The sequence below is a fragment of the Streptomyces sp. NPDC046909 genome (assembly GCF_040644695.1).
Taxonomy (GTDB): domain Bacteria; phylum Actinomycetota; class Actinomycetes; order Streptomycetales; family Streptomycetaceae; genus Streptomyces.
Genome location: NZ_JBEYXC010000002.1, coordinates 371,769 through 428,419, shown reverse-complemented (window position 1 = coordinate 428,419; position 56,651 = coordinate 371,769). Strand labels below are relative to the sequence as shown.

54 protein-coding genes (2 of these 54 cut by a window edge) are annotated in these 56,651 nt (G+C 71.2%); 34 read left to right on the top strand and 20 right to left on the bottom strand.

All coding sequences use genetic code 11. The features are described from left to right. Positions 1-1,075: the 3' portion of a transglycosylase family protein gene (locus ABZ928_RS06155; protein WP_361515319.1), read on the top strand. The gene continues 77 nt to the left of window position 1, outside the view; only the last 1,075 of its 1,152 coding nucleotides appear in the window; the start codon falls outside the window, past its left edge; its stop codon occupies positions 1,073-1,075. On the opposite strand, the gene ABZ928_RS06150 is transcribed toward ABZ928_RS06155, so the two are convergent. Then, positions 1,065-2,198, bottom strand: a complete 1,134-nt coding sequence (locus ABZ928_RS06150) for a DMT family transporter (RefSeq protein ID WP_361515318.1) — start codon at positions 2,196-2,198, stop codon at positions 1,065-1,067. The genes ABZ928_RS06155 and ABZ928_RS06150 overlap by 11 nt on opposite strands. A gap of 210 nt (positions 2,199-2,408) precedes the next feature. Here ABZ928_RS06150 and ABZ928_RS06145 point away from each other — a divergent pair, with 210 nt between their 5' ends. From ABZ928_RS06145 to ABZ928_RS06120, 6 genes are all read left to right on the top strand, one after another. After that, on the top strand, positions 2,409-3,158 hold the full coding sequence (locus tag ABZ928_RS06145; RefSeq protein ID WP_361515317.1) for a (2Fe-2S)-binding protein: 750 nt from the start codon (positions 2,409-2,411) through the stop codon (positions 3,156-3,158). 40 nt (positions 3,159-3,198) lie between these two features. After that, a complete protein-coding gene (glgA, locus tag ABZ928_RS06140) occupies positions 3,199-4,350 on the top strand; it encodes a glycogen synthase (RefSeq protein ID WP_361515316.1) in 1,152 nt (383 codons plus the stop codon). 51 nt (positions 4,351-4,401) lie between these two features. After that, positions 4,402-5,622: a glucose-1-phosphate adenylyltransferase gene (gene glgC / locus ABZ928_RS06135; RefSeq protein WP_361515315.1), complete on the top strand. Its 1,221-nt coding sequence runs from the start codon at positions 4,402-4,404 to the stop codon at positions 5,620-5,622. Positions 5,623-5,791: 169 nt separating this feature from the next. Beyond that, entirely contained in the window at positions 5,792-7,111 is a 1,320-nt protein-coding gene (locus ABZ928_RS06130; RefSeq protein WP_361515314.1) for a wax ester/triacylglycerol synthase family O-acyltransferase, read from the top strand. A gap of 104 nt (positions 7,112-7,215) precedes the next feature. Then, positions 7,216-8,721 (top strand): SDR family NAD(P)-dependent oxidoreductase, encoded by a 1,506-nt coding sequence (locus ABZ928_RS06125; RefSeq protein ID WP_361515313.1) that lies wholly within the window; start codon positions 7,216-7,218, stop codon positions 8,719-8,721. A 73-nt stretch (positions 8,722-8,794) separates the two neighbouring features. After that, entirely contained in the window at positions 8,795-9,025 is a 231-nt protein-coding gene (locus ABZ928_RS06120) for a hypothetical protein (protein ID WP_361515312.1), read from the top strand. 38 nt (positions 9,026-9,063) lie between these two features. On the opposite strand, the gene ABZ928_RS06115 is transcribed toward ABZ928_RS06120, so the two are convergent. Together ABZ928_RS06115 and ABZ928_RS06110 are read right to left on the bottom strand one after the other, a co-directional pair. Next, entirely contained in the window at positions 9,064-9,903 is an 840-nt protein-coding gene (locus ABZ928_RS06115; RefSeq protein WP_361515311.1) for an SDR family oxidoreductase, read from the bottom strand. A 25-nt stretch (positions 9,904-9,928) separates the two neighbouring features. Then, a complete protein-coding gene (locus tag ABZ928_RS06110; RefSeq protein ID WP_361515310.1) occupies positions 9,929-10,324 on the bottom strand; it encodes a hypothetical protein in 396 nt (131 codons plus the stop codon). Between the two features lie 465 nt (positions 10,325-10,789). On the opposite strand from ABZ928_RS06110, the gene ABZ928_RS06105 reads away from it, so the two are divergent. Next, on the top strand, positions 10,790-10,963 hold the full coding sequence (locus tag ABZ928_RS06105) for a hypothetical protein (RefSeq protein ID WP_107080540.1): 174 nt from the start codon (positions 10,790-10,792) through the stop codon (positions 10,961-10,963). A 119-nt stretch (positions 10,964-11,082) separates the two neighbouring features. On the opposite strand, the gene ABZ928_RS06100 is transcribed toward ABZ928_RS06105, so the two are convergent. After that, complete coding sequence (locus tag ABZ928_RS06100) at positions 11,083-12,426, bottom strand: amidase family protein (protein ID WP_361515309.1); 1,344 nt, start codon at positions 12,424-12,426, stop codon at positions 11,083-11,085. A 261-nt stretch (positions 12,427-12,687) separates the two neighbouring features. Here ABZ928_RS06100 and ABZ928_RS06095 point away from each other — a divergent pair, with 261 nt between their 5' ends. The 3 genes from ABZ928_RS06095 (at position 12,688) to ABZ928_RS06085 (ending at position 17,632) form a co-directional block, all read left to right on the top strand. Further along, positions 12,688-14,541, top strand: coding sequence for a family 20 glycosylhydrolase (locus tag ABZ928_RS06095; protein ID WP_361515308.1), 1,854 nt, complete (start codon positions 12,688-12,690; stop codon positions 14,539-14,541). A gap of 19 nt (positions 14,542-14,560) precedes the next feature. After that, entirely contained in the window at positions 14,561-16,105 is a 1,545-nt protein-coding gene (locus tag ABZ928_RS06090) for an alpha-L-fucosidase (RefSeq protein ID WP_361515307.1), read from the top strand. Positions 16,106-16,498: 393 nt separating this feature from the next. Next, on the top strand, positions 16,499-17,632 hold the full coding sequence (locus ABZ928_RS06085) for a winged helix DNA-binding domain-containing protein (RefSeq protein ID WP_361516133.1): 1,134 nt from the start codon (positions 16,499-16,501) through the stop codon (positions 17,630-17,632). A 77-nt stretch (positions 17,633-17,709) separates the two neighbouring features. Here ABZ928_RS06085 and ABZ928_RS06080 read toward each other — a convergent pair whose 3' ends face one another. Then, the gene (locus tag ABZ928_RS06080) at positions 17,710-18,432 is read right to left on the bottom strand and encodes a FadR/GntR family transcriptional regulator (RefSeq protein ID WP_361515306.1); all 723 of its coding nucleotides are present in this window, start codon (positions 18,430-18,432) and stop codon (positions 17,710-17,712) included. A gap of 170 nt (positions 18,433-18,602) precedes the next feature. Here ABZ928_RS06080 and ABZ928_RS06075 point away from each other — a divergent pair, with 170 nt between their 5' ends. From ABZ928_RS06075 to ABZ928_RS06040, 8 genes are read left to right on the top strand one after another with little or no spacing between them, the layout of a single operon-like run. Further along, on the top strand, positions 18,603-19,679 hold the full coding sequence (locus tag ABZ928_RS06075; protein WP_361515305.1) for a sugar ABC transporter substrate-binding protein: 1,077 nt from the start codon (positions 18,603-18,605) through the stop codon (positions 19,677-19,679). Continuing rightward, positions 19,676-21,253 (top strand): sugar ABC transporter ATP-binding protein, encoded by a 1,578-nt coding sequence (locus ABZ928_RS06070; protein WP_361515304.1) that lies wholly within the window; start codon positions 19,676-19,678, stop codon positions 21,251-21,253. Before ABZ928_RS06075 ends, ABZ928_RS06070 begins: the two co-directional genes overlap by 4 nt. After that, entirely contained in the window at positions 21,246-22,274 is a 1,029-nt protein-coding gene (locus ABZ928_RS06065) for an ABC transporter permease (protein ID WP_361515303.1), read from the top strand. Before ABZ928_RS06070 ends, ABZ928_RS06065 begins: the two co-directional genes overlap by 8 nt. Positions 22,275-22,311: 37 nt before the next feature. After that, on the top strand, positions 22,312-23,700 hold the full coding sequence (locus tag ABZ928_RS06060; RefSeq protein ID WP_361515302.1) for an L-fuconate dehydratase: 1,389 nt from the start codon (positions 22,312-22,314) through the stop codon (positions 23,698-23,700). Continuing rightward, on the top strand, positions 23,697-24,452 hold the full coding sequence (locus ABZ928_RS06055) for an SDR family oxidoreductase (RefSeq protein WP_361515301.1): 756 nt from the start codon (positions 23,697-23,699) through the stop codon (positions 24,450-24,452). The genes ABZ928_RS06060 and ABZ928_RS06055 overlap by 4 nt, the downstream gene beginning before the upstream one ends. Continuing rightward, entirely contained in the window at positions 24,449-25,402 is a 954-nt protein-coding gene (locus tag ABZ928_RS06050; RefSeq protein ID WP_361515300.1) for an aldo/keto reductase, read from the top strand. The genes ABZ928_RS06055 and ABZ928_RS06050 overlap by 4 nt, the downstream gene beginning before the upstream one ends. Next, positions 25,399-25,713 carry an L-rhamnose mutarotase gene (locus tag ABZ928_RS06045; RefSeq protein ID WP_361515299.1) on the top strand — a complete coding sequence of 105 codons (315 nt, stop codon included), beginning with the start codon at positions 25,399-25,401 and terminating at the stop codon, positions 25,711-25,713. The genes ABZ928_RS06050 and ABZ928_RS06045 overlap by 4 nt, the downstream gene beginning before the upstream one ends. 19 nt (positions 25,714-25,732) lie before the next feature. Next, complete coding sequence (locus tag ABZ928_RS06040) at positions 25,733-26,554, top strand: amidohydrolase family protein (protein WP_361515298.1); 822 nt, start codon at positions 25,733-25,735, stop codon at positions 26,552-26,554. A 12-nt stretch (positions 26,555-26,566) separates the two neighbouring features. Here the strand turns inward: ABZ928_RS06040 and ABZ928_RS06035 are convergent, their stop codons facing one another. After that, positions 26,567-26,956 (bottom strand): cupin domain-containing protein, encoded by a 390-nt coding sequence (locus tag ABZ928_RS06035; protein ID WP_361515297.1) that lies wholly within the window; start codon positions 26,954-26,956, stop codon positions 26,567-26,569. 30 nt (positions 26,957-26,986) lie between these two features. Next, entirely contained in the window at positions 26,987-28,411 is a 1,425-nt protein-coding gene (locus ABZ928_RS06030) for a lipase maturation factor family protein (protein ID WP_361515296.1), read from the bottom strand. 135 nt (positions 28,412-28,546) lie between these two features. Here ABZ928_RS06030 and ABZ928_RS06025 point away from each other — a divergent pair, with 135 nt between their 5' ends. The 3 genes from ABZ928_RS06025 to ABZ928_RS06015 are packed head-to-tail and all read left to right on the top strand — an operon-like array spanning position 28,547 to position 32,789. After that, positions 28,547-29,749, top strand: coding sequence for a DUF6777 domain-containing protein (locus ABZ928_RS06025; protein WP_361515295.1), 1,203 nt, complete (start codon positions 28,547-28,549; stop codon positions 29,747-29,749). A gap of 54 nt (positions 29,750-29,803) precedes the next feature. After that, a complete protein-coding gene (locus tag ABZ928_RS06020) occupies positions 29,804-31,879 on the top strand; it encodes a SpoIIE family protein phosphatase (RefSeq protein ID WP_361515294.1) in 2,076 nt (691 codons plus the stop codon). Between the two features lie 46 nt (positions 31,880-31,925). After that, positions 31,926-32,789 carry a DNA-formamidopyrimidine glycosylase family protein gene (locus ABZ928_RS06015; RefSeq protein ID WP_361515293.1) on the top strand — a complete coding sequence of 288 codons (864 nt, stop codon included), beginning with the start codon at positions 31,926-31,928 and terminating at the stop codon, positions 32,787-32,789. Between the two features lie 3 nt (positions 32,790-32,792). Here ABZ928_RS06015 and ABZ928_RS06010 read toward each other — a convergent pair whose 3' ends face one another. The 4 genes from ABZ928_RS06010 to ABZ928_RS05995 form a co-directional block, all read right to left on the bottom strand. Beyond that, positions 32,793-33,656, bottom strand: a complete 864-nt coding sequence (locus tag ABZ928_RS06010) for a hypothetical protein (RefSeq protein ID WP_361515292.1) — start codon at positions 33,654-33,656, stop codon at positions 32,793-32,795. A 64-nt stretch (positions 33,657-33,720) separates the two neighbouring features. Next, a complete protein-coding gene (locus ABZ928_RS06005) occupies positions 33,721-34,374 on the bottom strand; it encodes a zf-HC2 domain-containing protein (protein ID WP_361515291.1) in 654 nt (217 codons plus the stop codon). Positions 34,375-34,569: 195 nt separating this feature from the next. Continuing rightward, a complete protein-coding gene (locus tag ABZ928_RS06000) occupies positions 34,570-35,097 on the bottom strand; it encodes a hypothetical protein (RefSeq protein ID WP_361515290.1) in 528 nt (175 codons plus the stop codon). Positions 35,098-35,232: 135 nt separating this feature from the next. Next, complete coding sequence (locus tag ABZ928_RS05995; RefSeq protein ID WP_194083420.1) at positions 35,233-35,778, bottom strand: sigma-70 family RNA polymerase sigma factor; 546 nt, start codon at positions 35,776-35,778, stop codon at positions 35,233-35,235. A 203-nt stretch (positions 35,779-35,981) separates the two neighbouring features. Between ABZ928_RS05995 and ABZ928_RS05990 the strand changes: the two genes are divergently transcribed. After that, complete coding sequence (locus ABZ928_RS05990) at positions 35,982-37,145, top strand: CapA family protein (RefSeq protein WP_361515289.1); 1,164 nt, start codon at positions 35,982-35,984, stop codon at positions 37,143-37,145. A 41-nt stretch (positions 37,146-37,186) separates the two neighbouring features. Here the strand turns inward: ABZ928_RS05990 and ABZ928_RS05985 are convergent, their stop codons facing one another. After that, entirely contained in the window at positions 37,187-37,660 is a 474-nt protein-coding gene (locus ABZ928_RS05985) for a MarR family transcriptional regulator (protein ID WP_361515288.1), read from the bottom strand. A 57-nt stretch (positions 37,661-37,717) separates the two neighbouring features. Here ABZ928_RS05985 and ABZ928_RS05980 point away from each other — a divergent pair, with 57 nt between their 5' ends. Next, on the top strand, positions 37,718-38,536 hold the full coding sequence (locus ABZ928_RS05980) for an alpha/beta hydrolase (RefSeq protein WP_361515287.1): 819 nt from the start codon (positions 37,718-37,720) through the stop codon (positions 38,534-38,536). A 150-nt stretch (positions 38,537-38,686) separates the two neighbouring features. Then, positions 38,687-39,784 carry a hypothetical protein gene (locus ABZ928_RS05975; RefSeq protein WP_361515286.1) on the top strand — a complete coding sequence of 366 codons (1,098 nt, stop codon included), beginning with the start codon at positions 38,687-38,689 and terminating at the stop codon, positions 39,782-39,784. Positions 39,785-39,797: 13 nt separating this feature from the next. Here ABZ928_RS05975 and ABZ928_RS05970 read toward each other — a convergent pair whose 3' ends face one another. Next, a complete protein-coding gene (locus ABZ928_RS05970; RefSeq protein WP_361515285.1) occupies positions 39,798-40,259 on the bottom strand; it encodes a universal stress protein in 462 nt (153 codons plus the stop codon). A gap of 88 nt (positions 40,260-40,347) precedes the next feature. On the opposite strand from ABZ928_RS05970, the gene lysX reads away from it, so the two are divergent. Further along, positions 40,348-43,614, top strand: coding sequence for a bifunctional lysylphosphatidylglycerol synthetase/lysine--tRNA ligase LysX (gene lysX, locus ABZ928_RS05965; RefSeq protein ID WP_361515284.1), 3,267 nt, complete (start codon positions 40,348-40,350; stop codon positions 43,612-43,614). A gap of 89 nt (positions 43,615-43,703) precedes the next feature. Then, positions 43,704-44,552 (top strand): polysaccharide deacetylase family protein, encoded by an 849-nt coding sequence (locus tag ABZ928_RS05960; protein WP_361515283.1) that lies wholly within the window; start codon positions 43,704-43,706, stop codon positions 44,550-44,552. A 33-nt stretch (positions 44,553-44,585) separates the two neighbouring features. On the opposite strand, the gene ABZ928_RS05955 is transcribed toward ABZ928_RS05960, so the two are convergent. After that, a complete protein-coding gene (locus ABZ928_RS05955) occupies positions 44,586-45,257 on the bottom strand; it encodes a class F sortase (protein ID WP_361515282.1) in 672 nt (223 codons plus the stop codon). A gap of 298 nt (positions 45,258-45,555) precedes the next feature. Between ABZ928_RS05955 and ABZ928_RS05950 the strand changes: the two genes are divergently transcribed. After that, the gene (locus ABZ928_RS05950) at positions 45,556-46,050 is read left to right on the top strand and encodes a hypothetical protein (protein ID WP_361515281.1); all 495 of its coding nucleotides are present in this window, start codon (positions 45,556-45,558) and stop codon (positions 46,048-46,050) included. A 97-nt stretch (positions 46,051-46,147) separates the two neighbouring features. On the opposite strand, the gene ABZ928_RS05945 is transcribed toward ABZ928_RS05950, so the two are convergent. The 4 genes from ABZ928_RS05945 to ABZ928_RS05930 form a co-directional block, all read right to left on the bottom strand. Further along, the gene (locus ABZ928_RS05945) at positions 46,148-46,696 is read right to left on the bottom strand and encodes a hypothetical protein (RefSeq protein ID WP_361515280.1); all 549 of its coding nucleotides are present in this window, start codon (positions 46,694-46,696) and stop codon (positions 46,148-46,150) included. Between the two features lie 200 nt (positions 46,697-46,896). After that, entirely contained in the window at positions 46,897-47,661 is a 765-nt protein-coding gene (locus ABZ928_RS05940; RefSeq protein ID WP_361515279.1) for a DUF4239 domain-containing protein, read from the bottom strand. A gap of 16 nt (positions 47,662-47,677) precedes the next feature. Further along, positions 47,678-47,806 (bottom strand): hypothetical protein, encoded by a 129-nt coding sequence (locus ABZ928_RS05935; protein ID WP_361515278.1) that lies wholly within the window; start codon positions 47,804-47,806, stop codon positions 47,678-47,680. Positions 47,807-47,972: 166 nt separating this feature from the next. Beyond that, positions 47,973-48,227, bottom strand: a complete 255-nt coding sequence (locus ABZ928_RS05930) for a hypothetical protein (protein WP_361515277.1) — start codon at positions 48,225-48,227, stop codon at positions 47,973-47,975. 266 nt (positions 48,228-48,493) lie between these two features. Here ABZ928_RS05930 and ABZ928_RS05925 point away from each other — a divergent pair, with 266 nt between their 5' ends. The 3 genes from ABZ928_RS05925 to ABZ928_RS05915 all read left to right on the top strand — a co-directional run bounded on the left by ABZ928_RS05925 (position 48,494) and on the right by ABZ928_RS05915 (position 52,706). Beyond that, positions 48,494-49,444: an SCO0930 family lipoprotein gene (locus ABZ928_RS05925; protein ID WP_361515276.1), complete on the top strand. Its 951-nt coding sequence runs from the start codon at positions 48,494-48,496 to the stop codon at positions 49,442-49,444. Between the two features lie 308 nt (positions 49,445-49,752). After that, positions 49,753-50,574 carry an SAM-dependent methyltransferase gene (locus tag ABZ928_RS05920; RefSeq protein ID WP_361515275.1) on the top strand — a complete coding sequence of 274 codons (822 nt, stop codon included), beginning with the start codon at positions 49,753-49,755 and terminating at the stop codon, positions 50,572-50,574. Beyond that, positions 50,571-52,706, top strand: coding sequence for an EAL domain-containing protein (locus tag ABZ928_RS05915; protein WP_361515274.1), 2,136 nt, complete (start codon positions 50,571-50,573; stop codon positions 52,704-52,706). The genes ABZ928_RS05920 and ABZ928_RS05915 overlap by 4 nt, the downstream gene beginning before the upstream one ends. 4 nt (positions 52,707-52,710) lie before the next feature. On the opposite strand, the gene ABZ928_RS05910 is transcribed toward ABZ928_RS05915, so the two are convergent. Continuing rightward, entirely contained in the window at positions 52,711-53,571 is an 861-nt protein-coding gene (locus ABZ928_RS05910) for a LysR family transcriptional regulator (RefSeq protein ID WP_361515273.1), read from the bottom strand. Positions 53,572-53,703: 132 nt separating this feature from the next. Between ABZ928_RS05910 and ABZ928_RS05905 the strand changes: the two genes are divergently transcribed. Continuing rightward, entirely contained in the window at positions 53,704-54,585 is an 882-nt protein-coding gene (locus ABZ928_RS05905; RefSeq protein ID WP_361515272.1) for an NAD(P)H-binding protein, read from the top strand. Positions 54,586-54,606: 21 nt separating this feature from the next. Here the strand turns inward: ABZ928_RS05905 and ABZ928_RS05900 are convergent, their stop codons facing one another. Next, entirely contained in the window at positions 54,607-55,491 is an 885-nt protein-coding gene (locus ABZ928_RS05900; protein WP_361515271.1) for a LysR substrate-binding domain-containing protein, read from the bottom strand. Between the two features lie 120 nt (positions 55,492-55,611). On the opposite strand from ABZ928_RS05900, the gene ABZ928_RS05895 reads away from it, so the two are divergent. Beyond that, positions 55,612-56,283 (top strand): succinate dehydrogenase, encoded by a 672-nt coding sequence (locus ABZ928_RS05895; protein ID WP_361516131.1) that lies wholly within the window; start codon positions 55,612-55,614, stop codon positions 56,281-56,283. A 2-nt stretch (positions 56,284-56,285) separates the two neighbouring features. Then, a protein-coding gene (locus ABZ928_RS05890) for a fumarate reductase/succinate dehydrogenase flavoprotein subunit (protein ID WP_361515270.1) crosses the window boundary here: on the top strand, positions 56,286-56,651 show its start. It continues 1,584 nt past the right edge of the window; only the first 366 of its 1,950 coding nucleotides appear in the window; the start codon lies at positions 56,286-56,288; the stop codon falls past the right edge of the window.

The following is a 56,651-nucleotide window of genomic DNA, read 5'->3' as shown; positions in this document are numbered from 1 at the left end:
TGCCGGGATGGCGATCCCGCTCATCGGCGCCGGTGCCGGCACGGCGCACGCGGCCGATGTGGACACCTGGAACAAGGTCGCCGCGTGCGAGTCCAGCAACAACTGGAGCATCAACACCGGCAACGGGTATTACGGCGGGCTTCAGTTCACCCAGTCGACGTGGGAGGCGTTCGGCGGGACGCGGTACGCGCCGCGGGCCGATCTCGCCGGCAAGGACGAGCAGATCGCGGTGGCGGAGAAGGTGCTGGACGGGCAGGGGCCGGGCGCGTGGCCCGTCTGTTCGGTCAAGGCCGGTCTGACGCGCGGGGGTGACACCCCCGATATCCATCCCGCCGGGTCCACGTCCACCAAGAGCTCCGTGAGTTCCGTGCCCGACGTGCAGCCCCAGACCACGCCCCAGTCCCGGGCCGGGACCGCCGAGATGTACACCGTCGTGCACGGCGACACCCTCTCCGGCATCGCCGACCGGCAGGACGTGAAGGGCGGCTGGCGGGGGCTGTACGCCGCCAACCGGAAGACCATCGGGGCCGATCCCGACCTCATCCTGCCGGGGCAGCGGCTCAGCCTGCGCGGCAAGGCGGTCACTACGACCACCCAGACGTCCGCCGGTTCCAAGTCGTCCACCGAGTCCGCCGAGAAGAAGACTTCGGACGACACACAGCAGGCCGGCCACTCCCTCGTCGCCCCCGTCGACGCCCCCACCGGCACGCCGTACCACAAGGCGGGCTCCTCCTGGTCGAAGGGCTACCACACCGGCGTCGACTTCGCCGTCCCCACCGGCACGTCCGTGAAGGCCGTCGCGGCGGGGCGGGTGGTCAGCTCCGGGTGGGCCGGGTCCTTCGGCTACCAGGTGGTGATCCGGCACAGCGACGGGCGGTACACGCAGTACGCCCACCTCTCCGCGATCTCCGTGAAGAGCGGGCAGAGCGTCGGCGGCGGTCAGCGGATCGGCCGGTCCGGGTCCACGGGCAACAGCACGGGCCCGCATCTGCACTTCGAAGTGCGGACGGGGCCCGGCTTCGGCTCCGATATCGACCCGGTCGCCTATCTGCGTCGCGGCGGCGTCAGGATTTGATCCTCATCCGATGCCGGTCGAGCACCGGCATCGGAACGTACGAGGCTCCGTACAGCGGGCCGTAGAGGTAGACCGGGGAGTCGTCGGGGCCGGGGGACTCCGGGTCCGCCACCGACATCTCCGCCGGGATCAGAACCCTCTCCGGTACCGCCGACTGCTCGGGAAGACCGGCGTGCGGCTGCTCGGCGGGAGTCGGCTCGGACAGCCCCGCCAGCAGCCGCTCGGCGACCTCCGCCGAGGTCTGCTCGGGGACGGTGGCCGTGGCGGCCGGCTCGGGCACCCGCCGGGTCTCCGTGCGGGCGATCCGCTCCGTCGTCAGCAGGATCAGTCCGCCCGCCGCCACCACACCGCAGCTCAGGGCGAGCACGGTGCCGGTGGTGCCGTAGCGGAAGGTCTCGCCGAACATCGTGATGCCGACGACGGCCGCCACCACCGGGTTGACGACGGTGAGCATGGCCAGCGGCGCCGCCAGGCCCGCGCCGCGGTAGGAGGCCTGCGAGAGCAGCATGCCGGCCGTGGCCAGGACGCCGATCACGGCCAGGGAGGGCACGTCCGCCACCGTCAGACCGTCGGTCCAGTCGACCGAGACGATCTTCGTGAAGACCGAGGACATGCCGAACGCTATGCCGGAGGCGGTGGCGAGCAGGATGCTGCGCACCGCCGGGTGCCGGTGGGCCGCCCGGCCCGCGATCATCAGGGCCACGACCGCGAGACCGGTCACGGAGGCGAGGGCCACCCGCTCGGCCGTGTCCAGCGACTGCGCCTCGGAGGCCCCGACCAGGGACAGCAGCCCCACCAGGCCGACGGTCGCCATGATCGCGCCCCGCCAGGCGGTCGCCCCGGCCTTGCGGCCGACGAACAGCGCCGCCATGGGGAGGGCGAAGACGATGGTCAGTGCGCCCAGGGGCTGCACCAGGCTGAGCGGACCGTACGCCAGCGCCACCACGTGCAGAAGTCCGCCGAGGCCGTTCAGCGCGACCGCCGCCCACCAGCTCGCCCGCCGGAACGGCGCGAACTGCTGCTCGGGGGAGGACACCGCGACCTGCTCCTGGACGATCGCCCCGCCCGCGTAGGCGACGGCGGAGACGAGCGACAGGACCACGGACAACGCGAGGGCACTCATGAGCTGCTCCTCTGCGTGAAGCGGGGGCGGTGACCCCGGCGCGGTGTACGGTCAGCTTCCATATGCAACACGATGCCGCGAAAAGCTGTTCCCGTCGTCGTACCTGAGCAGGCATTGGGTCCTACTGCCGATGGAGTACGAATCGGGCGCAGTCCTCCCCAGGGTGGGTGACGCGGTACCGCGCCCGGTCGGGGGTGGCCCCTAGGGGGCTTGGTACTACTGCTTCTCGTGGACCTCGACCCCGATCTCACCGCCCTCCGCCCGCTCGGCGGCTTCTTCGTACTACGCACGGACGCAGTGCCGCGTCCGGCACCGCCGACGCTCGCGGAGGCCTACGAAAATCGTGGGCCGGAGGTTTACGGAAATTCTATGACTTTTCGTGTCCAGAAGGTCGCGGACGCCCTCCGGGCCTCCGAGTTGCGGATCGCGGCCTCGGTGGCCCAGCAGGGACTCGCCGCCCGGCTGTGGTCGGTCTCCCTGGGCTGTGCCGCCCTCCACGGCCGCATCCCCGACCTGGACCCCCGGCTCCTGCGTTGGGACGCCGACGGCAGCGCCCCCGACGACCTGTGGCTCACCGAGCTCCGCCCGCTGCCCGGGGACGCGGCGAACCTCGCGGCGGCCGTGCTGGACGGTCACCTCGAACCCCTGGCCGCGGCGCTGCGGGACCGGTACCGGGTCGCCTCCGGCCTGCTCCGCGGCAACGCGGCCTCCGCGCTCGCCGGCGCCGCCCGCCAGCTCCTGGGATGGGCGCACGCCAACGGCCGTACCGACGTCGCCGCACGCGCCCGCGCCCTGACCGCGGAACTCCTCGCCCACCCCGCCCTCGCCGGCACCCTCGACCCGGCGACCCTCCGGCGCCGCAGCTGCTGCCTCTACTACCGCGTCCCCGGCGGCGGCGTGTGCGGCGACTGTTGCTTCACACGGCCCCCGCGGTCTTCCCCGCGCGCCGCATCTGGGTGACCATGAAGGGCAACCAGCCGCTGAGAACAGGGGGTTCCGGGTGCGAGTGGGCCTGCTGACCCGGGAGTACCCGCCGGACGTGTACGGCGGCGCGGGCGTCCATGTCGAGTTCCTCGCCCGGGAGTTGAACTCCCTGGTCGACCTGGAGGTGCACTGCTGGGGCGAAGGGCGCGGCGTGGGCGTCGCCCGCCACCGGTCCTGGTCCGTGCTCGACACCGCCAACGACGCGCTGCGCACCTTCTCCGTGGACCTCGCCATGACCGCGGGCCTCGAAGGCCGCGAACTCGTGCACTCCCACACCTGGTACGCCAACCTCGCCGGCCACCTCGGCAAGCTCCTGTACGGCATCCCGCACGTGATGACCGCGCACTCGCTGGAGCCCCTGCGCCCCTGGAAGGCCGAGCAACTCGGCGGCGGATACGCCCTGTCGAGCTGGGCCGAGCGCACCGCGATCGAGTCCGCCGACGCGGTGATCGCGGTCTCCGGCGCCATGCGCGAGGACATCCTGGCCTGTTATCCGGCGCTCGACCCGGCCCGGGTGCACGTCGTGCACAACGGCATCGACACCACGCTCTACCGGCCCGACCACGGCACCGAGGCCCTCACCCGCATCGGCCTGGACCCGGACCGGCCCTTCGTGCTCTTCGTCGGCCGCATCACCCGCCAGAAGGGCGTGCCCCATCTGCTGCGCGCGGTACGGGACATCGACCCGGCGGCGCAGGTCGTGCTGTGCGCCGGAGCGCCCGACACCCCGGAGATCGACCGCGAGTTCCGCGAGCTCTTCCAGGAGTTGAGCAGTGTGCGCGAGGGTGTCCACTGGATCCCGCAGATGCTGCCGCGCCCGGATGTGATCCAACTCCTCACGCACGCCGCCGTGTTCGTCTGCCCGTCGGTGTACGAACCCCTCGGGATCGTCAACCTGGAAGCGATGGCGTGCGGAACTCCCGTCGTCGCCTCCCAGGTCGGCGGGATCCCCGAGGTCGTCGACGACGGCAAGACCGGCGTACTCGTCCGGGTGGACGACGACTTCGAGCCCGCGCTGGCCCGCGCGCTGGACTCCGTGCTCGGTGATCCCGAGGGCGCCCGGCGGATGGGCGAGGCCGGACGGGAGCGCGCGGTGGGGGAGTTCGGCTGGGACGCGGTGGCGCGGCGGACGGTGCGGCTCTACGAGGAGATCCTCAAACAGGCGTAGCGCGCCCCGGGCAGGGGCAGGCATGGGTCAACCAGGGTGAGGGGAGCGGCCATGCGTCGTGGTGGTCCTTCGGTGCTCGGAGTCGTACTGGCGGGCGGAGAAGGCAAACGCCTGATGCCCCTGACCGCGGACCGCGCGAAACCGGCGGTCACCTTCGGAGGAACGTATCGCCTCGTCGATTTCGTCCTCTCCAACCTCGTGAACGGCGACATCCTGCGCATCTGCGTCCTGACGCAGTACAAGTCGCACTCGCTGGACCGGCACATCACCACCACCTGGCGGATGTCCAGCCTGCTCGGCAACTACGTGACCCCGGTCCCGGCCCAGCAGCGGCTCGGCAAACGCTGGTATCTGGGCAGCGCCGACGCCATCCTCCAGTCGCTGAACCTCGTGCACGACGAAGGGCCCGAGTACGTCGTGGTGTTCGGCGCCGACCACGTGTACCGGATGGACCCGCGCCAGATGCTCACCCAGCACATCGAGAGCGGCGCGGGGGTGACGGTGGCCGGTATCCGGGTGCCCCGCTCGGAGTCCTCGCAGTTCGGTGTGATCACGCCCGGCTCGGACGGGCTGACCGTGGAGGGCTTCCTGGAGAAGCCCGCCGACCCGCCTGGCCTCGTGGACGACCCGGAGACCGTCTTCGCCTCCATGGGCAACTACGTCTTCACCACCAAAGCCCTCATAGAGGCGCTCCAGCGGGACGCCGACGACGAGGACTCCGTGCACGACATGGGCGGCTCGATCCTGCCCCAGCTCACCGACCGCGGCGAGGCCCAGCTCTACGACTTCAGCCTCAATCACGTGCCCGGCGAGACGACCCGCGACCAGGGCTACTGGCGTGACGTCGGCACCCTGGACGCGTACTACGACGCGCACATGGACCTCATCGCCGAGCGCCCCGCGTTCAACCTCTACAACCGGCAGTGGCCCATCTACACCCACTCCGGCCAGCTCTCCCCGGCCCGGTTCAACGCGGGCGGGATGGCCAGCGAGTCGATCATCAGCGCCGGCTGCCTCATCCGCGGCCAGGTCACGCGGTCGATTCTGTCGCCGGGCGTCAGAGTCGACCCGGGGGCGGTGGTCCAGGGCTCGATCCTGCACGACAACGTCCGCATAGGCCGGGGCGCGGTGGTGCGCGGGGCCGTGCTCGACAAGAACGTCGAGGTGCCGCCGGGCGCGACGATCGGGGTGAACCCGGAGCGGGACGCGGAGCTGTACACCGTCTCCAAGGGCGGTGTGATCGCGCTCGGGAAGGGCCAGCAGGTGTCTTGAGACACATGCACGGGCATTCACGGGCATGGACGGGCACCCCTGTGACCCCTGGGGTGCCCATGGCTGGACTTAATCTGCTGTTAACTGTGCGTAGCTTGATCGTACTTGACCGTAATCACGTGCGGGCGATTGACTGCTTGCTCACCCGTCGTCGACGCGAGGCAAGCCATTGACTTCTGACCTGCTCGCACCTCTCGACCTGGCTTTCTGGAACATCGAGTCCGCGGAACACCCCATGCACCTGGGCGCCCTCGGCGTCTTCTCGGCCCACTCGCCCGCGGCGGGCGCCCACGCGGCCGATCTGCTCGCCGCGCGCGCGGCGGCGGTGCCGGGGCTGCGGATGCGGATCCGGGACGTCTGGCAGCCGCTGGCCTTCGGGGGTGCGACGCGCGAGCCCGCCCCCGACTTCGACCCCCTGGAGCACGTCCGGCTGCACGCGCCCACCGCCGACTTCCACACCGTCGCCGGGCGGCTCATGGAACGCCCGCTGGAGCGCGGCCGGCCGCCGTGGGAGGCCCATGTGCTGCCGGGGGAGGACGGCTTCTCCTTCGCCGTGCTCTTCAAGTTCCACCACGCCCTGGCCGACGGACTGCGCGCGCTGACCCTGGCCGCCGCCATCCTCGACCCGATGGACATCCCGGCCCGCAAGCCGCGCCCCGAGGAGCCGTCGAAGGGCTTCTTTCCCGATGTGCGCAAGCTGCCGGGGCTCATCAGAGGCACCGTCTCCGACGTGGGCCGCGCCCTCGACATCGGCGCGTCGGTCGCGCTGTCCACCGTCGGGGTGCGCTCGTCGTCGGCACTGACCTCCGAACCGAGCGGAACCCGTCGTACCGCCGGAGTCGTCGTCGACCTCGACGACGTGCACCGCGTCCGCAAGGCCCAGGGCGGCACCGTCAACGACGTCCTCATCGCCGTCGTCGCGGGCGCGCTGCGCCGCTGGCTCGACGAGCGCGGCGACGGGAGCGACGGTGTGGCGCCGCGCGCCCTGATCCCCGTCTCCAAGCGCCGTCCGCGCACCGCGCACCCGCAGGGCAACCGGCTCTCCGGGTACCTGATACGGCTCCCGGTCGACGACCCCGACCCGCTCGCCCGCCTCGACACGGTCCGTACGGCCATGGACCGCAACAAGGACGCCGGACCCAACCGGGGCGCCGGTGCCGTCGCCCTGCTCGCCGACCACGTCCCCGCGCTGGGCCACCGCCTCGGCGGACCGCTGGTGAGCCAGGCCGCCCGCCTCTGGTTCGACATCCTCGTCACCAGCGTCCCGCTGCCCAGCATCGGCCTGAAGCTCGGCGGGAACCCGGTCACGGAGGTCTTCCCGTTCGCGCCGCTGGCCCGCGGCCAGTCCCTGGCGGTGGCCGTCTCCACCTACCGCGGACGCGTCCACTACGGCCTCGTCGCCGACGCCGAGGCCGTCCCGGACCTCGACGTCCTGGCGAGGGCGCTCACCGAGGAGGTCGAGACGCTCATCACCGCCTGCGAGGGTTGACCCTCCGTGTTTTTGGAGGACCGGCCGGGCGCTCCGTAGAATTCCCCGTTCGAAAGCGGACGCGGTCGGAGCGCCGCACGGTGAGCCAAGGAAACGACAGCGCGATGACGGTGACAGAGGACGGCCCGGCGGCCACGGAAGCGGCCGTGGACGGGATCGAGTACGGCCCCGGCATCGACCCCGAGCGGCTCGCCGTCTGCCTCAGCGTGCTCGACGAGCTCGACAAGCTGGAGGTCGACCACCCGGACGCGATCGCCGTGCGCCGTGCCACCGCCGGCGTCTACCGCACCGTCAAGCAGCGCCGCCGCCAGGAGCGCCGGGCCGCCAAGACCGCGCACGACAAGCAGGTCACGGAGGCCACGGCGACCGGCTCCGCCCAGCGCATCGACGACGAGACCGAGGGCATCCTGCCGTCGTCCGTCACCGAGGCCGGGAAGATCGCGGGGATACTCCAGCGCCCCCGCTCCTGCTACACCTGCAAGACCCGGTACGTCGAGGTCGACTACTTCTACCACCAGCTCTGTCCGGACTGCGCCGCGCTCAACCGGGACAAGCGCGACGTCCGCGCCGACCTCACCGGCAAGCGCGCCCTGCTCACCGGCGGCCGAGCCAAGATCGGCATGTACATCGCGCTCAGGCTGCTGCGCGACGGCGCGCACACCACCATCACCACGCGTTTCCCCAAGGACGCCATCCGCCGCTTCAAGGCCATGGACGACTCCGGCGACTGGATGCACCGCCTGGAGGTCGTCGGCATCGACCTGCGCGACCCGGCCCAGGCCGTGGCCCTCGCCGACCAGGTCGCCGAGGCGGGCCCGCTGGACATCCTGATCAACAACGCGACCCAGACCGTACGCCGTCTGCCGTCCGCGTACGCCGCCCTGGTCGAGGGCGAGAGCGCCCCGCTGCCCGCCGGTGAGCTCCCCGCCCACCACGTCATCGGCGCCTTCGGCTCCGGCGCGGTCGACGGCCTCGCCGCCCTGCCGGTCGGGATCTCCGGCCTCGACGCCCAGCAGGTCGCCGACCTCGCGCTCGTCGCGGGCAACGCCAGCGTCGCCCGGCACCTCGACGGCACCGCCATCGATGCGGGCGGCCTGGTCCCGGACGTCGTCGACACCAACACCTGGGTGCAGACCATCGAGCAGATCTCCCCGGTGGAGCTCCTCGAGACCCAGCTGTGCAACTACACGGCCCCGTTCATCCTCATCAGCAAGCTCCGCCCGTCGATGGCGGAGGCCGCGCGCAAGGCCTCCTCGAAGCGCGCGTACGTCGTCAACGTCTCCGCGATGGAGGGCGTCTTCGGCCGCGGCTACAAGGGCGCGGGCCACCCGAACACCAACGCCGCCAAGGCCGCGATGAACATGGTGACGCGCACCAGCGCCCAGGAGATGTTCCAGAGCGACGGCATCCTCATGACCTCCGTCGACACCGGCTGGATCACCGACGAGCGTCCCCACTACGACAAGCTGCGCCTGGCCGAGGAGGGCTTCCACGCCCCGCTGGACCTGGTCGACGGCGCCGCCCGGGTCTACGATCCTGTTGTACGCGGTGAGCAGGGCGAGGACCTGTACGGGGTCTTCCTGAAGGACTACGCACCCGGGAAGTGGTGATCGCCGGCCGTGACGTGTGGCCGGGCGCCCGCCGGGAACCCGGACCCTGGTGAACACCGTGCCAGGAGTCGTCATGGCCAGTACGCACAGCATCGATCCGCGCGCCCTCAGCGATCCGCGCAACCACTACCCGACCGACGCCGAGTTCTACGCGAGCGACCGCCCGGCCCACCCCGTCCTCCCCGAGGACCGGCCCCGCGGCGGTCCCAGCGAACGGATCAGGCATCCGTGGACCTGGAGCTCGGTCGCGCTCATCGTCTTCTTCTTCCTGATCGTCTTCATGGGCATCGCGCTGTTCCCGTGACGGTCAGGAACCAGGCGGCACGCAAGACCGCCATACGGTCATGAGTCGGGCGGCGCGTACGAGCGCAGCCGGTCGTGGACGGCGTACCCGCCCGGCCGCGCCGCCCTGACGCGCGTCCCGCCGTCCACCAGCAGATCAGCGCCCGTGATCCACCCGGCCTCCTCAGAGGCCAGCCATACGACGGCCCGCGCCACGTCCGCCGGCTCCCCGATCCGCCCGAGCGGCAGCCCCGCGGCGACCTCCTCCTCACGCGGCTCCCATACGAAACGGGCCATCTCCGTGCGGACGAGGCCGGGGGAGACGGAGTTGACCCGCACCCGGGGAGCCAGTTCGCCGGCGAGCTGCCGGGTGAGGTGCAGCAGGGCCGCCTTGGACGTGCCGTAGGCGCCGATGTTCGGGCCCGGATGGGTCGCGCCCTCCGTGCAGATGTTGACCACCGAGCCGCCGTGCTCCCGCATCCAGGCCCGCCAGGCGTGCTGCACGAGCCGCAGCGGCGCCTCGACGTTCACCGTGAACGCCGCGCGCCACGCGTCCGGATCGGCGTCCATGAGCGGGCCGTACGGCTGGTTGGTCGCCGCGTTGTTGACGACGACGTCGACCCGGCCGAACGCGCCCATGGTGCGCCGGACGACCTCCTCCAGGTGCGCCGGATCCCCCACACTCCCCGCCACGCCGATGCCGCCCAGCTCGGTGGCGGCCCGCCGCACCTCCGCCGTGTCCCGCGCGGTCACGCACACCCGCGCGCCTGCCGACACCAGCCGCTCGGCGACCGCCCGCCCGATGCCCCGGGTGCCGCCGGTGACGATCGCGGCCCTGCCCTGAAGGCCGTCCCTGAGTCCGTCCTCGCGTCCGTCATCTGATCCGTACGGCGATGTCATCGGCGTACCGTCTCATGACGGACCGTCAGTCGACAGCCCCGAGACGCGAGTGCCGTTCCGCGACGAGTTCCAGGACCGTGCGCCAGTCCTCCAGGACGCCGGCGTCGAAGGCCGCGGTCCGGCTCTCCTCGTCCGCGAGCCGCAGCCGCAGCAGGTCGTCGTCGCCGACGGGGCCGTGACGGCGTACGAGGTGGTAGACGCGCTCGCCCAGCAGCGGGCGGACGGCCTCGGCCGCGCGTTCGGAGCGGGCGGCCTCGTCGCCGGGGCCCAGCAGCCGGCCGATGTCCTGCACCAGCCCGGCCACCTGGAGTTCCTTGTCGGCGGGGCGGCCGCGGCGCAGGAGCGCGGCGGTGCGCAGCGCGTGTTGATCACGGCAGGCGTACAGCAGATCCATCAGCTCCTCGACACTGCGCAGCTCCATGCGTCAGTCCTCCCGCCGGACAAGCCGTTGCCGTCCGTCAGCAGATCATGGCCGCCTTGCGATTCGGCCAACGGGACTTGAACTGCGCGACCGGGGTCCGTCGAAGGCACGGCCGCACGTGTAGGCCGAACGAGTGACTTTCCCTACGGGGCATCAGATGGCAAACCGGTGCATAACAGGACCGAGTGCACACGGGTGACTTGTGAAAGTTACCCCTTGTTTTCAGCCCCATCGAGCGGGCCCCCGCTCATTTGGTTAATCTGTAGCGGACGGACAGCAGTACGGGGTCCCACCCACACCCACGGTCCGTCCCGGGGCAAGCCGATCACCACGGCCGGTCTCACCAGAGTTACCGGCGCCACCGCGTCCGAACTGCTTTCGACTCAGACCCGAGCGGGCGTCCGGCGACAGATCGCACACTGACCGGTATGCCCCGAGGGTGACCCGACACATAAGGAGTGCGCGGTGACACCGGAGAAGACGAATCGCGATCAACGGCCCAAGGAACGCCCGGAGCGTGCCGGCCGACGGCCCGGACAGCTCGGCAGCCTCGATGTGTGGGCCCGCTCGGCCCCCATCCGCCTGGCCGGCTACGAGGACGACCTCGCCGAGCCCCACATCCTGCCCAGCGTCGACTGACCCTTCGCGATCGCCGACGGCATGGGCGTGCCGGAGTCACGCCCATGGCTGTCGAAGCAACCGCGGCCGAGAGTCGGCCGCGGTTTCTGTGCGTACGACTTGGTTCTCCGCCGTGCGGCTCAGTCCAGAGGCGCTGTCCGCTGCCACGGACGCAGCTTCTCCAGCCGCTCCGCCACCTCCAGCAGCAACGCCTCCGAGCCGGGCCGTCCCACCAGCTGTACGGCGCTGGGGGCGCCGGAGGGCAGCGTGCCGAAGGGGACGGCCATCGCGGGCCAGCCGGTGAGGTTCCAGGGCGGGGTGAGCGGCGAGTAGTTGGTGTTGGCCAGCACGTTGCGGAGCCAGCCCCGCTCGTGCCACGGCACCGACTTGGGGGAGCGGCGGGCCAGCGCGGGGGTGAGCAGGACGTCGTACTCCTCGAAGAACGGCTCCAGACGGCGGCGCAGTTCCTCGCGGCTCTGGCCGGTGCGCACGCTCTTCACGAAGCGGCGGCCCACCGCCGCGTGGACGCGGGTGCGGCGGGTCAGCAGGCGCGGGTCCAGTCCTTGGGCGTCCTCCGAGGTCCCCGCGGTCCAGTGGGCGAGCGACGTGAAGCTCAGCGACAGCGGGTAGGGCGGGTCGGCGCGGCGCACCTGGTGGCCGGACTTCATGAGGACCTCGGCGGCGTCCCGGGCGGCGGTCGTATACGGCTTGGTGACCGCGATGCCGGCGATCGGGCTGCGCAGTGACACGGCGACCTTGCGCATGCCGGCCTCCGACGGCGGGGCGAACGCGGAGTCGGCCAGGATGCCGAGCATCAGGCGCGCGTCCTCGACCGTGGTGGCCAGCGGGCCGTTCTCGGACATGCCGAACCAGTCGCCGTCGCTCACGCCCGCCGGGACCACCCCGTGGCCTGGCTTGATGGTGACGAGGCCGCAGTTGGCCGCCGGGATGCGCAGCGAGCCCATGCCGTCGTTGCCCAGCGCGATGGGCACAAGGCCCGCCGCGACGGCGGCCGCGCTGCCGCCCGAGGAGCCGCCCGCCGTGCGCGAGGTGTCCCACGGGTTGCGGGCCGTGCCGTGCACGCCCTCGGTCGTACCGAAGACGCACAGCTCCGGCACGTTCGTCAGACCCACGACCACCGCGCCCGCGGCCCGCAGCCGGGCCACCGTGACATGGTCCTCGGCCGAGGGGGTGTCCGGCGTGGCCGCCGAGCCGATGCGCTTGGACTCGCCGCGCACGGCCAGGTTGTCCTTGACGGCGATCGGCACGCCGGCCAGCGGCAGTTCGGCCAGGTCGGTGCGGGCGCCCACCTCGTCGGCCTCGGCGAGCGCCGCCTCGGCCCGCACCGTCCGGAAGGCCCCTACGCGGCCGTCCAGCCGCTCGATCCGGGCGAGGTGCTCGGCCACCACTTCGCGGGGCGTGGTCCGCTTCTCCTGCACGGCGGCGGCGATCTCGGCGGCGGTGCGGCCGATCCAGCTGGTCACGGGGCGCTCCTCGGGGGTACTGGCGAGTACGTAGGAGAACTGTGCCTCTGCTCGGGCCGCACGTCGAGAGGGGGCCGGGGTTCGGTCGTGGCGCGGGCCGGCCTTGGACATTCGCGCCGGTGTTGTTGGACTTTTCGCGACCGGGTCATCACAGAACCCCAGGTCATCCGATCACTGGCCCAACTCGGCTGAATTCTCGTCCCATTGACAGCACCTGAGGGCCGCCCAATCATCAATCATCCGATGAATGGGAGTCACCCCGTGAGTACGTTCCTCAGACGTCAGGTCCTGGGTGTCGCCGCCGCGCTGGCTCTGGTCCTGGCCCCGGTCCTGACCCCGGTCCCGGCGGCCGCCCAGGAGGCCGCGGCGGCCCCGGTCACCGTACCCGCGCTGGCCGACTGGACGGCGGAGTCCGGCAGTTACCGCTACGGCTCCGGCACCCGTCTCGTGGCCGACAGCCCGGCCGAGGTCCGGGTCGCCGACACCCTCGCCGAGGATCTCCGGGCGGCCGGGCACGGCACCGTGCCGGTGGTCGCGGGCGGGGCGCGCGGCGGAGACATCGTTGTCGACATCCAGCCGTCCCGGGCGTCGCTCGGCGACGAGGGCTACGAACTCCGCGCGGGCCGACGGCTGTCGGTGACCGGCGCCACCGAGACCGGCGCCTTCTACGGCACCCGGACCCTCCTCCAGCTCCTCGCCCAGGGCGACCGGATCCCCGCCGGACACACGGTCGACGTACCGCGCTACAAGGAACGCGGCGTCGGCGTCTGCGCCTGCTACATCCACGTCTCCCTGCCCTGGCTGGAGAACCTCGTCCGGGAGATGGCATACAACAAGCTCAACCAGCTGCTCCTCGAACTGAAGGTGAAGAGCGACGCCCATCCCGAGGCCGACACCTGGGGCTACTACACCAAGGACGAGATACGCCGGCTCGTCGCCCTCGGTGAGAAGTACCACGTCGAGATCATCCCCGAGATCAACTCCCCGGGGCACATGGACCCTTGGATCGAGAACCGCCCGGACCTCCAGCTCACCGACTCCGACGGGAACAAGCAGACCGCGCGGCTCGACATCACCCAGCCCGCCGCCTTCGACTACTACACGAGCCTGATCGACGAATACGCCCAGGTCTTCAAGGCCCCGGCCTGGCACATGGGCGCCGACGAGTACATGCTCGGCTCCGACTTCGCCAAGTATCCGCAGATCCTCAAGTACGCCCAGGACAAGTACGGTTCGGCCGCCACTCCGCAGGACGCCTTCATCGACTTCGTCAACCGCGTCCACGCCTACGCGGCGGGCAAGGGCAAGCGGCTGCGCATCTGGAACGACGGACTCACCGGCGCCAACACCGTCCCGGTGACGGCGGGCACGACGGTCGAGCACTGGCTGAACGTGACGACGAAGCCCAGACAACTCATCGCCCAGGGCTACCCGTTGATGAACGCCTCCTACTCCCTCTACCTCATCCGCGGCGGCTTCCACAGCGACACCGAGGGCCTGTACGACCAGAGTTGGGACCCGCGCAGTTTCGAGGGCGAGAAGCTCACCTCGTCCACCGGCATCACCGGCGCCAAGATCAGCCTCTGGCCCGACAACGGACGCGGCGAGACCGAGAACGAGGTCGCCGTCCGGCTCTGGCCCGCCCTGCGCCACCTCGCCCAGGCCACCTGGGGCGACCCGCACCCGGACGCCACCTACTCCGAGTTCACCGCACGCGGCACGGCCGTCGGGCACGCGCCGGGATGGCGGGACCTGACCAAGCCGCCGGTGACGGACGGGACGTACACCTTCCAGGCGGACGGCGTGTCCTTCACCGCCGACGTGGCCCGCACCCCGGACGGTTATGTGACGCTGCGCGGCCCGGCCGGCTGCCTCGCGGTGAGCGGCGGCAAGCTCACGCTCAACGTGCCGCTCCAGCCCGGGGTCGAGGCGACCTGGGACACCTGCGGCGCCTCGAACACCCTTCAGCGCTGGGAGTTGCGGCCCGCGGCCGACGGATACCACCTCGTCAACGTCATCACCCAGATGGCGATGAGCGTCACCGACGGCCGGATCGTCCAGTACCCGCCCGACCGACACCAGCCCGCCGTATGGCACTTGAACCATGGCATTTGATCTGAGGAGCCTCGCCGCCATGACCGTCTCCAGACGCACCTTCGTCGCCGGCTCGGTCTCCGCGCTGCTCGCGACCGGCCTCACCTCGACGACCGCCCAGGGAGCCCCACTCCCGGCCGAACCCCTCTACCGCATCCCCGTCAGCCCCGACGACACGGCCGACGACCTCGTCCGCAAGGCCTCCCAAGTCCGGCCCACCGCACGGCAGATCGCCTGGCAGGCCCTGGAGCGCACCGCGTTCCTGCACTTCGGCGTCAACACGTTCACCGGCCTGGAGTGGGGCACCGGCGACGAGGACCCGGACGTCTTCCAGCCGACCGGCCTCGACACCGACCAATGGGCCGAAGCCCTGCGCGACGGCGGCTTCAAGCTCGCCATCCTCACCGTCAAGCACCACGACGGCTTCGTGCTCTACCCCTCCCGCTACTCCGACCACACGGTGGCGTCCAGCAGTTGGCGGGGCGGCCAGGGCGACGTACTGCGCGCCTTCGCCGACTCCATGCGCCGGTACGGCATCAAGGTCGGCGTCTACATCTCGCCCGCCGACGAGAACCAGTACCTCGACGGCGTCTACGCCAACGGCAGCGCCCGCTCGACGCGCACCATCCCCACCCTCGTCGAGGGCGACGACCGCACACCCCCGCGGACGTACACGCTGGATGCCACCGACTACGGCGCCCACATGCTCAACCAGCTCTACGAGGTCCTCACCGAGTACGGCCGGATCGACGAGGTGTGGTTCGACGGCGCCCAGGGCCGGATCCCGTCGGACAAGGTGGAGAACTACGACTGGGACAGCTGGTACACCCTGGTGCGGGACCTCGCCCCGGACGCGGCGATCGCCGTCACCGGACCCGACCTGCGCTGGGTCGGCAACGAGAGCGGGCTGGCGCGCGAGGACGAGTGGAGCGTCGTCCCCGTCAAGGAGAACCAGTACGGGCGCACCGACTGGGCGTTGTCGTACGACACCCCCGATGAGGGCAGCCGCGCCGCGCTGGTGCGGGCGCAGCCGAACACGGACTATGTGCAGTGGTGGCCCGCGGAGTGCGATGTGTCCATCCGGGACGGCTGGTTCTACCACGCCGACCAACAGCCCAAGAGCGTCGACCAGTTGACGGAGATCTACTTCGGGTCCGTCGGCCGCAACTCGGTCCTCCTGCTCAACATCCCGCCGGACACGGACGGGTTGCTGCCCGCGGCGGACGTGACCCGGCTGCGCGAGTTCCGGGAGCGGATCGACCGGGAGATGCCCGAGGATCTCGCGCAGGGTGCCCGTACGACCGTCGCGCCGGGCCTGGTGACCGTCGACCTCGGCACGGTCCGTGAGGTGGACCGGATCCGGCTGGCGGAGGACATCCGCCACGGCCAGCAGATCGAGAGCTTCGTGGTGGAGGCGTACCGCGACGGGGCCTGGAACGAGGTCACCGCGGCCGGCACGGTCGGCGCGAGCCGCATCCTGCTGCTGCCGGGCGCGGTGCGGGCCAGACGGTGGCGGGTGCGGGTCACCGCGGCCCGGAGCACGGTGCGGATATCGCGATTCAGCATGTACAGGTCGCGGATCTGAGGGCAGGCGGACGGTGCGGTCATCAGGGCGTCGACGACCTGGTGGCCGCGTCCGCGCGCCAGGCCGGTACCACGCCGGATCGGCGTCGGTCCGCCGCGGCGCAGGTTGGGACGCCAACGAGCCCCGCGACCGGGCGCACGTGACCTCGGCCCTGGCGGGCGCCCGCCGCGTGCGATCGGTGACGCGGTGCGCGAGGGCCGGCGGATCAATCTGCCCGAGCGGCGCCTGACGGGGTCGGACGAGGTCGCCCCGCTGGTGACGGTCGGCCGGGACGCGGTGGTGATCGCGGCGGTCAAGCCGGCCGACGACGGCAGCGGCGATGTGGTGGTGCGGCTCGCTCCGACTGCGTCCCTTCCAGCTGATGACGCTGAGGTTCAGGGCACAATCACGCCCGTGACCATCACCGCGCGAGAACTGAACCGCGCCACGCTCGCCCGACAGCTGCTCCTGCGCCGGGAGCCGCTGTCGGTCGGCGACGCCACGAAGCGCGTCCTCGCCCTCCAGGCGCAGCAGCCCGCGTCGCCGTACCTCGCGCTGTGGAACCGCGTCGACGGCTTCGACCCCGCCGACCTGGACGCCGCCTTCACCGACCGCACCTTGGTGAAGGCGACCCTGCTCCGGATCACCCTGCACGCGGTCCACTCCGACGACTACCGCATGCTCCGGGAGGCGATGCGCCCCACCCTGCACGCCTCCCGCCTCGGCTACCGCTTCGCCGCCGCCGGCCTCACCCCGGCGGACGCGGCCCAACTGGAGCCGGGGCTCCTGGAGTTCGCCGCGCACCCCCGGTCGAACGGCGACATGACGTCGTGGCTCGCCGAGCGGGTGGGCGAGGAGAAGAAGGACGGGGCGTGGTGGGGGCTGCGGTCGTACACACCGCTGACGCATGTCCCGACGGGCGGCCCATGGTCGTTCGAGTACTCACCCGCGTACGTGGCATCGCCCGAGGGCAGCTTCGCGGCTGAGCCCGACGAATCGGCGTTGCGGGCGCTCGCTCTGCGGTATCTGGAGGCGTACGGGCCGGCGTCGATCGCGGACGTGGCGCAGTTCGCGACGGTGCAACGGGCGCGGGTCAAGAAGGCATTGCGCGAACTCGGTGCGGCAGTGGAAGAACTGGAAGGCCCGGACGGCACGACGCTCTACGACATCCCCGGCGCCCCACGCCCACCCGCCGACACCCCGGCCCCGCCCCGCCTGCTGCCGATGTGGGACAGCGTGTTGCTCGCCTACGCCGACCGCAGCCGCGTGATCCCGCCCGACTATCGCCGTCTGGTGACCCGCAACAACGGGGACGTACTGCCGACGCTGCTGGTGGACGGCTACGTGGCCGGCGTGTGGCGCCCGGTGGAGGGAGGCATCGAGGCAACGGCCTTCCATGACCTGTCGGACGAGGCGTGGAAGGGCCTGGCGAAGGAGGCTCGGGCACTGGGCACGCTACTGGCGAACCGTGAACCGACGGTCTACAGCCGGTACGGCCATTGGTGGAGCAAGTTGCCGGAAGTAGAGGCAAGGAGGCTGCACTTCTAAGTGCCGGGCGGTTCAGCGCCGCTTCTCTTAGGGGCGCGGGGAACTGCGCGACCAGCCCCCACCGGCCCGCACCCGACTCACCACCCCTCCTCCAACGCACTACGCAACCACTGCTCAACCTCCCCCACATGCGCCGCCGCAGCCGCCCGAGCCGCTTCCGGATCCCGCCCCACCAGCGCCCGATGAATCGCCGCATGCTCCCGCCGGGTCCGCTCGAACGCCCCCTCCTCCTGATACCCCCGCCACACCCGAGCCCGGAAGGTGCGCGACGACAACCCCTCCAGGATCGCGGCCATCGTGTCGTTCCCCGCGGCCGCCACGATCTCCCGATGGAACGCGAGGTCGTGGGCGAGGATCTCCTCGGGATCGTCCGTGGCGTTCATGGCCGTCAGATGCTCCTCGACCTCGGCCAGCTGATCCGGAGTGATCCGGGCCGCCGCCATGGCCGTCGCCGTCGACTCCAGAATGCGCCGCACCTCAAGCAGCTCCACGAGCTGAGGCCCCCGGGACAGATCGGCGACCACACCGAACGTCTCCAGCAGATCCCCCGCCTCCAGCTGCGTGACGTAGATCCCCGACCCGTGCCGGGCCTCCAGCACCCCCAGCACGGTGAGCGCGCGGATCGCCTCCCGCATGGAGCTGCGCGAGATCCCGAGCTGCACCGCGAGGTCCCGCTCGGTCGGCAGCCGCTGCCCCGGTTCCAGGCGCCCCTCGCCGATCATCGCCTTGATCTGCTCGATGGCGCGCTGGGTCACGGTGCCCTTCTGCGGGGCTGTCTCGTGCGGGGCTGTCTCGTCCACGCCGTTCCTCCACTCACCGCTCACCGGGTGGCCGAAGTCTAGCCACGGATGTGGTCGGACCACTACAGCCCAAACTCGCGGAAAATCCGCGCTGGAGGGTGTTCTTCCGGTCGAGTGGTCTGATAAGTATGCGGGCATCTGCTCGAACACGCTCAACGAGGAGCCGTGAGATGCCCGTCAGGACAGTGGGAAAGCGGAACAGGTTTCGGATGGTCGGCGCGGTGGCGGTCACCGCGGCCGTCTCCCTCGCGCTGACCGCGTGCGGAAGTACGAAGGACAGCGCCGGATCGGCCGGCGGTGGGGGAGGGGACGGCAGCGGGAAGGTCGGGGTGATCCTGCCCCTGCTGACCTCGCCGTTCTGGCAGTCGTACAACGACTACGTCCCGAAGATGGCGAAGTCCGAAGGCGTGGACGCGCTGAAGACGGTCAACTCCAACAGTGACCCGTCCCAGCAGATCACCGACATCAACAACCAGCTCAACCAGGGCGTCGAGGGCCTGGTCGTCGCCCCGCTGGACAGCGCCGCCATCGAGGCGGGCCTGGACCAGGCCGAACGTAAGGGAGTGCCCGTGGTCGCGGTCGACGTGGCGCCCGACAAGGGCAAGGTCGCCATGGTCGTACGGGCGAACAACGTGGCGTACGGGGAGAAGGCCTGCGACTACCTCGGCAAGCACATCACCAGCGGCAAGGTCGTACAGATCATGGGCGACCTCGCCTCGGTCAACGGCCGGGACCGCTCGGAGGCGTTCCGCGCCTGTGCGAAGAAGAACTTCCCCAAGCTGAAGGTGCTGGAGATCCCCGCGAAGTGGGAGTCGGACACCGCGGCCTCCAAGCTGGACACCCTCCTCAACGCCAACCCCGACATCAAGGGCATCTACCTGCAGGCCGGCGGCGTCTACCTCGCGCCGACGCTCCAGACGCTGAAGTCGAAGGGGATGCTGAAGACGGTCGGCCAGGCCGGCCACATCGCGATCGTCTCCAACGACGGCATCCCGCAGGAGTACGACGCCATCCGCAAGGGCCAGATCGACGCCACCGTCTCCCAACCGGCGGACCTGTACGCCAAGTACGGCATGTACTACATCAAGGCGGCGATGAAGGGGGAGACCTTCAAGCCCGGTCCGACGGACCACGACTCCACGATCGTCAAGCTGCCCAGCGGCATCCTGGAGGACCAGCTCCCGGCGCCCCTGGTCACCAAGGACAACGTCGACGACCCCGCGCTCTGGGGCAACACGGTCAAATGACGACGGCACTCGTTGAAGCGCACGGCATCGTCAAGCGCTATGGCCCCACCACCGCCCTCGCCGACGGCAGGCTCACCGTCCTGCCTGGCGAGTCCCATGCCCTCGTCGGCCGCAACGGCGCCGGCAAGTCGACCCTGGTCACCGTGCTCACCGGCCTCCAGGCGCCCGACGAGGGCGAGGTCCGCTTCGACGGCGAGCCCGCGCCCGCGCTCGCCGACCGGGACGCCTGGCGCCGCAAGGTCGCCTGCGTCTACCAGAAGCCGACCCTCGTCCCGGAACTGACGGTTGCCGAGAATCTCTTCATCGCCGAAATCCACGCTGCCAGATCAACACGCGTGAACCGCAAGGTCGGCCGGGGGTCCGGGGGTTGTCCCCCGGGGAAACGCAGCATCAACCGCCAGCCCCTCAAGGGCCGTTTCATCAGCTGGCGCCGGCTGCGGGAGGAGGCCGCCGAGCTCCTCGACACCTGGGACGTGCGTGTCGACCCGGAGGCCCGCACCGCCGACCTCAAGGTCGAGGACCGTCAAATGGTGGAGATCGCACGGGCGTTGAGCTTCGGCGCCCGCTTCATCGTCCTCGACGAACCGACCGCCCAGCTCGACAACCGGGAGATCGAGCGCCTCTTCACCCGTATGCGGGCCCTCCAGGAGAACGGCGTCACCTTCCTCTTCATCTCCCACCACCTCCAGGAGGTCTACGAGGTCTGCCAGACCGTCACCGTCCTGCGCGACGCCCGCTGGATCGTCACCGCGCCCGTGGCCGACATGCCCCGCGCGTCCCTGGTCGAGGCGATGGCGGGCGAGACCATCGCCGAACAGGCCGTACAGCTCGGGGACGTCGACCGCGCCGCCCCCGTCGTCCTGGAGGCCCGCGGCCTCACCTCCGACGCCTACCAGGACGTCGACCTGACCGTCCGCCGCGGTGAGGTCGTCGGCCTCGCCGGCATCAGCGGCAGCGGCAAGATCGAGCTCGCCGAGTCCTTCACGGGACTGCACACGCCCACCAGCGGAACCGCCCGACTGGACGGCGAGCGGCTCCCGTTCGGGGATGTGCGCACGTCCCTGGAGGCGGGCGTCGGCTGTGTCCCGCGCGACCGGCACGGACAGGGCCTGGTCTTCGGCATGACCATCGGTGACAACGCCACCATGACCGTCCTCGACCGGCTCGGCCGCTTCGGCTTCGTCGGCAGCGACCGCAAACGCGGCTTCGCCACCGAGCTGATCGAACGCCTCGACATCCACACCGAGGGCCCCGACCAGCCCGTCTCCGACCTCTCCGGCGGCAACGCGCAGAAGGTCGTCATGGCCCGCGCCCTCGCCTCCGACCCCCGGCTCCTGGTCCTCATCAACCCCACCGCGGGCGTCGACGTGAAGTCCAAGGAGTCCCTGCTGGCCCGCGTCGACACCGCCCGCGAGGACGGGACCGCCGTACTGGTCGTCTCCGACGAACTCGACGACCTGCGCCGCTGCGACCGCGTCCTCGTCCTCTTCCACGGCCGTGTCGTCGCCGAGCACCCGGCGGGCTGGCGCGACCACGAGCTGATCGCCTCCATCGAAGGAGTGGACCATGGCTGACACCAAGGCGGCCCGGCCGCTCGCGCCCGTACGAGCCCTGGCCCCCCGCTCGGCCCGTACGGTCCTGCTGCGCCGAGCCCGCGAACTCGCCCTCGTCCCCGCCCTGTTGGTGCTCATGGTGCTGGGCGCGATCGTCAACGACTCGTTCCTCACCGAGCGCAACCTGATCTCGATCCTCGGCGCCTCCGCCGCCCTCGCGATGGTCGTGCTGGCCGAGTCGCTGGTCCTGATCACCGGCAAGTTCGATCTGTCCCTGGAGTCGGTCGTCGGTATCGCTCCGGCGGTGGGCGCGCTGCTCGTCCTGCCCGCCGCCCAGTCCGGCTGGGGCACCGAACTCCCGCCCGGACTGGCCCTGTTCGCGGTCCTGCTCGTGGGCGCGGCCGTCGGCGCCTTCAACGGCGTCCTCGTCGTCAAGTTCAAGCTCAACGCGTTCATCGTCACGCTCGCGATGCTGATTGTGCTGCGTGGACTCCTCGTCGGCGCGACCAAGGGCAAGACCCTGTTCGGGATGCCCGACAGCTTCTACTCCCTGGCCACCACCACCTTCCTCACCGTCCCGATGTCCGTGTGGGTCGCGGCGGTCGCCTTCGCGATCGCCGGGCTCGTCCTCAAGTACCACCGCGTCGGCCGCGCCCTGTACGCCATCGGCGGCAACGCGGACGCGGCCCGCGCCGCCGGTATCCGCGTCGAGCGCGTGATGCTCGGCGTGTTCGTCGTCGCCGGCACCCTGGCCGCGGTCGGCGGGATCATGCAGACCGGGTACGTGGGCGCGATCAGCGCCAACCAGGGCAACAACATGATCTTCACCGTGTTCGCGGCCGCGGTGATCGGCGGCATCAGCCTCGACGGCGGCAAGGGCACCATGTTCGGTGCCCTGACCGGCGTACTCCTGCTCGGCGTCGTCCAGAACCTGCTCACGCTCGCCCAGGTGCCGTCCTTCTGGATCCAGGCCATCTACGGCGGAATCATCCTGCTCGCACTGATCATCGCCCGTGTGACGACCGGCCGAGCCCAGGACTGACCCCGCGCTCACCCCGCCCCCGACCGAAAGGCCGTCCGTGTCACCCACCCCCGGCGCTCCTGCTCGCATCACAGCGCTCGACACCTACGACATCCGTTTCCCCACCTCGCGCGAGCTCGACGGCTCCGACGCGATGAACCCGGACCCCGACTACTCGGCCGCGTACGTCGTCCTGCGCACCGACGGCACCGACGGACACGAGGGGCACGGCTTCAGCTTCACCATCGGGCGGGGCAACGAGGTCCAGGTGGCCGCCATCCACGCGCTCAGGCACCACGTGGTCGGACGGTCCGTCGACGAGCTGTGCGCCGACCCGGGGACCCTCAACCGCGACCTGATCGGCGACAGCCAGCTGCGCTGGCTCGGCCCCGAGAAGGGCGTGATGCACATGGCGATCGGCGCGGTCATGAACGCCGTATGGGATCTGGCCGCCAAACGCGCCGACAAGCCGCTGTGGCGGCTGCTCGCCGAGGCCGACCCGGAGTGGCTGGTCGCCCAGATCGACTTCCGCTACCTCACCGACGCCCTTACCCCGCAAGAGGCGCTGGGGATCCTCCGCAAGGGGAGGGAGGGCGCCGAGGAGCGTGTGCACAACCTCCTGGAACGCGGCTATCCGGCCTACACGACCTCCCCCGGCTGGCTCGGCTACAGCGACGAGAAGCTCACCCGGCTCGCCACCGAGGCCGTCGCCGACGGCTTCCGGCAGATCAAGCTGAAGGTCGGCGCGGACCTCGACGACGACATACGGCGCTGCCGGGTCGCCCGGTCCGTCGTCGGCCCGGACATCCGCGTCGCCATAGACGCCAACCAGCGCTGGGACGTGGCCGACGCGATCCGCTGGACCAGGGCGCTCGCCGAGTTCGACCCGTACTGGATCGAGGAACCCACCAGCCCCGACGACATCCTCGGGCACGCCGCGATCCGCGAGGCCGTCGCGCCGGTCAAGGTCGCCACCGGCGAGCACGTCCAGAACCGGGTCGTCTTCAAGCAGCTCCTCCAGGCCGGCGCCCTCGACGTCGTCCAGATCGACGCGGCCCGCGTCGGCGGTGTCCACGAGAACCTCGCGATCCTGCTGCTGGCCGCCAAGTCCGGCGTACCGGTCTGCCCGCACGCGGGCGGGGTCGGGCTGTGCGAGCTCGTCCAGCACCTGTCGATGTTCGACTACGTGGCGGTCACCGGCACCACCGAGGGCCGGGTCATCGAGTACGTCGATCATCTGCACGACCACTTCCTCGATCCGGTGGTGATCCGGCAGGGTCACTACACGGCACCCACCGCACCGGGCTTCTCGGCCGCCATGAAGGCCGAGTCGATCGCGCGGTACACGTTCCCGGACGGCGCCTTCTGGGCCGCCGACCTCGCTGAGCAGAAGACAGACCAGCAGACCGAGCAGAATGCCGAGCAGAAGAAGGGGCACGCCGCATGAGCGACTTCGAGGGTCTCAAGGCGCTGGTGACAGGAGGCGCCTCCGGCATCGGCCGGGCCACCGCGGAACTCCTGGCCGCGCGGGGTGCCCAGGTCGCCGTCCTCGACCTCGACCCGTCGTCCGTGCCGAAGCCCCTGCTGGGATTCAAGGCCGACGTCACCGACGACGCCTCCGTCCGCCAGGCGGTGGCGGCCGCCGTCGCCGAGCTCGGCGGACTCGACGTCCTGGTCAACAACGCGGGCATCGGCGCCCAGGGCACCGTCGAGGACAACGACGACGCCGAATGGCACCGCGTCCTCGACGTCAACGTCGTCGGCATGGTCCGCACGGCCCGCGCCGCACTCCCGCACCTGCGCGCGTCGTCGCACGCGGCGATCGTCAACACCTGCTCCATCGCCGCCACCGCGGGCCTCCCGCAGCGCGCCCTGTACAGCGCGACCAAGGGCGCCGTGTACTCGCTGACCCTCGCCATGGCCGCCGACCACGTCCGCGAGGGCATCCGCGTCAACTGCGTCAACCCCGGCACCGCCGACACCCCGTGGATCGGCCGCCTCCTCGACAGGGCCGCCGACCCCGGCGCCGAACGCGCCGCCCTGGAGGCCCGCCAGCCCACCGGACGCCTCGTCTCGGCCGACGAAGTCGCGGGCGCCATCGCCTACTTGGCGAGCCCGCTCTCCGGCGCCACCACCGGCACCTCGCTCGCCGTCGACGGCGGCATGCAGGGCCTGCGACTGCGCCCGGCGGGCCAGTGAGCACGCGTCCCACGCCCCAGGGCCTCGGCTTCGGAGCCGCCGTCATAGCCAACCTCTACACCGAGGTCCCCGAGGAACAGGCGCACGAGGCGGTGGCCGCCGCCTGGGAGCGCGGCATCCGCTACTACGACACCGCGCCCCACTACGGCCTCGGCCTCTCCGAACGCCGCCTGGGCGCCGCCCTGCGCGAGCACCCGCGCGACGAGTACCTGATCTCGACGAAGGTGGGCCGCCGCCTGGAACCGGCGGCGGACGGCGGCGGGGACGACCTGGCGAACGGCTTCGCCGTCCCCGCGACCCACCGCCGCGTCTGGGACTTCACCGCGGACGGCATACGACGCACCCTGGACGCCGGCCTGGAACGCCTCGGCCTCGACCGCGTCGACATCGTCTACCTCCACGACCCCGACGACCACGCCGAACAGGCCTTCCGGGAGGGCTACCCGGCCCTGGAGAAGCTCCGCGCGGAGGGCGTGGTCGGCGCGATAGGCGCGGGCATGAACCAGGCGGAGATGCTCACCCGCTTCGTCCGCGACACCGACGTCGACGTGGTGCTGTGCGCCGGCCGCTACACCCTGCTCGACCAGAGCGCCCGCACGGAACTGCTCCCCGCGGCGCTGGCGAAGGGCACGTCGGTGGTCGTCGGCGGCGCCTTCAACTCGGGCCTGCTGGCGGATCCGAGACCGGGATCGACGTACAACTACACGGAGGCGCCGGGCGAGTTGCTGGACAGAGCCCTCCGGATGAAGGCGGTGGCCGAACGACACGGCATCAGCCTGCGCGCCGCCGCCCTCGCCTTCTGCGCCGCCCACCCGGCCGTCACCAGTGTCCTGGTGGGCGCCCGGTCGGCGGCCGAAGTCCACGACTGCGCCGACCAGTTCGCGACGCCGGTACCGGAGGCGTTCTGGCAGGAGCTGCGCGAGACGGGGCTGCTGGAGGAGCCGTCATGAGAATCGCCCTGCACACGAAGGTCCGCGCCGACCGCGTCGCCGAGTACGAGTCGGCCCACCGCGAGGTCCCCAAGGAACTGACCGACGCCATCCGCACCGCGGGCGCGACCTCCTGGACCATCTGGCGCAGCGGCACCGACCTCTTCCACGTCCTGGACTGCGAGGACTACGGCCGCCTCCTCGCCGAGCTGGAGAAACTCCCGGTCAACGTGGCCTGGCAGGCCCGCATGGCGGAGCTGCTGGACGTCGTGCACGACTACTCCGGCGAGGGCGCGGACGCGGGCCTGCCCGTGGTGTGGGAGCTGCCGTGACCGTCGTAGGGGAGCTGCCGTGACCGTCGTGGACGCCCACCACCACGTCTGGGACCTCTCGGTCCGCGACCAGGACTGGATCCCCGAATCCAGCCCGATCCGACGGAACTTCACGATGGCGGACCTCGCCCCCGAGGCGGCCGCCGCCGGAGTCGACCGGACGGTCCTGGTCCAGACGGTCACCGTGGCGGAGGAGACCCCGGAGTTCCTGAGGCTCGCGGACACCCACGACCTGATCGCGGGCGTGGTCGGCTGGACCGACCTGACCCGCCCGGACATCACCGACGAACTCGCCCGCCTCCGCGAGCTCCCCGGCGGCCACTACCTCAAGGGCATCCGCCACCAGGTCCAGACCGAGCCCGACCCGGAATGGCTGTTGAGACCGGACGTCCGCAGAGGCCTGGCCGCAGTGGCGGAAGCGGGCCTGGTCTACGACCTCGTGATCCTGCCCCACCACCTGCCCGCCGCCACCAAAACGGCCGAGTCGCTCCCCCAACTCACCTTCGTCCTCGACCACATGGCCAAACCCCCCATCACCTCGGGCACCCTCACCCCCTGGTCCACCCACCTCCACACCCTCGCCACCCACCCCAACACCGTCTGCAAACTCTCCGGCCTCGTCACCGAAGCCAACCCCACCACTTGGACGCTCGACGACCTACGCCCTTACACCGACATAGCCCTGAACGCCTTCGGCCCGGACCGCCTCATGTTCGGCTCGGACTGGCCGGTGTGCCGCCTCGCCGCGACCTACACCGAAGTACTCGACACGGCACGTCAGTTGGTGGGGTCAGACCCCCGAATCTTCGAAACGACCGCCACCCGCGTCTACGGCCTCTGACACCCCGCGTGCTCAGCCCCGCTCCGGGCCGTCCACGTTGAAGGTCGACTCTCCACCGGCGCCGGCCCGCACGACGATGATGTCGGCGGCCCGCGCCGAAGGGTTGCTCTCCCGGTGCACGGCGCCTTTGGGCACGTGGATGAAGTCGCCCGGGCCGGCCTCCACGGTGTCCGCTCCGTCAGGGCCGAACTCCATCCTCAACGCGCCGCTGAGGACGTAGATCACCGACTCCCACTCACCATGGTGATGCCAGCCGGAGGTCATCCCGGCCTCGGTGCGGACGTATCCCGACCAGGTGCCCTCGGTCGCGAAGGCCTCCTGCCGGTCCATCCCCGGCGTGCGGGGCCCCGGCCTCCGGTCACCGGGCGTGACGATCCTGACCTGATCCCCTCGACGGTCCATGACGACTCCTCTCTGTGATGACGGTGGCTCTCAGGACTCCTGCCGCACCGCACTCGCCAGCCGCGTCGGCGGCAGATACTCGCGCACGAACGTCCGCTCCCAGCAAGCCCCCGTCTCCCGCAGTTCGCGCCAGCTCGTGTACTGGTAGCGGAAGAGGCGGGCGCGGATGTAGCGGGGTGGGGTGTCGAGGGGGAAGGGGGAGTGGCGCAGGAGTTTGAGGGTGGCTCGGTCGTTCTCCAGGAGGCGTTCCACGAAGGTGCCGAACCAGGAGCCGGCGTAGGAGGGGGAGAGGGCGGCGAACCACATCAGCCAGTCCAGGCGCAGGTGGTAGGGGGCGAACTGGCGGGGCCAGTGGTGGGGGTCGCCCGGCTTGCCCTTGAACTCGTACTCCAGCCAGGTCGAGTCCTTGTGCGGGATCTCGTCGGCGGTGCCTTCTACGACCACCTCGTAGCGGTATCGGCTGACGCTGCCGAAGGCCCCGTAGGTGTTGACCAGATGGAGCGGGTCGAAGGAGCGGTTCATGATCTGGCGGCGGGAGATCATGTTCGTGACCGGGTGGTAGCTGAGGTAGGCCAGGCCCGCGCCGGCCGTCAGGACCACCACCTCGTACCAGAGGGGGGCCTCGGCCACCGGCGGCGGGTCGCTCGGGAGTTCCAGGGCCGACAGTGCCAGCACGATCGTGATCCAGTTCAGCCAGGAGAAATTGCCCGACAGGACCAGCCAGAGCTGGGTGAGGATCATCAGGGACGCGGCGGCCGTCGCGATGGGCTGGGGGGTGAACAGGAGGAACGGGACCGCGAGTTGGGTGACGTGGTTGGCGGCCACCTCGGCGCGGTGCAGCGGGCGGGGGAGGTGGTGGAAGAACCAGCTCAGCGGGCCCGGCATCGGCTGGGTCTCGTGGTGGTAGTAGAGGCAGGTCAGCTTCCGCCAGCAGGCGTCGCCGCGCATCTTGATCAGCCCGGCGCCGAACTCCACCCGGAACAGGATCCAGCGCAGCAGGAACAGCACCAGGATCGGCGGGGCCACCTCGTCGTTGCCCAGGAACACCGACAGGAAGCCGACCTCCAGCAACAGGGACTCCCAGCCGAAGGCGTACCAGGTCTGGCCCACGTTGACGATCGACAGGTACAGGATCCATGGCGTCAGCCACAGCAGCATGCCTGCCCAGAGGGGGAGTTGGGAGTCAGCGCCCGCCAGCAGGGCCGCCGACACCGCGCAGCCCGACCACGCGCAGACCGCGAAGAACCGGTCCGAGTAGTGGAGTTGGAAGACGCTCGGTGCCTTTTTGAAAGGGACCCGCCTCACGTACGCGGGGATCGGCAGCATGCCCCCGGAACCGAGCAGCGCCCTGAACTGAAGGGCCGCCGTCAGGAACGCGACGAGGTACACACCGGCCAGCGCCCGCTGGAAGACGAGCCGGCTCAGCCAGTAGTCGGGTGCGGTGAACCAGTCCACGGCCAGGCCCTCCTCCCTCCATTGTCGCGCCGGAACCCTATGTCACGCTCCGTGTACCGCGCCTCCACTTGCGTAACCCAAGTGAGTGAAGCAGACAATAGTGACGAACTGCCCGGCTTGAGGCGGGAGAACACGGTGCGTACCTCCACCGGAACCTTCGTCACGGCCTGCGCGCTCTCGGCGGCACTGATCGTCGCCGCCTGCGGAGGCTCCGGCGACACGGCCACGCGGGCCGACGGAGAACTGTTCCTCCAGCCCGTCGGGGCCCAGGGACCAGACCCCTTCACGGACTCCACGGACTCCACGGACTCCACGGCGACGACGACCACTACCGGCCGCAGCCCCAGTCCCCACTCCAGCCCCTCGTCCCTCACCCGAACGCGGCAACCCGCACGTTCGGGCGTGCGGTCGATCTCCGGCGCGACGCCCGGCCTCTACGGCGGCACCGCCGGGTCCGGCAGCTGTGACGTGAACCGCCAGATCGACCACCTGGCCGCGAACCCGGACCGGGGGCGGGCCTTCGCGCGGGTCGCGGGCGTCTCCCCGGGCTCCGTCCCGGCGTATCTGCGCTCCCTCACCTCGGTCGTGCTGCGCGCCGACACCCGGGTCACCAACCACGGGTACCGGGACGGGCGGGCCACCGGCTTCCAGTCCGTCCTCCAGACCGGCACCGCCGTCCTCGTCGACAACCGGGGCGTGCCCCGCGTCCGCTGCGCCTGCGGCAACCCGCTGACGCCCGCGCGGGCGACCGGCGGCGGCGCGGTCACCGGCGGGCAGGCGTGGTCCGGCTACCGGCCCGGGCACGTGGTCGTGGTGACTCCGGCACCCCAGGTGATCACCCACATCACGATCATCGACATCGTCCACCACACCTGGATCGAGCGGCCCTGCGGGCACGACACGCGGCACGACCACGTCGTACCGCCGCCGGACCTGGTGACACCCACATCGACGCCGAGCCTCTCGGAGTCCCCGTCCAGCACGTCTGTCGCGATCCTGACTCCGGCCCCGAGCGTCAGTCCGAGTACGAGTCCGAGTGCCGCTCCGGATGAATTCACCCCTTCCCCGGACGAGGACACCGCGGAGCGAACGCTGCCCCCGGCCACCGCCCCCCGGACCCCGACCGTGCCCGACGAACCCACCGTCCAGGACCCCACCGTCGAGGACCCCACCGGCACCACCCCGCAGGACATCGGCCCCGAGACCGTCCCGGACACCCCCGACCTCCCCGACGGCGGCGGACTGATCCCCGACGGGCCTGCCGAGCCCGATGAGCCGGGCGAGCCGACCACCACCGACAGCATCTTCGACAGCCCCACCGACGTGTTCGGCGACTGAGTCCCCCCAGTCGGAGAAGTCGAAGAATCGGACAAACCCTGGCAAGGTGGCCCCATGGTTGATCGGGGAGCGAGCGCCCTGTCACTCCCGGACGACTGGCCCGCCCACCCGGACCCGATCCTGGCGCTCAACCGCATGGGCAGCTTCGACTGGGACCTGGACACCGGCCTCTTCCACATGGACGCCCAGGCCCACGAGGTCTTCGACCTGCGCCCCGACGAATACGACGGCCACCCCGCGACCCTCGCGATCCGCGTGCCGAGCCCCGAGGGCTACCGGCTCGACGCCCTGGTCTCCCAGGCCATGAAGGACGGCAGCGAGAACTACGGCACCTACTTCCGGATCCGCTGCCGCGACGGCTCCCTGCGCTGGACCCACACCCAGGGCTACATCCGGCGCGACGAGACGGGCCGGCCGCGCCGCATCGTCGGCATCGTCCGCGACGCCACCCAGGAACTCACCGACCTCGAACGCCGCCGCGAGGAGGCCGGACAGGACGAGGCCCGGCAGGAGCAGACCAACGTCGTCCAGCTCACCACGGCCGCCCTCGCCTACGCCCGTACCGTCGACGACGTCATCGACGTCCTCAAGGACACCCACGGCCTCACCCATCTCGGCGCCACCAGCCTGGTCATGGGCCTGGTCGAGGCGGGCCGTATCAGGCTGGTCGCCGAGGGCCCCGCGGGCAGCTTCGTGCCCGGCACCGACGTCACCCGCATCGACGAGCCGTACCCGATGAGCGAGGTCGTACGGACCCTCACCCCGCGCTTCATCGAGTCGCCGGAGGAGTTCGCCGAGGGCTACCCCGTGCTGTGGCCGCACATCACCGACCTGAACATCACCTCGGCCGCCTACCTCCCGCTGATCGCCCAGGCCCGCCCCATCGGCGCCATGGGCCTGCTCTACAGCGACCGGCGCGGCTTCTCGCCCGAGGACCGCAACGTCCTCGTCGCCCTCGGCTCCAGCATCGCCCAGAGCCTCCAGCGGGCCATGTTCTACGAACAGGAGAAGGACCTCGCCACCGGCCTCCAGCAGGCCATGCTGCCGCGCACCATCCCCAGCGTGCGCGGCGCCGACGTCGCCGTCCGCTACCGCTCGGCCTCCCTCGGGCGGGACATCGGGGGCGACTGGTACGACCTCATCCCGCTCCCGGGCGGCCGGGTCGGTGCGGTCATCGGCGACGTCCAGGGCCACGACACGCACGCGGCCGCCGTCATGGGCCAGCTGCGGATCGTGCTGCGCGCCTACGCCGCCGAGGGCCACACCCCCGCCACCGTCATGGCCCGCGCCTCCGTCTTCCTGCACGAACTCGACACCGACCGCTTCGCGACCTGCCTGTACGCCGAAGCAGACCTGGCCACCGGAGTCGTCCAGGTCGTCCGCGCCGGGCACATCGACCCGCTCGTCCGGCAGGCCGACGGCAGCTGCCGCCGCGTCCCCGTCGAGGGCGGTCTGCCGCTCGGCCTGTCCGCCGAGTTCGGGCGCCTGGAGTACCCCGTCGGCACGGTCGAGCTCGACCCCGGCAACACGCTGCTCCTGTGCACCGACGGCCTCGTCGAACAGCCCGGCGCCGACCTCGACGACGGCGTGCAGACCCTCACCGCGCTCGTCGCCTCCGGGCCCGCCGACGTCCGCGACCTCGCCGACCGGCTCATCGACGTGGCCGAGGAACGCGGCGGCGACGACGACGTCGCCCTGCTCCTGCTGCGCCGCCGGGGCCTGGACACCCCGCAGTCCGGCGGGCGGCTCCAGCAGCACGTCGCGTCGGGCGACCCGGAGGCGCTGTCCGAGGCCCGCCACATGATCCGCGCGGCGGTGCGCGCCTGGGGCGCCCGGCACCGGGCCGACGAGATCGAGCTGGTCGCCGACGAACTGATCACCAACGCCCTCATGCACACCGAGGGCGCCGCCATCGTCACCCTGCGGGTCCTGGCCGGCTCCGACCGCCGCCTCCGCGTCGAGGTCGAGGACTCCTCCAGCGCCCTCCCGCGCCGCCGCGAGGCGGGGGAGTCGGGGGTGTCGGGACGTGGCCTCCTCCTCGTCGACCTGCTCACCGACGTGTGGGGCGTGGAGGCGCGGGGCGGCGGCAAGTGCGTGTGGTGCGAGTTCATGGTGCCGGAACGGAGCTGAGCGGTCCGGCGGTGAACCCACCCGCCTCCGGTGGCACTCTGGACGTATGCCGGAACTCCCCGAGGTCGAAGCGCTCAAGGACTTCCTCACCGAGAACCTGGTCGGCCACGAGATCGTCCGGGTCCTGCCCGTCGCGATCAGCGTCCTGAAGACGTACGACCCACCCCTCACCGCCGTCGAGGGCCGCGAGGTCGTCGCCGTGCACCGGCACGGCAAGTTCCTCGACCTGGAGACCGACGGCGGCCCGCATCTCGTGACCCACCTCGCCCGCGCGGGCTGGCTGCACTGGAAGGACCGCCTCCCCGACGGCCCGCCCAAGCCCGGCAAGGGCCCGCTCGCGATGCGCGTGGCCCTGGAGACCGGCGAGGGCTTCGACCTCACCGAGGCCGGCACGCAGAAACGCCTCGCGGTGTACGTCGTCCAGGACCCGCGGGACGTCCCGGGCGTGGCCCGCCTGGGCCCCGACCCGCTCGCGGACGACTTCGACGAGGCGGCCTTCGCGGCGCTCCTCGCCCCCGAGCGGCGGCAGCTCAAGGGCGCCCTGCGCGACCAGTCCCTCATCGCCGGCGTCGGCAACGCCTACAGCGACGAGATCCTGCACGCGGCGAAGATGTCCCCCTTCAAACTCGCCGCGTCCCTCACGCCGGAGGAGACCGCACGCCTGTACGAGGCCCTGCGCACCACCCTCACCGAAGCCGTCGAGCGCTCTCGCGGTGTCGCGGCCGGCCGGCTGAAGGCGGAGAAGAAGAGCGGCCTGCGCGTCCACGGCCGTACCGGCGAGCCCTGCCCCGTGTGCGGCGACACCGTCCGCGAGGTCTCCTTCAGTGACTCCTCCCTCCAGTACTGCCCGACCTGCCAGACGGGCGGCAAACCGCTCGCGGACCGCAGGATGTCGAGGCTGCTCAAGTAGCCGTCAGCCGTGCTGGGTCTGGCGCCCGTACGCCACCGGCGCGCCGGTGAAGGCGTCCAGGAGGACCCGGTCGCCGAGCTCGCGCTTCAGCTTCACCGTCACCGTCTGGAAGAGCAGATTGGAGGTGCAGTCACCGTCGCTCGTCCCGACGACGGCCGCGGACAGCACCACACTCCCGTCGGTCTCCAGGGCGTGCACGACCGCCCCGTCGTCGCACGCGCCGTGTCCCGCCAGGACGGTGACCGACCGGCCGTCCGCTCCGGTCCTGATGAACTGTTCGAGCGGCATCAGCCAGTCCGTCGGCACCTCCCGGGCGGGCCCGATCGGCGACTTGGGGAGTTCCGAGGGGGCGAGGGCGATCCGCTTGAGCGGGGTGTCGTAGCCCTCCAGCGTGAACAGCCAGGCCGGGACGGTGGCCGGGCCCCGGGTGGTGACGAGGGTGGTCTTCCCCAACTCGGCCTTCGTCACGGTCAGATGCGGTCCGTCATTGCCGCCGCGCGCGACACTGCCGTACGCCTCTTGCGCGTCCATGAGCGGGAGGGTGAGTGAACCGCCGCGCCGCCACTGGACTTTGCCCGTCTCGGGTGATCCGGTGGGGAGTTCGCCTTCGAGGACGAAGTTCTGGGCGTCGTACGCCTCTTTGTCGTGCTCGTCGCGGAAGGCGTTGTCGGGGAGTTGGACGACGTCCGCCATCGGGTAGTAGCCCGCGCGCCACACCTCGGCCGCCCGTGAGCCGTCCCAGGCCTCGGCCACCTCGCGGGCGCGGGACTTGGAGTCGTCGGTCTGGGCGCGGGATCCGTGTTCGTCGCCGCAGCCGGTCAGCAACAGGGCGAAGAGACCGAGCAGTGGTGCGAGGCGTGTACGCATGTGTCCCCCCAGGACCGGACGGTTGTCGTTCCTGAGACGCGGGGACCGTGCGCGACGTTCGACGTCAGCCGGCGGGGAGTGTCACGAGATGCTCGCCGTCCGTGGTGCGGACCTCGTAGCGGGCGATCTGGTCGGGGTGGTACGACGAGGCGCCGTTCATGATGAGTTCGCGGGCGTCGTGGCGGGGGACGGTCCAGGTGGTGAGCGTCTCCTCGGAGCCGTCGTGGCCGACGATCACCAGGAGACAGGTGCGGGGGCCCGCGCCGTCCTTCACCTTCAGCTCCACCTGGGTGCCCGCGGTCTCGTCCTCGGCCGTGACCTGCGCCCACACCCCGGAGCGCGCGTCGGTCGCCTCGATCCGCTGGGCCGTGTCCCCGCCGCCCCCTGCGAGGACCACGATCCCCGGTCCGGCCACCGCGAACGCGACGGTCGCCGCCACGGCGCACAGGAACCGGCGCCGTCCGGTCCGGTGGCGCGTGGCCACCTCGGACATCAGCCGGTCCAGCATCCGGGGGCCGGGCTTGGCCAGCGGGCTCACGAACTGCGGGGTGGAGCGCCGGTACAGCATCAACTGCCGGGTGATGGGGCCGAACTCGGTGACGTCTGCCGCGCACCGAGGGCACTCCATGAGGTGATCCTCGAAGCGGAAGGCATCCGCCTCGTCCAGCACGCCGAGCGCGTACGCGGCGACGTCGCGATGCCTCTCCTGGGACCTCATGCGGAATCCTCGTGCCGTTGGGTGCGGGTGGGGTTACTCGTTGCTCCCACCCGTACGCACCGCAACGCCGAATCACTCAAGGCACACACAGAATCGCAACCTATGGATTCGGAGCCGCCCGGCACGAGGATTGGTCCCGTCCGAAAAAAGTCCGGGACCGTCCCCTTCGCGGCCGTGGCGCGGCCGGATGCGTGGCTAGAACAGGTGGATGGCGAGGTGCCCGAGCGGCAGCCCGAGTTGCCATGCCTTCGTCCACACCTGCGGTCCCTCGTCCTCGCCGAGACCGATGCCGACGGCCGGGCCGCCGCCCGGGACGGCGTTGAGGTCGGGGGCGAGGAGTTCGGTCTCCTCCAGCCACTGCCAGGCCGCTTCGGCCAGGTTCAGATCCGGTGCGGGAGCGCCGGACTCGGCGGCCTCGGCCGTGAGCCGTGCCATGCGCTCGCGCACCCAGTCCTGCCAGGGCTGGTCGTACGCCGTCAGCGACAGCCATGTCTCCAACTGGGAGACCACCCGGATCCCGGACAGCTCGCCGTCGGTGTCGGACAGGAAGATGGTCAGCGCCAGGGCGTCGCGCCCCGCGCGGAACTCGAAGGACGTCGGCGGCATCAGATCGCCGGTCCGCAGCAGCTCGTCGGCGATGTACTCGGCGTACAACCAGGCCATCGGGACGATGAGTTCCCCGCCGCCGGCACCATCCGTGCTCTCTTGACCTCTGTGCTGCATCCCTTCCTGCCTTCCTCCGGTGCGTGCGCGTCGCCCGTTACCGGGCCCCAGTGCGGAACACGGATGAAGACAGCCGATTACTCAACCATGGTCCTCAGCAAGGCGCTTTGCGAATCCTTTGCCGCACCATGAGTTTCATCGCAGGTCGGCCGCATAGCCGGGAAGCACCCGGCGCAGGGCGCGCAGCGCGTAGTACGCGCGAGACTTCACCGTACCGGGCGGAATTCCGAGGGTTTCGGCGGCTTCCGCCACACTCGCCCCCTGGAAGTACACGAGCACCAGGACTTCACGGTGCTCCGGAGTGAGTGTCTTCACAGCCTCGCGCACATCGAGGGCCGCGGCGGCCCGCTCGGCGTGGTCGGCGCACACCCGCGCGTTCTCCAGGATCGCGTCCCCGACCTCCGGCGGCCGCGCCTGCCGGGCCCGCCGCGCGTCGATGGCGAGCCGCCGTCCCACGGTCAGCAGCCAGGGCCGTACGGAGTCGAAGTCGTCGGCGCGCAGCGCCTCGGGATGCTGCCAGGCCCGTACGAGGGTCTCCTGCACGAGGTCCTCGGCGCGCTGCCGGTCGCCGTCGCACAGCCGCAGCAGCAGTGCGAAGAGCGGCCGGCCGTGCTCCCGCTGCAGTGCGGCGAGCTCGTGCTCGGCGGTCGTCCCGTTGGTGAGCGTGGTTCCGGCCGTCATGGCCGTATGGCATCGCAGGGTGACGGCGAGGGACAGGGCGCGCACATGGATCTGCGGCGGACGGTCGATCGCGTCGACGAACGGTACGACGAACGGTTCCCTCCGCCTCGCCCATCGGGCGAATGAACGTGCCCGAACCGTTTGCGGCGCCGTTCATCTTCGTACTTATTTGTGCGTAAATATGATCACAGTGGGGTGAGCTGATGATGGCACGCAGACGACAGGTGGCCCTGGCCCTGACCCTTACGGCCCTCCTGGCCGCAGGCGCCGCCTGCCAGGCCCGGCACCAGGAACCGCCCGACCGACCAGGCCGCCCGGCCCCGTCCGCCGACGGACCCCGCGGCTTCACACTCGTCGCCTCCGGTGACGTCCTCCCGCACAACTCGATCATCGACCGCGCCCGTTACGACGCGGGCGGCTCGGGCTACGACTTCCGTCCGATGTTCTCCGGTGTCGAACCGCTCGTCTCCCGCGCCGATCTGGCGCTGTGTCACATGGAGACCGTCTACGGCGCGAACGGCGACTACACCGGCTACCCGGCCTTCAAATCCCCGCCCGAGGTCGCGAAGGGCCTCGCCGCCACCGGCTACGACGGCTGCTCCACCGCCTCCAACCACAGCCTCGACGACGGCGCCGACGGTGTCCGCCGCACCCTCGACGCCCTCGACCGCGAGGGCGTACGGCACGCGGGCACCGCGCGCAGCGAGGACGAGGCGCGCACCGTGACGATGCTGCGCGCGGGCTCGGCGAAGGTGGCCCATCTCGCGTACACGTACGACACCAACGGCTATCCGCTGCCGCAGGGGCAGCCCTGGGCCGTCAACCTCATCGACGAGGGCGAGATCCTCGCGGACGCCCGCGCCGCCCGTCGGGCCGGCGCCGATGTGGTCGTCGTCTCCGTGCACTGGGGCACCGAATGGCAGGACGCCCCCGACGACCGCCAGCTCACGCTCGCCCGCTCCCTCACCGCGGCCCGCACGAACGGCCGCCCCGACATCGACCTCATCCTCGGCACCCACGCCCACATCCCGCAGGCGTACGAGAAGGTCAACGGCACCTGGGTCATCTACGGCATGGGCGACCAGATCGCCGGCGAGATGTACAACTACCAGGGCGTCCAGGACCCGCGCGGCAACCAGTCGACGATCGGACGCTTCACCTTCGCACCGCCCGCCAAGCCGGGCGGCCGATGGGAGGTGAAGAAAGCCGAGTTCATTCCGCAGCTGTTCGACATCGACGCGGGCCGGGTGGTGAACATCGATCAGGCGATCGCCGAGGGCGCCGAGCTGAGCGGGGTGCGCGACCGGATCCGGGACGTGGTGCTGAGCCGGGGCGCGGCGAAGGACGGCCTGACGATGGGGAAGTAGCTCAGCCGAAGGGGAAGTAGCTCTGTCGACGGGGAAGCGGCTCAGTCGGCGTCCACGTGGTCGAACGTCTTCAGCATCTCCTTCAGCACTCGCGCGCACGCCTTGAGCTCGGCCTCGGTCAGCTCACCGCCGACCTGCCGGTTCAAGGCGTGCTCGCGGTCGAGGATCGCCGTGATCACGGCCCGGCCCTCGTCCGTGATCCGGATCAGCGAGGACCGCTGGTGCGCGGGGTTGGGGATGCTCTCCGCCCAGCCCCGGGCCAGCGCGTCGTTGACCATGCGCTGCACGAACTGCCGGGTCAGCGTCATCATCCGGCCCATCTGAGGAACCGTCATCGGCCCGTACCGGTGCAGCAGCACGAGCACCGAGCGCACCCCGACGGACACCCCCTCGACGGCCTCGGCCTGCTCCAGCTTGCGCAGCCCGCGCCGGTAGAGGGCGCCGATCAGGTCGAACACCTCGCTGACGCGGTGGCCGAGTTCGTCGGGCGGCAGGGGTCCGTCGATGTCGTTCACCCGCCCATCATGACACCTGGGTTGCCAAAGTCGAGCGAGAATGACACCTTGGTTGTCATGACAGTTGCTTCGGAACTGAGCTACCACCCGTCCGCCGACGGCGACCTCGCCTACCGCGACACGGGCACCGGCGACCTCGTCGTCCTGGTGCACTCCGGATACGCCGACCACCGCGTCTTCGACGAGCAGATACCGGCGTTGGCGGTCGCGGGCTACCGGGTCGTCGCACCCGACGTCCGCGGTCACGGCTTCTCCGCCAACGCGAGCGAGCCCTTCCGCTGGGCGGACGACCTCGGCGGCCTGCTGCGGCACCTCGACGCCGGTCCCGCGGTCCTCGTCGGTCTGTGCATGGGCGCGGCGGTCGTGACCGACACCGTCCTCGAACACCCCGAGCTGGTCCGCGCGGTGGTCGTCTGCGGCGCCGGGACCAGCGCCTTCGAGTACACCGACCCCTGGACCCTGCAACGCGCGGGCGAGTCGGCCGCCCTGCTCGCCGCCGGCGACCTCGACGGCTGGGTCGAGGCCTTCGGCCGCAACGCCGCCGGACCCCACCGCACGGCCGACGAGGTCGCCCCGCACGTCGTCCGACGCCTCCAGGAGATGGCGGCCCACACCCTCTCCAAGCACACCCCCGACGAGCCGGACCGGCACACCCCACTCGCCGACCCCTGGTCGCGCGTCCCGCAGATCGCCGTACCCGTCCTCGCCGTACACGGCGCCCTCGACGCCTCCGACGCCATCGCCATGGCGGACCGCCTGGCCCGGACGGTGCCCGACGGCCGCTCCGTGACGATGGAGGGCGTCGGTCACTACCCGCACATGGAGAGGCCCGAGGAGTTCAACACGCTCCTGCTGGACTTCCTCCGGACTCTCTGAGAGCACGGTGACGGTCTCCCGTCACATGACGGCGTCGACGTCATTGACGTCGTGGTTCCGGCCCGCCGACGATGCACGGGGGGGTGCCGCCGCCGGGCGGAGGGGGAGACGATGTCGCGGAATTTCCGGCCGCGGGGGCGACAGGAGCCGGTGCGCGGGCTGGTGTACGTCGCGGCGGGCGGAGCGGGGATGCTCGTCGGGGCCGTGCTGGTCTTCATGGGGGTCTACGCACTGCCGCACGCCTATGCGGAGGACAGCGACGGGATGCCCTGGTGGGGACTGCTCGTCTTCATCGTGGTCCTGGTCGCGATCGGGGCGCCGCTGTTCACGGTGAGCCGGAACCTCGCCCGGACCGGCCGCCGACACCGCGCGCCGGTCCTGCCGGACCACGAGGAGCGACGGGCGGCCCGGCAACGGTCGCCCGTACGAGCCGATGGGCCGCGCGTCCCCCACGACCTCGGGACACGCGCGGTCCACGACCAGTTCGGCGACCACGTGCTGTATCTCCGGCCCTTCACCGCGGACGAGCGACTCGGCGAGTACTCCCAGATCCAGTCCGGGACGGTGGCCCTCCTGGTGTCCCGGCGCACGGAGGAGGAGCAACTGGCGCTGGCCTTCGGGTCGATCGGTCCGGTCGTCGCCATCGGCCGGCCGGGGGAGGCGCTGCCGCGGGTCGGCGCCCGGCGCCTCTACGTGGACGATTCGGTCTGGCAGGACACGGTCGCCGAACTCATGGTCTCCGCACGGCTGGTGGTGATCTGCGTCGGCGCGGGCACGAGCGCGGGCCTGCTCTGGGAAGTGGAGACCGCCTGCCGGACCGTACCTCCGGAGCGGCTGGTGCTGATCATCGCCGCGGGAGCCGACGAGTACCAGGAGATCCGCTCGCTGGTGGCGCCCCTCGTGCCGCGCGGGCTCCCGGACTACCCGCCGAAGCCCAGGAGGAACACGCTCGGCCAGGCCCCGTACGGGGAGTCCGCCGTCCGGGGCGCGGTCTGGTTCGACGGCGACTGGGCCGGACGCTTCGTGCGGTTCGACACCAAGGAGGCCAGGTACAACGGCTTCAGCCCGGTGGAGTCGGCCGCGGTGAACTGCCTCCGCCCCGTCTTCGAGCGCTTCCCGGGCAGCTGGCCGGGGACGGACGTCTTCCTCGCCCGCCGTCTGACCCGCCGCCAACGCCGCAAGGCGGCCCTGGTGCTGGGGGTCCCGCTGGCCGGCTGTCTGCTGGTCGTGCTGAGCTTCCTGCTGTAGACCCCGTCCGGGGTCACGGCACCACCGTCACCGGCCACCGCCCCGCCTTCACCAGCCGCACCGCCACCGACCCCACGATCCGGTGGCCGGCCTGCTCCGACGCGCCCACCACCACCGCGTCCGCCTTCAGCTCGTCCGCCGCCTTCACGAGGCCGCCGTACGGGTCGCCGCGGAAGGTGTGGAACTCCCAGCGCACGTCGAATATGCCCTTGTTCTGCTCGGTGGCCTGGCGGATCTGGGCGACCAGGTCCTCGGCGATCTCGTCCGTCGTTTCCGCGACCGGTGCGCCCAGTGCCGCGCCCGCCGTCATCACCGGCTGGACGTAGACGATGGCGAGCAGTGCGTGCTGGCGTCGGGCCAGGCCGCCGGCATATGCCGCCGCGCGGATCGACGACTCCGAGCCGTCCACTCCGACCACGATGACCTTCGGGCCGTCCGTGCCCCGCTCGAACTGGTGCGAGTGCTGTTCCGTCACGGCTGGAGGCTATCGGAATCCCCAGGTTGCGAAGCCGAGCGGGGCCTCCCGACGGGCGGGGAGGCCCGGCAGTTCCTACAGTCGGAACATGAGTGCCACCGTCGAGGCCGTACCGGCGAAGGACACCAAGGGCCCGATACGACGGCCCGGCAGCGGCTTCCTCAGCAGGGTGCCGGAGGGCTTCGCGGCCTTCTTCGGCGCCCTCGGGCTGCTCTGTCTGCTGCTCGCCCTCATCCCTCCGCTGCGCCGGCTCCTGCGCCCCGTCGTCCGCCTCCTCGACCTGCTCATCGTCCCGATCAGCGCCAACCTCGCCTACGCCGTCTTCCTCTTCCTCCTCGCCGGCGCCACCGCGGCCCGCAAGAAGGTCGCCTGGTGGCTGGTGGTCGTCTATCTGGGCCTGCTGATCCTCGTCGACGCCCTGGGCGTGGCCGTCGGCCTGTACGTCGACTCCATACCGTCCCTCGTCGTGTGCGGACTGGCTCTGGCGCTGCTCGTCGTCGCCCGGCGCGAGTTCTACGCCGCCTCCCGCCGCGCCGCCGTCCGCCGGGCCGTCCTCGTGCTGTGCGCCGGGCTGGTGCTGGGCATCCTGGCCGGCTGGGGGCTCGTGGAACTCTTCCCCGGCACCCTGCCCCGCGGCCAGCGCCTCCTGTGGGCCGCCAACCGGGTCTGCGGCGGCCTCGTCTCAGGCCGCTCCTTCGACGGCACCCCGCCCCGCCCCCTCTTCTTCTTCCTCGGCCTCTTCGGCGCCCTCGCCCTCCTCAACGCCGCCGCCGCCCTCTTCCGCTCGCAGCGCATGGAGGCCGCCCTCCACGGCGACGAGGAGGCCCGCATCCGCGCCCTGCTGAAGGCGTACGGCGACCAGGACTCCCTCGGCTACTTCGCCACCCGGCGCGACAAGGCCGTCGTCTTCTCGCCCAGCGGCAAGGCCGCCGTCACCTACCGCGTCGAGGCCGGTGTCTGCCTCGCCAGCGGAGACCCCGTCGGCGACCGCGAGGCGTGGCCGCACGCCATCGCCGCCTGGCTCGACGCGGCCCGCCGGCACGCCTGGGCGCCCGCCGCGATGGGCGCCTCCGAGGACGGCGCCAAGGCCTTCGCCCGCGCCGGACTCGGCGCCCTCCAGCTCGGCGACGAGGCCATCCTGAACGTGGCCGACTTCGACCTGGGCGGCCGCGACATGCGCGTCACCCGGCAGGCCGTCAACCGGGTCCGCCGTACCGGCGCCCACTGCCGTATCCGCCGCCACTCCGCCCTCACCGACGCGGAGATGGAGGAGATCGTCGACAAGGCCGACGCCTGGCGCGACACCGAGACCGAACGCGGCTTCTCCATGGCCCTGGACCGCCTCGGCGACCCCGCCGACGGCGACTGCCTCCTCGTGGAGGCCCTCGGCGAGGACGGCAAGCTCCTCGCCCTGCTCTCCTTCGTCCCCTGGGGCACCGACGGCATCTCCCTCGACCTGATGCGCCGTGACCGCAGCGCCCCCAACGGCGTCATGGAGTTCATGGTCGCCGAACTCTGCGCGGTGGCCCCGAAGTCGGGCGTGCGCCGGATCTCCCTCAACTTCGCCGTATTCCGCTCGGCCTTCGAGGAAGGCGCCCGCATCGGCGCCGGACCCGTCCTGCGCCTGTGGCGCCGCCTGCTGCTCTTCTTCTCCAAGTGGTGGCAGCTGGAGGCCCTGTACCGCTCCAACGCCAAGTACCACCCCGAGTGGTACCCCCGCTTCATCTGCTACGGCGAGACCGGCGCCCTCGCCCGCATCGGCCTCGCCTCCGGGATCGCCGAGGGCTTCGTCTCCGTACCGTCGCTGCGCAAACTCTGGGGAAAGGGGCACCCGAAGGCCGGGCCGCGGCCGGCCACCACCGAGGGCCTGCCGTCGCTGTCGGCGCTCGGCCTCGACGGAGGGGACGAGGCCGGGGCCGGCGGTCCGGACGCGGGTCTGCCCGAGCAGGCCCGCGTCCGGCACCGGAAACTGGACCGGCTCAGGGCCGAGGGCATCGACCCCTACCCGGTGGGAGTCCCCGCCCGCACCCACGCCCTCGCCGATGTGCGGGAAGGCGAGCAGGTCACCGTCGCCGGGCGGATCATGCGGGTGCGGGACTTCGGCGGCATCGTCTTCGTCACGCTGCGGGACTGGTCGGGGGACCACCAACTGGCCCTCACCCACGACGGAGTGGACCGCTTCCGCACGGACACCGACCTCGGCGACCACATCACCGCCTCGGGCACGGCCGGCGTCAGCGACAAGGGCGAACCCACCGTCTTCGTCACCTCCTGGCAGCTCCTCGGCAAGTGCCTGCGCCCCCTCCCCGACAAACGCCGCGGCCTCACCGACCCCGAGGCCAAGGTCCGCATGCGTTACCTCGACCTCGTCTCCAGCCCCGCCGCCCGCGACGTCGTCCGCGCCCGCTCCACCGCCGTACAGGCCCTGCGCCAGGGCCTCCTGGAGCGCGGCTACCTGGAGGTCGAGACACCGATGCTCCAGCAGATCCACGGCGGCGCCAACGCCCGCCCCTTCACCACCCACATCAACGCCTACGACCTCGACCTCTATCTGCGCATCGCCCCCGAGCTGTACCTGAAGCGCCTCTGCGTCGGCGGCCTGGAGAAGGTCTTCGAGATGGGCCGCACCTTCCGCAACGAGGGCGTCTCCTACAAGCACAACCCCGAGTTCACGATGCTGGAGGCCTACCAGGCCTTCGCCGACTACGACGCCATGCTCGACCTCACCCGCGAACTGATCCAGGGCGCCGCCACCGCCGCCTTCGGCGCGCCGATCGCCCGCAAGGACGGCCAGGAGTACGACATCTCCGGGGCCTGGCCGGTCAAGACCGTCCACAGCGCCCTCTCCGAAGCCCTGGGGGAGGAGATCGACGCCGACACCGACCTGCCGCGCCTGCACCGGCACTGCGACCGCGCGGGCGTCCCGTACACCGCCGACGACGGGCGCGGCGACGTCGTCCTGGAGATGTACGAGCGGCTCGTCGAGGAGAAGACCCAGCTGCCCACCTTCTACAAGGACTTCCCGACCGACGTCTCCCCGCTCACCCGCCAGCACCGTGACGACCCGCGGCTCGCCGAGCGCTGGGACCTCGTCGCCTTCGGCACCGAACTCGGCACCGCCTACTCCGAACTCACCGACCCCGTCGAACAGCGCCGCCGCCTCACCGCCCAGTCGCTGCTCGCCGCCGGGGGAGACCCCGAGGCGATGGAACTCGACGAGGACTTCCTCGACGCCCTCGAATACGCGATGCCGCCCACCGGAGGCCTCGGCATCGGCGTCGACCGGCTGGTCATGTTCCTCACCGGACTGACCATCCGGGAGACGCTGCCGTTCCCTCTGGTGCGCCGCCGCTGACGGTCCGTCATAGGCCGGGCGGGTGTTTTCCTGCCGCCGCACCGGTCAAGTCCTGGTGCGTCGCCCGTGATTCGGGCGACTGATGAGTCATGACGAAGGATCAGTTGCTCACACGGCTGCTCTCCCGGCGCCGGGCCCTGCTCGCCGGCGCCGCCGCTGCCGGGGCGGCCGGCACGGCCGGAGTGTTCGCGGCGACCACCGGCGACACCGCCGAGCGGCCCGTGCTCCCCGCCGCCGGCCCCCAGGCGCGCCGCCCGCTCAAACCCTCGGCCTACCGCCTCCAGCCCCTGACCGGATACGGCCCGCCGCGCACCGCCCCCGCCCGCACCCTGGTCCGCCACGAGCCGTTCCTGAAGGTGTCGGGACGCGGCCGCACCATGGTGCTGACCTTCGACGACGGCCCCGACCCCCGCTACACCCCCGCCATCCTGGACACCCTCGCGGAGTACGACGTCCGCGCCATGTTCTTCGTGTGCGGCGAGATGGCGGTCGACAACAAGGACCTGCTGGAACGCATGTCCGACGAGGGCCATGTCGTCGGCAACCACACCTGGACCCACCCCCTCCTCACCCGCCTGAGCCGCGGCCAGATCCGCTCCGAGATGGAACGCACCTGCGATGTCATCGAAGAGGCCTACGGCGAACGCCCCCAGTGGTTCCGCGCGCCCTACGGCGCCTGGAACCGCGCCGCCTTCCAGCTCGGCGCCGACCTCGGCATGGAACCCCTCGCCTGGACCGTCGACACCCTCGACTGGACCACCCCCGGCGCCCGCACCATCGTCGGCCGGGTCGAGAACGGCGCCGCCCCCGGCGTCGTGGTGCTCTCGCACGACGCCGGGGGCGACCGCTCCCAGAGTGTCCGGGCGCTGCGTGACTATCTGCCGCAACTCCTCGACTCCGGCTATCACATCACCGTACCGAGACGGCATTACGCGTAATCCGTGTTCCGGGACCGTCTGGTCGGGGAACGCTCAGCGGACCTCGACCAGACGGGCGAAGGCGACGACATTCCCGGCGTAGCCGCTCTGCTTGGAGAAACCGCCGCCGCAGGTGATGACCCGCAGTTCCGGGGTCCCCTTGGAGCCGTAGACACGGTCGCCCGGGAAGTTGTTCTTCTCGAAGACCTCGATGCCGTAGATCTCGAACACGGCCGTCTTTCCGTCGTTGCGCCGCACCTCGACGCGGTTCCCCTTCTTCAGGGCCCCGAGTCCGTAGAACACGGCGGGGCCCAGTTTGTTGTCGACGTGTCCCACGACGACCGCGGTGCCCTTCTCGCCGGGAGAGACCGCGCCGGTGAACCAGCCCGCCAGGTTCGGGTCCTCCGGCGGCGGCGCGCCCACCCAGCCGTCGGCGTCCAGACCGACGGGCAGGACCGGCGCGTCCACCTGGATCGCGGGGATCCGCACCCGCTCGGGCACCGAGTACGGCAGTGGCTTCGCGGACCCGGCGAACGTCCCGGGAACACGGCTGTCCGCCGCAGCGGCGGTCGCCGGCTGCGGCGGACCCACGTCGAACTCTCCCGAACCGTTCCGAATGAGAGCGAGGCCGGTCAGCAGCACAAGCGCTATCACGCCCCAAGGAGCGCGCCTTCTGCGCTGCTCCTCCTCCTCGGCCAGATCGGCCGTCCCCGTCAATTCGTGCATACGACAACGCTAGATATTGCTCGTGCATCCGGCGACGCGACAGCAGCGAACGGGTGGCCGCCATACCGGGGAGCGCGTTCCCGGTGCGCCATCCGAGTTGACGTCCACAGGAAATTTCTGACGGTCCGTGACCTGCGGCAATATCCGATTGTGTGCTTTTCGCTCGGCGTGTCCTCTCACCAGGACGGACCATCGCCGAAATGCGCCCGCGTGCACGGCATCTGAGGGTCTTTCTGGGAGGCGCTTTCTCGCCGATCGACCGGGGACCGTTCCCGGGGCGTCTTCCGCGGAGGATCACATGCGTACTACCCGTGCCCTGGCGGCCTCTGCCGCCGCGGTCGCCGTCGTCGGGCTCGCCGCCCCGACGGCGTCGGCCTGGAGCCAGCCGACCAGTGTCAGCGCCGCCCCGAGCGTCATCGCCCGCGGGGGCCAGCTGGTGCTCACGGTCAACGGCTCCGCCTGCCAGATGGCCGGCAGCACCATCAGCTCCAACGCCTTCCCGACCACCCAGCTCATCTCGCAGGGCGGCAACACCAGCACGTCCACCGCGACGGTGACCGTCAACTCGAGCGCCAACCCGGGCGCTTACAGCGTCACCACCACCTGCGAAGGCCAGACGAAGACGTTCAACAGCGTCTTCACCGTCATCGGCGGTGTCCGCGGCGGTCTCGGCGGCAGCACCTCCGCCGGTGCCACCCCGACCGACATGGCGATCGGCGGCGGGCTCGTGGCCGCGGCCGTCATCGGCGGCGGGCTGTTCTGGATGCGCCGCCGCTCGGAGAAGCGCATCTGATCTCCCCCTTCGGCGACATGTGAGCGCACGTGAAAGGCCTTCGCCCCGGTCCCTGGGAAGGGAGCCGGGGCGAAGGCCTGCTGCCGAGGGCCGACGGTCAGGTGCCGTCCTCCGAGGTGCGGCGGCGCGAGAAGTGGTACGCCGCCCCGACCGAGCCCGCGATCAGCGCGGCACCCAGCCCGATCTCCTTGAGGTCGAACCCGGCGACCGTGCCGCCCTCACCGGCGTGCACACCCCGGTACGGGTAGGGGTACGGGTTGGGATTGGGCGTCGGGTTGGTGCGGCCGGAGGCGATGGTCAGGCTCGTCGAACCGCTGACCCCGTCACAGGAGAACGTCACCTTGTAGACCGCGCCCGGTTTGGCGTCCCAGTCGACCACCGCGGTCGCCGACGAGCGGTTCCCCGGGATGGTGATCGTGTCGAACACCCCGGAGCTCACCGTCGCGGATCCGACGCAGCCGCCGTTGTCCCGGTCCAGTTGCAGGGTGACCTGGCCACCGGCCGCGATGGTCTGCGGCAGCACGCTGAAGCCGAACGGCGTGATGTTGTTGTCGCCCTTCGCCACGGCGGCCACGGCGGCCGGGGAGGAGAGAGCGAGGGCACTGACGCCCAGCAGAGCGGCCGAAGCTACGCGTATCGCGCGCATGGTGAATCCTCCGGGTCCCCGAGGAGCAGCTTGCGGACCTTTTCCGCTCGCGCCAGAAATGCACCTCGATGATCGGAACGCTAGGAAGGTGCGCACATGTGCGCGAACGCTGTCGGGCGAATGGGGCACAGGTGTGGGCCGCCCGGGGGACGGCGACGGCGTGGCAGCCGTCCCCCGGCGGTCCGTCAGGTGAGGGCGTGTCAGCCCTCGATGCCCGGGAAGAGGTTCAGGAACGGCTCCGCGGAGGCCGTGATGCCACGGCTGTAGGGCGCGTCGAAGTCCCAGATCAGGAAGAGCAGGAAGGCGATCAGCGCGGAGAAGATACCGGCGAGCACCAACTCGCGCGGCGTCCGCCGGATCTGGAGGGCCAGGACCATGCCGATGGTGACGACGGCCCCGCCGATCAGGCCGAACCACACCACCCCCGGCATCGTCGCCCCCATCGAGTTGATGCGGGAGGTGCGGGCCTGGTCGGCCGCGGCCACCTGGTCGACGAGCGGCTGGTAGGCCTGGGCCTGGAAGTCCGTCGCCGGCTCGTAGTCGGTGACGTCCCGGCGGAGCCGCTCCATCAGCTGCGCGCCGCGCTCGGTGACCTCACCGTGCTCGGCCATCGTCTTCCACTCGGTGTGCACGACGTGTCCGACATAGGCGTTGACATCCTCCCGAATACGGTCACGGACGTCGGGCGGATAGACCCGGACCCGCTCCGAGATCTCGTGCAGGGCCACCGCCTCCGCCTGCACGTGGTCCTGGGCCGCGCTGCGGCCCTCCCAGACGCCCGCGATGGCCAGACCCAGGACGATGGCGTACACCACGCCGATCCACATCGTCATGTACTCGATGACGTCCGGGGTCTCGCTGGGGTCCTCGTCCTGGGACGCCGCCTTGTGGCGGATGACGGAGATGAGGACCACCACGGCACAGGCGGCCAGCATCGCGAGGGTGAGAACAAGCCATTCCGGCAAGAGAGGCCTCCAGAGATCAGCGCGGACGCAGCGCGGCGACGGCGGCCACTGCGGGCACCGTGATGAGCAGGACGAAGGTCAGCGGCGAGGTGCCGTGACGGGCGGCGCGGCGGGGCGCCGGGGCCTTGTAGGCCGGGTAGTGCACGGGCTCCGCGGCGGGGGGTGCGGGGGGTGGGGTGGGTTCGGGTGTCGGCGTGGGCGTCGGGCTTGGGCTCGGCGCGGGTGGCGGCGGCGCGGGTACGGGGGCCGCCGGCCGGGGGGCGGGAGGAGCCGGCTCCGGTGTCGGCGTGGGAGTCGGTGCGGGTGGGGGCTTAGGCGTCGGTTTCGGCGTCGGCGTGGGCCTCGGCTTCGGGGGTGGTGTCGGTGACGGTTCGGGTGGGCAGGTCGGCGTCGGAGCCGGTGTCGGCGTGGGGGAGGGGCTCGGCGAAGGCGTGGGGCAGGGCGGGGGCGTCGGCCAGGCCGGGCTTCCGGCGACAGCCACCGCCTTGATGCCGTCCGGCCCGGTCGAGACGGAGGCGCAGGCGTCGGCCGCCGCCGGGTTCGCCGGTACGCCGACGGCCAGCCATGTCAGTGTCAAGAGCAGCAACACCCGTATGGCCGGGGCGTATTGGGTCGGTTCGGGTCGCAGCACGACGGAGATCATGAACCCAGAACGCGCCCTCCCGCGCCCGAGTACCGGGGGATTGCCCCGAACGAGTGAGCGGCCCCCTACACAGGTTCCGGAAAGAAAAATGTGCCCTCGTTGAACACAACAGCCACTTCCGTCCGTACCCATGGCCGTGCGGCAGCGCAGAGGGCGCTGCAACACCCGTACGACTTTGGGGAGTTGACGATGAAGACCTCCTGGCGGAGCGCCTCACTCGTGGCGAGCGCTGCGGCGGTGCTGGCGCTGACGACGGCGTGCGGCCAGGAAGCGGCACCATCCGCGAGCAGCCAGAACGTCGGAGCGACGGCCGCGGCCGGTGACTACGGCAACGCGGGCTCCGGTATCGGATCCGGCTACGGCAACGCCGGCGCGAGCCCCTCGGCCGCCGCGTCCGCGCCCCAGGCCAGCTCCGCGGGCAAGCTGGCCGTCGTCACCAATCCCGAGCTCGGCAAGGTGCTCACCGACAGCGCCGGGCTGACCCTCTACCGCTTCGACACGGACACCGCCGAGCCGCCGAAGTCCAGCTGCGACGGCGACTGCGCGACCACCTGGCCGCCGGTGCCCGCGGACGACGCCACGGCCGGCGAGGGCATCGACAAGGCCCTGCTCGGCGAGGTCACCCGCACCGACGGCAGCAAGCAGCTGACGATCGGCGGCTGGCCGGCGTACCGCTATGTGAAGGACGTCAACGCCGGGGACGTCAACGGACAGGGTGTGGGCGGCAAGTGGTACGCGCTCGCCCCGACCGGCAAGAAGGCCTCGCTGAGTTCGCTGCCCGGTCTGTCCACCCGTGAGGACCCGAACCTGGGCGAGATCGTCGTCGACAAGAACGGCATGACGGTCTACCGCTTCATCAAGGACGTGGCCTGGCCCGACCCGATCTCGAAGTGCACCGGAGCCTGCCTGGAGAAGTGGCCCGCCGTGGGTCCGGTCGAGGCGAACGACACCAAGGGCGTCCAGAAGAAGGGCCTGATGAGCTTCACCCGGCCCGACGGCGTCAAGCAGCAGACCGTCAACTGCTGGCCCATCTACACCTTCTCCGGCGACAAGGAACCCGGGGACACCAACGGTCAGGGCGTCGGCGGCACCTGGTACGCCGTGGCGCCCGACGGAAAGCCGGTCGGCGCGAAGAAGTAGAGGTCACCTCCCCAGGGCTGACCGCCCCACCCACCCGTCATGAGGAACCGCGGAAGGGAGGCCCGAGGCAGCAGCGGAGTGCCGGAGAGCACACACCGCGCACGACCCGTCGGCCCGCCCCCTGTGCACCGCACGCAGGGGGCGGGCCGGTTTGCCTTGTTTCAGCGGGACTTGGGCATGCTCCAACAGGCACGTGCCGCAGGCAGTGACCGGGAACGGACGGTCAATTTCCGGTTCCGCTCGCTCCTTTGGCGGGCGATCAGTAGCCTCAGCTCGAACACCGGATCGCCTACGCCACGGAGAGATAGATGGAGCGTCCCGCCTGGGCCCCACGGAGCATCGACATCTCGGTGCCTAGCGTCTCGCGCATCTACGACTTCTACCTGGGCGGTTCGCACAACTTCGAGGTCGACCGGGAAGCGGCCCGCAAGGCCATGGAGTTCATGCCGGGACTCCCCAAGATCATGCAGGCGAACCGGGCGTTCATGCGCCGCGCGGTGCGCTTCGCCGCCGCCGAGGGCATCACCCAGTTCCTGGACATCGGTTCGGGCATCCCGACCTTCGGCAACGTCCATGAGGTGGCCCAATCAGCCGCCCCCGGCGCCCGCGTCGTCTACGTCGACCACGACCCGGTGGCGGTCGCGCACAGCGAGGCCGTCCTCGCCGGCAACGCGGACGCGGGCGTCGTCGCCGCGGACCTCCGCAAGCCCCAGGAGATCCTGGAGAGCGCCGAAGTACGGCAACTGATCGACCTGAACCGGCCGGTGGCCCTGCTTCTCGTTGCCATACTGCACTTCGTGGAAGACGAGGACGACCCGTACGGTGCGGTGGCCCAGCTGCGCGACGCGCTCGCGCCCGGCAGCCTGCTGCTGCTCACGCATGCCTCGTACGAGGGAATCCCGCTGCCACCGGAGCGGGCAGGAGGCGCGGTGGACGTGTACAAGGACATCCGCAACCCGCTGATCATGCGCTCGCGCGACGAGATCGCGCGGTTCTTCGAGGGGTACGACATGGTGGAACCGGGACTGGTGCCGATGCCGCGGTGGCGGCCGGAGTCGGAGACCTGGGACCCCGACGACGAGGATCCCTGGGCTTTCTCCGGGTTCGCCGGCGTGGGGCGTACCGCGTGATCGGCGAGCCGGACGGGCCGGAGGACAGACTGCGCCGGTTCGCCACGATCTGGAGCCGGGCCGTGTTCCCGGTGACCACGACGTCCTCGACCCGGCCCGAGTTCGAGGAGCAACTCCTGCCGCTGGCCCGCCGGTTGAGCGAGGCGCTGCGGGCGAGGACCTTCGACGCGGACGAGGGGCGGGCGGTCGGCGCCGCGCTCGTCACGGTGCACTGCACCGACCCGGAGGCGCTCAGCCGGTCGCTGGACTGCGTGGACGCCTATCTGGTGCTCTACTGCGGCGGCGACGGCGACCAGGAGGACCTGCGGGTGCGCGCCTCACGGCTCCAGCACGCCATGGCCGCCGGGTTCGCGGGCGCGCTGCGCGAGCGGACGCTGGCCGAGCAGGAGGCCATCTCGGCCGCCGCGCTGAAGGCCCAGGGCGTGGTCGCGCAGGCGCTGCACGCGAGCGAGGCCCGCTTCCGCGCGGTCTTCGAGGGCGCCGCCATAGGGATCGGCATGGCCGACCTCGAAGGCAACATCCTCCAGGTCAACGAGGCGCTGCTGCGGATGTTCGGCATCACCGAGCCGATGATGCGCGGCCGCAACGTCAGGGAGTGGACCCACTCCGAGGACGCCCCGCAGACCTGGACCCTCTACGACGAACTGGTCCGCGGCGAGCGCGAGCACTACCACCTGGAGAAGGCGTTCTCCCGCCCCGACGGAACGGTCCTGTGGACCAACCTGACCGTCTCCCTGCTCCGGGACGCGGACGGCAACCCGCAGTACCAGCTCGCCCTGATGGAGGACACCACCGAGCGGCGGCTGCTCAACCTCCGGCTGCGCTACGAGGCCACGCACGACGCGCTCACCGGTCTGCCCAACCGCACGCTGTTCTTCGAGCGCCTGGAGAAGGTGCTCAGCGTCGGCGGGAGCCAGCGCTTCGGGCTCTGCTATCTCGACCTCGACGGCTTCAAGACCATCAACGACAGCCTCGGCCACGCGGCCGGTGACCGGCTGCTCGTCGAGATCGCCGACCGGCTCCAGTCCTGCGCGACCGCGCCCGGTGAGATGGTCGCCCGTCTGGGCGGTGACGAGTTCGTGGCGCTGACGACCGGGCCCGACACCGAGCGCGAGGTCGACGACCTCGCCGCGCGCATCATGAACGCGCTGCTCGCCCCGGTCCGGATCGAGGGCCGCGAGCTGACCGTGCGCGGCAGCATCGGCATCGTCGAGGGCCCGGCGGCGGAGCGCAGCGCGGCGGAGGTGCTGCGCAGCGCCGACATCACGATGTACCGGGCCAAGTCGGCGGGCGGCAACCGCTTCGAGCTCGCCGACGCCGAGGCGGACGCCCGCGCGATCACCCGGCACGGGCTCACCACGGCCCTCCCGGCGGCCCTGGAGCGCGGCGAGTTCTTCATCGAGTACCAGCCGCTGGTCCACCTCGGCGACGGCAGTGTGCGCGGCGCCGAGGCCCTGGTGCGCTGGCTGCACCCGCAGCACGGCGTCCTGGGCCCGGACCGCTTCATCCCGCTCGCCGAACACACCGGCCTGATCGTCCCGTTGGGGCGCTGGGTGCTGGAGCAGTCGGTGCGGCAGGCCAGGGAGTGGCGAGAACGCCACGCGGACGCCGGGCCGCTCCGCATCAACGTCAACCTCTCGCCCTGCCAGCTCACCCATCCAGGGCTTGTGCAGGACACGGTGGACATCCTGGAGCGCGCGGGCGTCGAGCCGGACGCGCTGTGCCTGGAGGTCACGGAGTCGGCGCTGATCGGCGCGGACGACGACCTCCTGAAGCCGCTGCGCCGCCTCGCCGAGATGGGCGTCGACATCGCCCTGGACGACTTCGGCACCGGCTACTCCAACCTCGCCAACCTGCGCCGCCTCCCGGTGAGCATCCTCAAGCTGGACCGCTCCTTCACCCAGAGCATGCAGCAGTTCCCGGCGGACCCCGTCGACCTCAAGATCGTCGAGGGGATCGTCTCCCTCGCCCACAGCCTGGACCTCGCGGTCACGGTCGAGGGCGTGGAGACGGGCGCACAGGCCGAGCAGCTCCGGATACTGGGCTGCGACACGGCCCAGGGCTGGTACTACGCCCGCCCGGGCCCGCCGGAGCGGCTGCACGAACTGGCACTGGTGGACGCGACCGGCTGAGCCTTCACGGCCGTACGCCCTGATCCGTTTCGGCAGGGCGTACGTCGGCCGCCACCGCCGTCGCGGTGCGGACGAGGGCGGCCGTGACCGTCGAGCGGGACCGCTGGGGCCAGACGATGTGGAGGACCGCCTGCGGCGCGTCCGGGAGCGGCCGGTAGGCGACGCCGGGGCGCGGGTAGCGGGCGGCGACGGAGGCGGGCAGCAGCGGGATCAGGCCGCCCAGCGGGACGAGCGCGAGCAGCTGGGCGAGGTCGTGGCCCAGCTTGCGGGTGTCGTCGAGGTAGCGGTGCAGCTCCCCGGCGCTCAGGCCCAGGTCGGCGAGCGACAGGTGCTCCCGCGCGGCGAGGGGATGGTCGGCGGCGAGGGCCGCGACGCGCGGTTCGGCGGCCAGGATCTCGGCGTCCAGGCCGGTGCGGTCGTACGGCGCGTAGACCAGGGCGGCGTCGGCCTCGCCCTGCCGCAGGAGCCGTGGCTGCTCCAGCCAGCCGCTCAGCCGGACGACGACCGGGAGGGCGTCCGGCTCGGTCGCGTAGCGGGCCAGGATCGGCTCCAGCAGACCTCCGTCGCCGTCCGCCTTGACGGCCAGCACCAGCTTGGGATCGGTGGCGGCCGCGCGCTGGGCCCGTCGGCCCGCCGCCTGGAGCGCGTCCAGGGCGCCCCGGGCCTCGTCGAGGAGGACACGCCCCGCCGGGGTCAACCGCACGCTGTGGGTGGTCCGTTCGAGCAGCGTGACGCCCAGCTCCCGCTCCAGCTGGCGGATCGCCCGGGACAGCGGGGGCGGAGAGATGGCCAACCGCTCGGCCGCCCGGGCGAAGTTGAGCTCCTCGGCGACGGCGACGAAGTAACGCAGCAGACGGGAATCCATGCGTTCCCCCCGGATCAGGTCGGTATTGCCCTGAGGGTAACAAGCGCGAGCCGATCGGTCCTTCAGTGCGGGCGCCCCGGACGGCAGGCTCGACGACGTCAAGTGATACTGCATCGCTGGGAGTTGTTGTTCATGATCGTCATCACCACCCCGACCGGACAGATCGGCCGGCAGGTGCTGGAGCACCTGGTCGACCGCGCGGAAGGCGTCCGGGTGATCGTCCGCGACCCGGCCCGCCTGCCCGCGCGGGTGCGTGAACGGGCCGAGGTCGTCGTGGGGTCGCACGCCGACCCCGTGGTCCTCAAGGAGGCCTGTCAGGGCGCCGACCGGGTGTTCTGGCTGGTGCCCCCGACGTCGCGCGTCGAGAGCGTCGAGGGTCACTTCCGTGCCTTCACCGAGCCGTTGTGCCGGCTGATCGAGGAGCGGGGCGTCGAGCGGGTCGTCGCCGTGTCCACCCTGGGCCGGGGGGTCGCGCGGAACGCCGGTCAGATATCCGCCTCGCTCGCCATGGACGAGGCCATCGCCGCCACGGGCGTGCCCTACCGGGCGCTGTGCCCGCCGTCCCTGATGGAGAACATGCTGCGCCAGACCGCGTCCCTCCGCGACGAGGGCGTATGGCGTGAGGCGTTCGCCGAGAACCGCGTGATGCGCACCTGTGCCACCCGCGACATCGCCGCCGAGGCCGCCCGGCTGCTGCTCGACGGCTCCTGGACCGGACAGGAGGACGTCCCGATGGTCGGTCCCGACGACCTCACCCCCGAGGGCATGGCGGGCGTCGTCTCCGAGGTGCTGGACCGGCCCGTGCGGGTCCAGCGGATCAGCAGCGCCGAGCAACGGGCGACGCTGCTCCGGTTCGGGGCCTCCGAGGCCTGGGCGCAAGGTCTGTCCGACATGGTGGACGCGCTGAACGACCAGGGCTTCTACGGGTCCGACGCGCCCAGCACCCCCGAGTGCGCCCCCACCGGGTTCCGGCAGTGGTGCGAGGAGGTGCTCAAGCCGGCCGTCCTGGCCTGATGTCGAGGGCTCTCACCGGGCTCACCGCTCCAACAGCATCCGCTGCAACTCCCTGGCCGCCCGCGGCGGAGCCACGTCGCTGCGGTGCGCCAGGGCGATGGTGCGGTACAGGCCCGGCCGGGCCAGCGGGGTGACCCGCAGCCCGCGCCCGGACCGGGCCGCCACCATCCGGGGCACGACGGCCACGCCCAGGCCCGCCCGGACGAACCCCAGCACCGCGTCCATCTCGCCGCCCTCCACCGCGAAGGCCGGCTCGAAGCCCTCGGCACGGCAGGCCGCCACGGTCAGTTCCCGCAGGTCGTAGCCGTGCCGGAACATCACCAGACGCTCCCCCTCCAGGTCGGCGATGCGTACGGTCCGCCGTCCGGCGCCGGGCTTCGGGGCCTCCGGTGACGAGACGACCACCAGGTCCTCCCGCAGCAGCTCCACCGTCGTGAGCGCCGGGGACGGGGTCGGCAGCGGGAGGACGACCAGGGCGAGGTCGAGGGCGCCGCGGGCCAGCTCCCGTACGAGGTCGTGGGAGCCGCCCTCCTCGATCATCAGGCGGATGCCGGGGTAGCGGTCGTGGAAGGCGCGCAGTACGTCCGGGAGCAGCCCCGTGCACAGACTCGGGGTCGCGCCCAGCCTGACCCGGCCGCTGCGCAGCTGCACCAGCTCCTGCACCTCGTGCCGGGCCGTGTCCGCGTCGGCGAGGATCCGCCGGGCCAGCGGCAGCAGCGCCTCGCCCGCGTCGGTGAGGGTGATGTTGCCCCGGGCCCGCAGGAACAGATCCGCTCCGAGCTCGCGCTCCAGCGCCTTGATCTGCTGGGACAGCGACGGCTGGGCGACATGGACGAGGTCGGCGGCCCGGGTGAAGTGCCGGGTCTCGGCGACCGCCACGAAGTACTGGAGCTGCGTGAACTGCATCCTCGTACGATAGTCGGAGCCTATCGAAACGAGCCGGACCATGTCTTGGACCGATGGGGCCGGACGGCCCTAGCGTTCATGAACATGGCTCTGGCAACGCGGACGGACCGACGACCGTCCATGGCACGCACGGTGTGGGACAGCTCCGTCGGCAAGAAGACCGTCATGGCGGTCAGCGGGCTGATCATGCTGCTGTACCTGGTCGTCCATATGATCGGCAACCTGAAGATCTTCTTCGGGGCGGGGGAGTTCAACCACTACGCGCACTGGCTGCGCACGGTGGGCGAGCCCTTCATGCACTACGAGTGGACGCTGTGGCTCATCCGCGTGGTGCTGGTCGTCGCGGTCGTCGCCCACGCCACCTCCGCGTACCAGCTCAGCCGCCGCGACATCAAGGCGCGCCCGACCAAGTACGTGCACAGGAAGCCCCGGGCGAGCTACGCCACGCGCACCATGCGCTGGGGCGGCGTCATCCTCGGCCTGTTCATCGTCTGGCACATCCTCGACCTGACGACCGGCACCGTGCACTCCGGCGGCTTCCAGGAGGGCCACCCGTACCAGAACGTCGTGGACACCTTCTCCACCTGGTACGGCAACGTCATCTACATCGTCGCGATGCTCGCCCTCGGCCTGCACATCCGCCATGGCTTCTGGAGCGCCGCCCAGACCCTCGGCGCCGGCAGCCGCAGCCGCGACCGCGCCCTGAAGGCCACGGCCAACGTCCTCGCACTGCTGCTCACGGCCGGGTTCATCGCCGTACCCGTGGGCGTCATGACCGGAGTGGTGAGCTGAAGATGACCTCTTACGTGGATTACGCGACCGGCGAGCCCGTCGAAGACGGCAAGACGCCCTCGGGGCCGGTCAACGAGCGCTGGGACACCCGCCGTTTCGAGGCCAAGCTGGTCAACCCCGCCAACCGCCGCAAACACACGGTGATCGTGGTGGGCACGGGGCTGGCCGGCGGCTCCGCGGGCGCCACCCTCGCCGAACAGGGCTACCACGTCGTCCAGTTCTGCTACCAGGACTCCCCGCGCCGCGCCCACTCGATCGCCGCGCAGGGCGGTATCAACGCGGCGAAGAACTACCGCAACGACGGCGACTCCATCCACCGGCTGTTCTACGACACCGTCAAGGGCGGCGACTTCCGGGCGCGCGAGTCC

Bases quoted from the DNA above. Each gene is read 5' to 3' on its own strand.
- ABZ928_RS06150 (WP_361515318.1), bottom strand. From the start codon at position 2,198: ATGAGTGCCCTCGCGTTGTCCGTGGTCCTGTCGCTCGTCTCCGCCGTC.
- glgC (WP_361515315.1), top strand. From the start codon at position 4,402: ATGCGTCGTGGTGGTCCTTCGGTGCTCGGAGTCGTACTGGCGGGCGGA.
- ABZ928_RS06125 (WP_361515313.1), top strand. From the start codon at position 7,216: ATGACGGTGACAGAGGACGGCCCGGCGGCCACGGAAGCGGCCGTGGAC.
- ABZ928_RS06120 (WP_361515312.1), top strand. From the start codon at position 8,795: ATGGCCAGTACGCACAGCATCGATCCGCGCGCCCTCAGCGATCCGCGC.
- ABZ928_RS06115 (WP_361515311.1), bottom strand. From the start codon at position 9,903: ATGACATCGCCGTACGGATCAGATGACGGACGCGAGGACGGACTCAGG.
- ABZ928_RS06110 (WP_361515310.1), bottom strand. From the start codon at position 10,324: ATGGAGCTGCGCAGTGTCGAGGAGCTGATGGATCTGCTGTACGCCTGC.
- ABZ928_RS06090 (WP_361515307.1), top strand. From the start codon at position 14,561: ATGACCGTCTCCAGACGCACCTTCGTCGCCGGCTCGGTCTCCGCGCTG.
- ABZ928_RS06075 (WP_361515305.1), top strand. From the start codon at position 18,603: ATGCCCGTCAGGACAGTGGGAAAGCGGAACAGGTTTCGGATGGTCGGC.
- ABZ928_RS06070 (WP_361515304.1), top strand. From the start codon at position 19,676: ATGACGACGGCACTCGTTGAAGCGCACGGCATCGTCAAGCGCTATGGC.
- ABZ928_RS06065 (WP_361515303.1), top strand. From the start codon at position 21,246: ATGGCTGACACCAAGGCGGCCCGGCCGCTCGCGCCCGTACGAGCCCTG.
- ABZ928_RS06055 (WP_361515301.1), top strand. From the start codon at position 23,697: ATGAGCGACTTCGAGGGTCTCAAGGCGCTGGTGACAGGAGGCGCCTCC.
- ABZ928_RS06045 (WP_361515299.1), top strand. From the start codon at position 25,399: ATGAGAATCGCCCTGCACACGAAGGTCCGCGCCGACCGCGTCGCCGAG.
- ABZ928_RS06035 (WP_361515297.1), bottom strand. From the start codon at position 26,956: ATGGACCGTCGAGGGGATCAGGTCAGGATCGTCACGCCCGGTGACCGG.
- ABZ928_RS06020 (WP_361515294.1), top strand. From the start codon at position 29,804: ATGGTTGATCGGGGAGCGAGCGCCCTGTCACTCCCGGACGACTGGCCC.
- ABZ928_RS06015 (WP_361515293.1), top strand. From the start codon at position 31,926: ATGCCGGAACTCCCCGAGGTCGAAGCGCTCAAGGACTTCCTCACCGAG.
- ABZ928_RS06010 (WP_361515292.1), bottom strand. From the start codon at position 33,656: ATGCGTACACGCCTCGCACCACTGCTCGGTCTCTTCGCCCTGTTGCTG.
- ABZ928_RS06005 (WP_361515291.1), bottom strand. From the start codon at position 34,374: ATGAGGTCCCAGGAGAGGCATCGCGACGTCGCCGCGTACGCGCTCGGC.
- ABZ928_RS06000 (WP_361515290.1), bottom strand. From the start codon at position 35,097: ATGCAGCACAGAGGTCAAGAGAGCACGGATGGTGCCGGCGGCGGGGAA.
- ABZ928_RS05995 (WP_194083420.1), bottom strand. From the start codon at position 35,778: ATGACGGCCGGAACCACGCTCACCAACGGGACGACCGCCGAGCACGAG.
- ABZ928_RS05990 (WP_361515289.1), top strand. From the start codon at position 35,982: ATGATGGCACGCAGACGACAGGTGGCCCTGGCCCTGACCCTTACGGCC.
- ABZ928_RS05980 (WP_361515287.1), top strand. From the start codon at position 37,718: ATGACAGTTGCTTCGGAACTGAGCTACCACCCGTCCGCCGACGGCGAC.
- lysX (WP_361515284.1), top strand. From the start codon at position 40,348: ATGAGTGCCACCGTCGAGGCCGTACCGGCGAAGGACACCAAGGGCCCG.
- ABZ928_RS05960 (WP_361515283.1), top strand. From the start codon at position 43,704: ATGACGAAGGATCAGTTGCTCACACGGCTGCTCTCCCGGCGCCGGGCC.
- ABZ928_RS05955 (WP_361515282.1), bottom strand. From the start codon at position 45,257: ATGCACGAATTGACGGGGACGGCCGATCTGGCCGAGGAGGAGGAGCAG.
- ABZ928_RS05950 (WP_361515281.1), top strand. From the start codon at position 45,556: ATGCGTACTACCCGTGCCCTGGCGGCCTCTGCCGCCGCGGTCGCCGTC.
- ABZ928_RS05945 (WP_361515280.1), bottom strand. From the start codon at position 46,696: ATGCGCGCGATACGCGTAGCTTCGGCCGCTCTGCTGGGCGTCAGTGCC.
- ABZ928_RS05930 (WP_361515277.1), bottom strand. From the start codon at position 48,227: ATGGCTGGCCGTCGGCGTACCGGCGAACCCGGCGGCGGCCGACGCCTG.
- ABZ928_RS05925 (WP_361515276.1), top strand. From the start codon at position 48,494: ATGAAGACCTCCTGGCGGAGCGCCTCACTCGTGGCGAGCGCTGCGGCG.
- ABZ928_RS05920 (WP_361515275.1), top strand. From the start codon at position 49,753: ATGGAGCGTCCCGCCTGGGCCCCACGGAGCATCGACATCTCGGTGCCT.
- ABZ928_RS05910 (WP_361515273.1), bottom strand. From the start codon at position 53,571: ATGGATTCCCGTCTGCTGCGTTACTTCGTCGCCGTCGCCGAGGAGCTC.
- ABZ928_RS05905 (WP_361515272.1), top strand. From the start codon at position 53,704: ATGATCGTCATCACCACCCCGACCGGACAGATCGGCCGGCAGGTGCTG.
- ABZ928_RS05900 (WP_361515271.1), bottom strand. From the start codon at position 55,491: ATGCAGTTCACGCAGCTCCAGTACTTCGTGGCGGTCGCCGAGACCCGG.
- ABZ928_RS05895 (WP_361516131.1), top strand. From the start codon at position 55,612: ATGGCACGCACGGTGTGGGACAGCTCCGTCGGCAAGAAGACCGTCATG.